Source organism: Undibacterium sp. 14-3-2, from assembly GCF_016595265.1.
Classification (GTDB): Bacteria; Pseudomonadota; Gammaproteobacteria; order Burkholderiales; family Burkholderiaceae_D; genus Undibacterium; species Undibacterium aquatile.
Genome location: NZ_JAENGS010000002.1, coordinates 691,755 through 749,425, shown reverse-complemented (window position 1 = coordinate 749,425; position 57,671 = coordinate 691,755). Strand labels below are relative to the sequence as shown.

General features: G+C 50.6%; 49 protein-coding genes and 1 riboswitch (2 of these 50 cut by a window edge). Of the genes, 29 read left to right on the top strand and 20 right to left on the bottom strand.

Annotation, left to right across the window (positions count from 1 at the left end; all coding sequences use genetic code 11):
- Positions 1 to 686: the 3' portion of a long-chain-fatty-acid--CoA ligase gene (locus Undi14_RS07820; protein ID WP_190478882.1), read on the top strand. It extends 1,000 nt beyond the left edge of the window; the window shows 686 of its 1,686 coding nt (coding positions 1,001–1,686); its start codon lies off the left edge, out of view; its stop codon occupies positions 684 to 686.
- Positions 687 to 915: 229 nt separating this feature from the next.
- Here the strand turns inward: Undi14_RS07820 and Undi14_RS07815 are convergent, their stop codons facing one another.
- Together Undi14_RS07815 and Undi14_RS07810 are read right to left on the bottom strand one after the other, a co-directional pair.
- Complete coding sequence (locus Undi14_RS07815; protein WP_200179184.1) at positions 916 to 2,499, bottom strand: alkaline phosphatase D family protein; 1,584 nt, start codon at positions 2,497 to 2,499, stop codon at positions 916 to 918.
- Positions 2,500 to 2,510: 11 nt separating this feature from the next.
- Positions 2,511 to 2,930, bottom strand: a complete 420-nt coding sequence (locus tag Undi14_RS07810) for an acyl-CoA thioesterase (RefSeq protein WP_186897121.1) — start codon at positions 2,928 to 2,930, stop codon at positions 2,511 to 2,513.
- Between the two features lie 284 nt (positions 2,931 to 3,214).
- On the opposite strand from Undi14_RS07810, the gene Undi14_RS07805 reads away from it, so the two are divergent.
- From Undi14_RS07805 to Undi14_RS07795, 3 genes are all read left to right on the top strand, one after another.
- Positions 3,215 to 5,098: an ABC transporter ATP-binding protein/permease gene (locus Undi14_RS07805; RefSeq protein ID WP_200179181.1), complete on the top strand. Its 1,884-nt coding sequence runs from the start codon at positions 3,215 to 3,217 to the stop codon at positions 5,096 to 5,098.
- On the top strand, positions 5,099 to 6,052 hold the full coding sequence (locus Undi14_RS07800; RefSeq protein WP_200179180.1) for a LysR family transcriptional regulator: 954 nt from the start codon (positions 5,099 to 5,101) through the stop codon (positions 6,050 to 6,052).
- 204 nt (positions 6,053 to 6,256) lie between these two features.
- Positions 6,257 to 7,543 (top strand): Glu/Leu/Phe/Val dehydrogenase, encoded by a 1,287-nt coding sequence (locus Undi14_RS07795; protein ID WP_186882752.1) that lies wholly within the window; start codon positions 6,257 to 6,259, stop codon positions 7,541 to 7,543.
- Here the strand turns inward: Undi14_RS07795 and Undi14_RS07790 are convergent.
- Complete coding sequence (locus tag Undi14_RS07790) at positions 7,488 to 7,775, bottom strand: hypothetical protein (protein WP_200179178.1); 288 nt, start codon at positions 7,773 to 7,775, stop codon at positions 7,488 to 7,490. The two genes, Undi14_RS07795 and Undi14_RS07790, sit on opposite strands and share 56 nt — an antisense overlap.
- Positions 7,776 to 7,807: 32 nt before the next feature.
- Between Undi14_RS07790 and Undi14_RS07785 the strand changes: the two genes are divergently transcribed.
- The 7 genes from Undi14_RS07785 (at position 7,808) to Undi14_RS07755 (ending at position 14,412) form a co-directional block, all read left to right on the top strand.
- Positions 7,808 to 8,704 (top strand): amino acid ABC transporter substrate-binding protein, encoded by an 897-nt coding sequence (locus Undi14_RS07785; RefSeq protein WP_200179176.1) that lies wholly within the window; start codon positions 7,808 to 7,810, stop codon positions 8,702 to 8,704.
- 171 nt (positions 8,705 to 8,875) lie between these two features.
- On the top strand, positions 8,876 to 9,823 hold the full coding sequence (locus Undi14_RS07780) for a transporter substrate-binding domain-containing protein (RefSeq protein ID WP_200179174.1): 948 nt from the start codon (positions 8,876 to 8,878) through the stop codon (positions 9,821 to 9,823).
- A gap of 201 nt (positions 9,824 to 10,024) precedes the next feature.
- On the top strand, positions 10,025 to 10,777 hold the full coding sequence (locus Undi14_RS07775; RefSeq protein WP_200179172.1) for an amino acid ABC transporter permease: 753 nt from the start codon (positions 10,025 to 10,027) through the stop codon (positions 10,775 to 10,777).
- A 2-nt stretch (positions 10,778 to 10,779) separates the two neighbouring features.
- Entirely contained in the window at positions 10,780 to 11,472 is a 693-nt protein-coding gene (locus Undi14_RS07770; RefSeq protein ID WP_200179170.1) for an amino acid ABC transporter permease, read from the top strand.
- Positions 11,473 to 11,556: 84 nt separating this feature from the next.
- Positions 11,557 to 12,285, top strand: a complete 729-nt coding sequence (locus Undi14_RS07765) for an amino acid ABC transporter ATP-binding protein (protein WP_186882758.1) — start codon at positions 11,557 to 11,559, stop codon at positions 12,283 to 12,285.
- 238 nt (positions 12,286 to 12,523) lie between these two features.
- Positions 12,524 to 13,588: a dihydroorotase gene (gene pyrC / locus Undi14_RS07760; protein WP_200179168.1), complete on the top strand. Its 1,065-nt coding sequence runs from the start codon at positions 12,524 to 12,526 to the stop codon at positions 13,586 to 13,588.
- 5 nt (positions 13,589 to 13,593) lie between these two features.
- Positions 13,594 to 14,412 (top strand): DUF3025 domain-containing protein, encoded by an 819-nt coding sequence (locus Undi14_RS07755; protein WP_200179166.1) that lies wholly within the window; start codon positions 13,594 to 13,596, stop codon positions 14,410 to 14,412.
- A gap of 103 nt (positions 14,413 to 14,515) precedes the next feature.
- Here Undi14_RS07755 and Undi14_RS07750 read toward each other — a convergent pair whose 3' ends face one another.
- From Undi14_RS07750 to Undi14_RS07730, 5 genes are all read right to left on the bottom strand, one after another.
- Positions 14,516 to 16,192, bottom strand: a complete 1,677-nt coding sequence (locus Undi14_RS07750; RefSeq protein ID WP_200179164.1) for a methyl-accepting chemotaxis protein — start codon at positions 16,190 to 16,192, stop codon at positions 14,516 to 14,518.
- 300 nt (positions 16,193 to 16,492) lie between these two features.
- Positions 16,493 to 16,735 (bottom strand): YdcH family protein, encoded by a 243-nt coding sequence (locus Undi14_RS07745; RefSeq protein ID WP_186882762.1) that lies wholly within the window; start codon positions 16,733 to 16,735, stop codon positions 16,493 to 16,495.
- Between the two features lie 148 nt (positions 16,736 to 16,883).
- The gene (locus Undi14_RS18455; protein ID WP_200179163.1) at positions 16,884 to 18,482 is read right to left on the bottom strand and encodes a methyl-accepting chemotaxis protein; all 1,599 of its coding nucleotides are present in this window, start codon (positions 18,480 to 18,482) and stop codon (positions 16,884 to 16,886) included.
- Positions 18,483 to 18,827: 345 nt separating this feature from the next.
- Entirely contained in the window at positions 18,828 to 19,271 is a 444-nt protein-coding gene (locus tag Undi14_RS07735; RefSeq protein ID WP_186897109.1) for a DUF2147 domain-containing protein, read from the bottom strand.
- A 169-nt stretch (positions 19,272 to 19,440) separates the two neighbouring features.
- Positions 19,441 to 22,266, bottom strand: a complete 2,826-nt coding sequence (locus Undi14_RS07730) for a valine--tRNA ligase (protein ID WP_200179162.1) — start codon at positions 22,264 to 22,266, stop codon at positions 19,441 to 19,443.
- A 329-nt stretch (positions 22,267 to 22,595) separates the two neighbouring features.
- Here Undi14_RS07730 and Undi14_RS07725 point away from each other — a divergent pair, with 329 nt between their 5' ends.
- The 8 genes from Undi14_RS07725 to Undi14_RS07690 all read left to right on the top strand — a co-directional run bounded on the left by Undi14_RS07725 (position 22,596) and on the right by Undi14_RS07690 (position 33,389).
- Complete coding sequence (locus Undi14_RS07725) at positions 22,596 to 24,668, top strand: diguanylate cyclase (RefSeq protein ID WP_200179160.1); 2,073 nt, start codon at positions 22,596 to 22,598, stop codon at positions 24,666 to 24,668.
- Positions 24,669 to 24,834: 166 nt separating this feature from the next.
- Positions 24,835 to 24,938: riboswitch (TPP riboswitch) on the top strand.
- An 85-nt stretch (positions 24,939 to 25,023) separates the two neighbouring features.
- A complete protein-coding gene (gene thiC, locus Undi14_RS07720; protein WP_200179156.1) occupies positions 25,024 to 26,937 on the top strand; it encodes a phosphomethylpyrimidine synthase ThiC in 1,914 nt (637 codons plus the stop codon).
- A gap of 12 nt (positions 26,938 to 26,949) precedes the next feature.
- Positions 26,950 to 27,150 (top strand): sulfur carrier protein ThiS, encoded by a 201-nt coding sequence (gene thiS / locus Undi14_RS07715; protein WP_200179291.1) that lies wholly within the window; start codon positions 26,950 to 26,952, stop codon positions 27,148 to 27,150.
- Positions 27,151 to 27,213: 63 nt separating this feature from the next.
- Entirely contained in the window at positions 27,214 to 28,023 is an 810-nt protein-coding gene (locus Undi14_RS07710) for a thiazole synthase (RefSeq protein WP_200179154.1), read from the top strand.
- On the top strand, positions 28,023 to 28,811 hold the full coding sequence (locus Undi14_RS07705; RefSeq protein WP_200179151.1) for a hydroxymethylpyrimidine/phosphomethylpyrimidine kinase: 789 nt from the start codon (positions 28,023 to 28,025) through the stop codon (positions 28,809 to 28,811). The genes Undi14_RS07710 and Undi14_RS07705 overlap by 1 nt, the downstream gene beginning before the upstream one ends.
- Before the next feature lie 6 nt (positions 28,812 to 28,817).
- Complete coding sequence (gene thiE / locus Undi14_RS07700; RefSeq protein WP_200179149.1) at positions 28,818 to 29,441, top strand: thiamine phosphate synthase; 624 nt, start codon at positions 28,818 to 28,820, stop codon at positions 29,439 to 29,441.
- A 266-nt stretch (positions 29,442 to 29,707) separates the two neighbouring features.
- Positions 29,708 to 31,993: a UvrD-helicase domain-containing protein gene (locus tag Undi14_RS07695; RefSeq protein WP_200179141.1), complete on the top strand. Its 2,286-nt coding sequence runs from the start codon at positions 29,708 to 29,710 to the stop codon at positions 31,991 to 31,993.
- 133 nt (positions 31,994 to 32,126) lie between these two features.
- Positions 32,127 to 33,389 carry a putative Na+/H+ antiporter gene (locus Undi14_RS07690; RefSeq protein WP_200179140.1) on the top strand — a complete coding sequence of 421 codons (1,263 nt, stop codon included), beginning with the start codon at positions 32,127 to 32,129 and terminating at the stop codon, positions 33,387 to 33,389.
- Positions 33,390 to 33,491: 102 nt separating this feature from the next.
- On the opposite strand, the gene coq7 is transcribed toward Undi14_RS07690, so the two are convergent.
- Positions 33,492 to 34,121 carry a 2-polyprenyl-3-methyl-6-methoxy-1,4-benzoquinone monooxygenase gene (gene coq7 / locus Undi14_RS07685; RefSeq protein WP_186883310.1) on the bottom strand — a complete coding sequence of 210 codons (630 nt, stop codon included), beginning with the start codon at positions 34,119 to 34,121 and terminating at the stop codon, positions 33,492 to 33,494.
- Between the two features lie 347 nt (positions 34,122 to 34,468).
- Here coq7 and Undi14_RS07680 point away from each other — a divergent pair, with 347 nt between their 5' ends.
- A complete protein-coding gene (locus tag Undi14_RS07680) occupies positions 34,469 to 35,626 on the top strand; it encodes a porin (RefSeq protein ID WP_190478912.1) in 1,158 nt (385 codons plus the stop codon).
- Between the two features lie 376 nt (positions 35,627 to 36,002).
- Positions 36,003 to 37,076, top strand: a complete 1,074-nt coding sequence (locus tag Undi14_RS07675) for a porin (RefSeq protein WP_234030468.1) — start codon at positions 36,003 to 36,005, stop codon at positions 37,074 to 37,076.
- Positions 37,077 to 37,323: 247 nt separating this feature from the next.
- Here the strand turns inward: Undi14_RS07675 and ruvB are convergent, their stop codons facing one another.
- The 9 genes from ruvB to tyrS form a co-directional block, all read right to left on the bottom strand.
- Positions 37,324 to 38,367, bottom strand: a complete 1,044-nt coding sequence (gene ruvB, locus Undi14_RS07670) for a Holliday junction branch migration DNA helicase RuvB (RefSeq protein ID WP_200179139.1) — start codon at positions 38,365 to 38,367, stop codon at positions 37,324 to 37,326.
- A gap of 11 nt (positions 38,368 to 38,378) precedes the next feature.
- Entirely contained in the window at positions 38,379 to 38,960 is a 582-nt protein-coding gene (gene ruvA / locus Undi14_RS07665; protein WP_200179138.1) for a Holliday junction branch migration protein RuvA, read from the bottom strand.
- Positions 38,961 to 39,225: 265 nt separating this feature from the next.
- Positions 39,226 to 39,768, bottom strand: a complete 543-nt coding sequence (gene ruvC / locus Undi14_RS07660; RefSeq protein WP_186897096.1) for a crossover junction endodeoxyribonuclease RuvC — start codon at positions 39,766 to 39,768, stop codon at positions 39,226 to 39,228.
- 35 nt (positions 39,769 to 39,803) lie between these two features.
- Positions 39,804 to 41,369, bottom strand: coding sequence for a bifunctional phosphoribosylaminoimidazolecarboxamide formyltransferase/IMP cyclohydrolase (gene purH, locus Undi14_RS07655; protein WP_200179137.1), 1,566 nt, complete (start codon positions 41,367 to 41,369; stop codon positions 39,804 to 39,806).
- Positions 41,370 to 41,420: 51 nt separating this feature from the next.
- Entirely contained in the window at positions 41,421 to 41,654 is a 234-nt protein-coding gene (locus Undi14_RS07650) for a helix-turn-helix domain-containing protein (RefSeq protein WP_186882779.1), read from the bottom strand.
- Between the two features lie 97 nt (positions 41,655 to 41,751).
- The gene (gene dusB, locus Undi14_RS07645; protein WP_200179136.1) at positions 41,752 to 42,762 is read right to left on the bottom strand and encodes a tRNA dihydrouridine synthase DusB; all 1,011 of its coding nucleotides are present in this window, start codon (positions 42,760 to 42,762) and stop codon (positions 41,752 to 41,754) included.
- Positions 42,763 to 43,047: 285 nt separating this feature from the next.
- Complete coding sequence (locus Undi14_RS07640; protein ID WP_200179135.1) at positions 43,048 to 43,707, bottom strand: histidine phosphatase family protein; 660 nt, start codon at positions 43,705 to 43,707, stop codon at positions 43,048 to 43,050.
- Between the two features lie 49 nt (positions 43,708 to 43,756).
- Complete coding sequence (gene dtd / locus Undi14_RS07635; protein ID WP_186897093.1) at positions 43,757 to 44,206, bottom strand: D-aminoacyl-tRNA deacylase; 450 nt, start codon at positions 44,204 to 44,206, stop codon at positions 43,757 to 43,759.
- Entirely contained in the window at positions 44,203 to 45,471 is a 1,269-nt protein-coding gene (tyrS, locus tag Undi14_RS07630; RefSeq protein WP_200179133.1) for a tyrosine--tRNA ligase, read from the bottom strand. Before tyrS ends, dtd begins: the two co-directional genes overlap by 4 nt.
- A gap of 238 nt (positions 45,472 to 45,709) precedes the next feature.
- On the opposite strand from tyrS, the gene Undi14_RS07625 reads away from it, so the two are divergent.
- From Undi14_RS07625 to Undi14_RS07610, 4 genes are all read left to right on the top strand, one after another.
- Positions 45,710 to 47,080, top strand: coding sequence for a peptidoglycan DD-metalloendopeptidase family protein (locus Undi14_RS07625; protein ID WP_200179131.1), 1,371 nt, complete (start codon positions 45,710 to 45,712; stop codon positions 47,078 to 47,080).
- A gap of 62 nt (positions 47,081 to 47,142) precedes the next feature.
- Positions 47,143 to 48,264 (top strand): anhydro-N-acetylmuramic acid kinase, encoded by a 1,122-nt coding sequence (locus Undi14_RS07620; protein ID WP_200179129.1) that lies wholly within the window; start codon positions 47,143 to 47,145, stop codon positions 48,262 to 48,264.
- 57 nt (positions 48,265 to 48,321) lie between these two features.
- Positions 48,322 to 48,972: a DsbA family protein gene (locus tag Undi14_RS07615; RefSeq protein WP_200179126.1), complete on the top strand. Its 651-nt coding sequence runs from the start codon at positions 48,322 to 48,324 to the stop codon at positions 48,970 to 48,972.
- Positions 48,969 to 49,889, top strand: coding sequence for an aldo/keto reductase family oxidoreductase (locus Undi14_RS07610; protein WP_200179119.1), 921 nt, complete (start codon positions 48,969 to 48,971; stop codon positions 49,887 to 49,889). The genes Undi14_RS07615 and Undi14_RS07610 overlap by 4 nt, the downstream gene beginning before the upstream one ends.
- Positions 49,890 to 49,996: 107 nt before the next feature.
- Here Undi14_RS07610 and Undi14_RS07605 read toward each other — a convergent pair whose 3' ends face one another.
- Positions 49,997 to 50,881: a LysR substrate-binding domain-containing protein gene (locus Undi14_RS07605; RefSeq protein ID WP_190478935.1), complete on the bottom strand. Its 885-nt coding sequence runs from the start codon at positions 50,879 to 50,881 to the stop codon at positions 49,997 to 49,999.
- Positions 50,882 to 51,184: 303 nt separating this feature from the next.
- Here Undi14_RS07605 and Undi14_RS07600 point away from each other — a divergent pair, with 303 nt between their 5' ends.
- Positions 51,185 to 51,736 (top strand): cob(I)yrinic acid a,c-diamide adenosyltransferase, encoded by a 552-nt coding sequence (locus Undi14_RS07600; protein ID WP_190478937.1) that lies wholly within the window; start codon positions 51,185 to 51,187, stop codon positions 51,734 to 51,736.
- A 28-nt stretch (positions 51,737 to 51,764) separates the two neighbouring features.
- Here the strand turns inward: Undi14_RS07600 and Undi14_RS07595 are convergent, their stop codons facing one another.
- Entirely contained in the window at positions 51,765 to 52,280 is a 516-nt protein-coding gene (locus Undi14_RS07595) for a DciA family protein (protein ID WP_200179117.1), read from the bottom strand.
- A 70-nt stretch (positions 52,281 to 52,350) separates the two neighbouring features.
- On the opposite strand from Undi14_RS07595, the gene Undi14_RS07590 reads away from it, so the two are divergent.
- From Undi14_RS07590 to Undi14_RS07580, 3 genes are all read left to right on the top strand, one after another.
- Positions 52,351 to 53,307 carry a M23 family metallopeptidase gene (locus Undi14_RS07590; RefSeq protein WP_186897085.1) on the top strand — a complete coding sequence of 319 codons (957 nt, stop codon included), beginning with the start codon at positions 52,351 to 52,353 and terminating at the stop codon, positions 53,305 to 53,307.
- 171 nt (positions 53,308 to 53,478) lie between these two features.
- Positions 53,479 to 56,241 carry a preprotein translocase subunit SecA gene (gene secA, locus Undi14_RS07585; protein WP_200179109.1) on the top strand — a complete coding sequence of 921 codons (2,763 nt, stop codon included), beginning with the start codon at positions 53,479 to 53,481 and terminating at the stop codon, positions 56,239 to 56,241.
- 467 nt (positions 56,242 to 56,708) lie between these two features.
- On the top strand, positions 56,709 to 57,671 hold the 5' portion of the coding sequence (locus tag Undi14_RS07580) for an acyl-CoA dehydrogenase family protein (protein ID WP_200179105.1). Its footprint extends 246 nt past the window's final position; the window shows 963 of its 1,209 coding nt (coding positions 1–963); it begins with the start codon at positions 56,709 to 56,711; its stop codon lies off the right edge, out of view.

Genomic DNA, 57,671 nt, shown 5'->3' with positions numbered 1-57,671 from the left:
GTAGTGGCGGCGGTATGGCAGTGCAGAAAGCTGTGGCCGATAAATGGTTGAAAATCACCGGCTGTGCAATCGCTGAAGGTTATGGTTTGTCTGAAACATCGCCAGTCGCGACTGCCAACTTACCGGATACTAAAGAGTTTTCCGGCACGATCGGTCTGCCGATTCCATCCACAGAAATTGCGATTCTGGATGACGATGGTAATCGTCTGCCGTTGGGACATGCAGGTGAAATCGCGATTCGTGGCCCGCAGGTGATGGCGGGTTACTGGAACATGCCGGAAGAAACCGCAAAAGTGATGACGCCTGATGGCTTCTTCAAAAGCGGTGACGTCGGCATCATGGATTTCCGCGGTTACACCACGATTGTCGATCGTAAGAAAGACATGATTTTGGTGTCTGGCTTCAATGTGTATCCGAATGAAATCGAAGGCGTGGTCGCATTGCATCCAGGCGTGCTTGAATGTGCGTGTATCGGCGTGCCGGATGCGAATTCCGGTGAAGCGGTGAAATTGTTTGTGGTGCGCAAAGATCCTTCATTAACGGTCGATCAGTTAATGGATTATTGCAAAGAGCAATTCACTGCGTACAAGAAACCGAAGTACATAGAATTCCGTCTCGAATTGCCGAAAACGAATGTCGGTAAAATCTTGCGTCGTGAATTACGTGATGAAAAGAAACCGGCTTGATCGTGTGATGGCAGTGGCGCTGACGCGATAATTCATCGGTATTAATTTGCTGAATGAAGGATACTCCCCCCTCTTTTATATAAAAACTGCCTATTGTCGGCATAAAATAAGGGGGGATTTTATATACTGGTGGGAGTATATTTACCGTATCCAGACGGCGTGAAGATGCAAAAAAAGGAAGGCATTGCCTTCCTTTTTTTATTGCCACATCAGGTTCAGATACTCAGTTTCAGATACTGACGAGCCCGGCTTTACCGTCTTCGACCATAAAACTTTTGAGAGTACTGATTCCCGAATCCGCTTTGCTGACATCATCCAATGCGACGAACTGCGTCAGCATTTTGTTGGCGGAGATGTCCAGCAACATGAATCCGCGTTTATCGCTGCGGCCATATTTGATATGCGGATTCTGCGCAACGATCTGATCGGTGCGTTCTTGCGGGCGGGAATTGGAGGTGATCGAGGTGCCGCAAAATTCGGTTGCCAGTACCGGGTTGTCCGGCGAAGATTTTTTCCAGAAATCGCGTTTCAGATTGGCGGCATAAAACGTGTGAACGTCACCGGAAATCACGACAGGATTTGATGGCCGGTGTTTTTCAATATCATCAAACAAACGTTGGCGCGCTGCCGGATAACCATCCCAGCCATCGGTCCAGAATTTTCCTTCACCGTCCACATTCACATTGCTCAGATTGGTTTGCGCCATGAAGGTTTGCTGCGTCAGAATATTCCACTTCGCCTGCGAGCTTGCCAGACCTTGTGCCAGCCATTTTTCCTGTTCCGCACCGAGCAGCGTTAATGCGCTGTCGTTGCGGCTGGTGCACTCAGCCTGCGTGACGACATTGGCACCGCCGCGTCCCGGTTTGGCGCAGATTTGCGGCGAGCGGTATTGACGGTCATCGAGCACGTGAAAACGTGCCAGCCTGCCCCAGTCAAAGCGCTCGTAAATGCGCATGTGGGCAAACTGTGATGGCAGCACAGTCACTTTGTGCAGCCGCACAGGCATATGTTCGTAAAACGCCTGATAGGCAGCAGCGCGGCGCAGAATGAAATTGGCATCCAGACGTTCATCACGCTCGTTGCCGTAGTCATTGCAGACTTCGTGGTCGTCCCAGGTTACCAGCCAGGGTGCCGCATGGTGTGCCGCCTGCAGTTGCGGATCGAATTTGTATTGCGCATAACGGGCGCGATATTCCTCGAGATTGCTGCTTTCAATATCGCGTCGGCGCGGTTTGGCCGGATGCTTCAGGTCGTAAGGACCCCATTCGTAAATGTAATCGCCGAGGAAGGCGACCAGATCGGGATTGGCTTGCGCGATGTGGCGATGTGCCGCATATTCACCGAATTCCCAGTGTTGGCAGGACGCCACGGCCAATTTCAAGGTGCTGAGCGGTGCATCCATCGCCGGTGCGGTCCGTGTGCGGGCGACCGGGCTGATCGCATCGCCATGAATAAATCGATACCAATACCAGCGCCCTGGCAATAAGCCCGTCACATCGACATGCACACTGTGCGCCAGATCCGGCAGCGCGAACACTTCACCTTTGCTGACGATACGCTTAAATCCCTCATCTTCAGCGACTTCCCACAAAACTTTGTAGACCATAGGCGCGAGCGCCTGAGCATTCAAAGGATCAGGCAGTAACCGCGTCCAGATAACAACGCTGTCGTGGCGCGGTGAGCCTGACGCGACGCCCAGCGTGAACGGATAAGCTTTGCTGCGTTCTGCCGCATAACCCGGAAACGCCTGCGACAACGCTGCAAGCGCAGTCAGTTGCAGGCTGCGTTGTAAAAACAGACGACGCGACGGCACTTTATATATCCTTAAGCACCAAACGAAACGGATTCCAGCGGCGGAATCTGGCGTGGTTTTCTGTCTTCACCTGTCGCAACATAAGTTAAGGTTGCCTCGGTCACTTTGACAGTGCTGGCTTGCAGGCGATTACGTTCCGCGTAAACTTCGACTTCTATCGTGATCGAGGTATTGCCTACCTTGACGATCTGCGCGTAAAACGACAATAAATCGCCGACAAACACCGGTTGTTTAAACAGGAAAGAATTCACGGCAATCGTTGCTACCCGGCCGTTGGCGCGGCGGGCAGCCGGAATAGCGCCGGCAATATCGACTTGCGACATGATCCAGCCGCCAAAAACGTCGCCATGCACATTCGCATCCGATGGCATAGGCATGACGCGCAGGGTTGGCATACCTGCCGGAAGAGTGGTTTGGTGATGATCAGTCATCGGGAGTTTCCTTAAAACGTTACAATCAGAGTAAATCCATCTCTCAGATATTTATTCAACGTCGGCCTGGCTGTTCTTTTTAATCTTGCTCAGACCAAAGACGTCAAAATGATAAAAAATGAGATACGGCGTTATATGTGCCTGCACACTGGCAGAGAAAAAGTCATCGGGAATCATGCTCTGAGAAGGGTAAACGATCAGACCGGATGGTGTTGCTCAGAATTCTTTGCGCAAATTGCAGGCATTGCCGACATGATAAACCACTTCAGGAAAAGACTCTTACGATGCGTCGCAGAGAAAATACAGGTAACAGTGCTTCCCACCTACCACCGACTGACCAGCCACGCGGCGATTTCTCGACCATTAAAACTTTGTTGCCCTATCTATGGGCTTACAAATGGCGGGTATTACTGGCGTTGACATTTCTGGTCGGCGCCAAGCTGGCGAATGTCGGCGTTCCCGTGGTACTGAAAAAACTGGTCGATAGCCTGACCGTAACGGCAAGCCATCCGGCGGCGCTGATGGTTTTGCCGGTGAGTCTGCTGATCGGCTATGGCGCCTTGCGCCTATCAACCACTTTGTTCACCGAACTGCGCGAATTCATTTTTGCCAAAGTAACGCAAAGAGCGGTGCGCACGATTGCGTTGCGGGTGTTCCGGCATTTGCATGCATTGTCTTTGCGCTTTCATCTGAATCGCCAGACCGGTGGTGTCACCCGCGACATCGAACGCGGTACCCGTGCCGTCTCGTCGCTGGTGTCGTATGCCTTATTCAGCATCGTGCCGACCTTGCTGGAAATTTCGCTGGTACTGATTTATCTGAGTACGCACTACGACATCTGGTTCAGCGTGATCACTTTCGGCGCACTGGTGACGTATATTATTTTCACGATCACAGTGACAGAATGGCGTACGCATTTCCGCCGCACGATGAACGAGCTGGACTCGAAAGCACATACCAAGGCGATCGATTCTTTGCTGAATTACGAAACGGTGAAGTACTTTGGCAATGAGGAATATGAAGCGCAGCGTTACGATCAGGGATTGAAAAATTTTGAGACGGCAGCAGTCAAATCGCAGAGCAGTTTATCGCTGTTGAACACCGGGCAATCGCTGATTATTGCGAGTGCCATCACGCTGATTTTATGGCGTGCGACGCAGGGCGTAATCGATGGCACGATGAGTCTCGGCGATCTGGTGCTGGTAAATTCATTTATGTTGCAGTTGTATATGCCGCTGAATTTTCTGGGGGTGTTGTACCGTGAAATCAAGCAAAGTCTGGCTGACATTGAAAAACTGTTTTCGCTGCTTGATCAGAATCAGGATATTGCTGATTCCGCTGACGCACAACCGCTGCGGGTCACCACGCAGAATGGCGCAGAGATTCGCTTTGCGCATGTGAATTTCAGTTATGAAAGCAATCGCCAGATTTTGTTTGATGTCGACTTTACGATCCCGGCTGGAACGACGACGGCGGTGGTGGGGCATAGCGGTTCTGGCAAGTCAACGCTGTCGCGGCTGTTGTTCCGTTTTTACGATATTCAGAGTGGCTGCATCAGCATTGCGGGACAAGATTTGCGTGGCGTAACGCAATCATCCGTGCGCGCCGCGATCGGCATCGTGCCACAAGATACGGTGCTGTTTAACGACACGATAGAATACAACATCGCCTATGGCAAACCGGGGGCGACCAAAGATGAAATCATTGCTGTTGCCCGAGCCGCTTATATTCATGAATTTATCGAGACACTGCCCGATGGTTACAACACCATGGTGGGTGAGCGCGGTCTGAAATTATCTGGCGGTGAAAAGCAGCGTGTGGCGATCGCCCGCACTTTATTGAAAAATCCATCGATACTGATTTTCGACGAAGCGACCTCGGCACTGGATTCACGCTCAGAGCAAATGATACAGGCGCAATTAAAAGAAATCGCGCGCAGTCGTACCAGCCTGGTGATCGCGCATCGCTTATCGACCATCGTTGATGCCGGACAGATTCTGGTGATGGACAAAGGCAGGATTATCGAGCGCGGTACGCATCAGGATTTGCTGGCGCAACAGGGCGCCTATGCGCAGATGTGGGAGCGGCAGCAAAGCAGCGGTAATGAGGTCAGTGAAGAGGACGGCAGCACACCATCTGCGCAGTCTCTGTCGGCAGCGGGGGCATAAATGGAAACCAAGTGGTTAGAAGATTTTGTCTCGCTGGCCGAGACCAATAGTTTCAGCCGTTCGGCAGAATTAAGACATGTCACGCAACCGGCTTTTTCACGGCGCATACAATCTCTGGAAGCGTGGCTGGGCAGTGATCTGATCGACCGCACATCTTATCCGACACGTCTTACACACGCCGGTGAAGTGTTTTATGAACAGGCGCTGGCGATGCTGGGACAGATCAATAATGCCCGTGCTTTATTGCGCGGTAAACGCCCGAGCACGCAAACTACGGTCGATTTTGCGGTACCGCACACCTTATCGTTGACTTATGTTCCGCGCTGGCTGACCGGGCTGGAATCTGCGTTTGGCGAAATCAACAGTCGTCTGCTGGCGTTGAATGTGCACGATGCTGTCATGACGCTGGTCGAAGGTGGTTGCGACCTGCTGCTGTGTTATCACCATCCGCGTCAACCCTTGCTGCTGGATGCGAGCCAGTACGACATGATCAGCATGGGTACTGAGGCTTTGCGCGCCTACACCCGGTGCAATAAACAAGGTGTGCCCGAGTTTGAGTTTCCCGGCACCGATAACGCGCCATTACCATTTTTAGCCTATGCAAATAATGCGTATCTGGGACGTATGGTTGATCTGATTCTGAATGATGGCCGTACCCCTTTGCATCTGGAAAAATGCTACGAAACCGATATGGCCGAGGGCTTGAAAATGATGGCGCTGGAAGGGCGTGGCATCGCGTTTTTACCCGAATCCGCCGTAACCCGGGAAGTGAAGCAAAAGTTACTGGCGCGCGCAGACGGCGGCAGCGGGGCATGGGAAGTGAACATGGAGATTCGTTTGTATCGCGAGCGCCCATCGGTACAGCGCCCGGGAAAAATGATCGTGTCACGATTGTGGGAATACCTGGAAGAGTTGCAGAAAAAAGCGGATAAGAAGCAGAAAAAATCAGCCTGATTGATGTCAGTTTTACGGCGCGCCGAATCCCGGTCAAAAAATCTCGCCTGATGGTTATGCGTTTATTGCATAGATTGATGCAAACAAAGCATTGGCTGAATTTTGCCAGAGAAGACTACTATGCATCATCTTTCGGAAGGTGCTGAAAATCGGCATTCCGGAAAAGACAGATAAAATCAGATCAATATATCAGGAGGTCATACCATGTCCAGTCAACACCAGATTCCGTCCTATCTTACCCCGACAGAGACCGGTCCTTGGTCCGTTTACCTTGAGCAAATCGATCGCGTTACCCCTTACCTCGGTCATTTGTCGCGTTGGGTAGAAACGCTGAAACGCCCGAAACGTATCCTGATCGTTGATGTACCTATTGAGCGTGACGATGGCACGATTTCTCATTTTGAAGGCTACCGTGTACAGCACAACACTTCGCGCGGCCCGGGTAAAGGTGGCGTGCGTTTCCACCAGGATGTGACCTTGTCTGAAGTGATGGCCTTGTCGGCCTGGATGACGATCAAGAACTCGGCGGTGAATGTGCCTTACGGTGGCGCCAAAGGCGGTATCCGCGTTGACCCGAAAACTTTATCCCGTGGCGAATTGATGCGGATGACGCGTCGTTATACCTCCGAAATCGGCATCATCATTGGCCCGGATAAAGATATTCCGGCACCAGACGTCAACACGAATGAGCAGACGATGGCTTGGATGATGGATACCTACTCGATGAACGAAGGTCGCACCGCGACTGGCGTTGTGACAGGTAAGCCGATTTCTCTTGGCGGCAGTCTTGGTCGTCGTGAAGCAACCGGACGCGGCGTGTTTGTGGTCGGTAGCGAAGCCGCTGCCAAGCGTGGCCTGAGTGTGCCTGGCGCAAAAATCGCGGTACAGGGTTTCGGTAATGTGGGCGGTATTGCTGCGCGTCTGTTTTCTGAAGCTGGTGCAAAAATCGTTGCGGTTCAGGATCACGGCGGCACGATTTTCCATTCTAACGGTCTGGATGTGAACAAACTTCTGGCACACGTTGCAGAAAAAGGCAGTGTCGCTGGATTCGACGGAGTTGAAGCAGTGCTGCCAAATGAAGAATTCTGGGCGGTGAATTGCGACATCATGATTCCGGCTGCGCTCGAACAGCAGATCACAGCAAAAAATGCGAATCAGATCCGTGCTTCCATCATTCTGGAAGGTGCGAATGGCCCGACAACACCTGAAGCCGATGATATTTTGCGCGACAAAGGCGTGTTGGTTGTACCAGACGTGATCGCCAATGCAGGTGGTGTGACTGTGTCGTATTTTGAATGGGTGCAGGATTTCTCCAGCTATTTCTGGACTGAAGATGAAATTAATCAGCGTCTGACACGCATCATGCGTGAAGCCTTCAGTTCGGTATGGCAGGTGACTGAAGATAAGAAAGTGTCCTTGCGTACAGCCGCCTTCATTATTGGTTGTTCGCGTGTATTGCAGGCACGTGAGGTACGCGGTCTGTATCCATAATCTTCACCCCGGCAAGACGATGCTGCTGATACTGCATCGTTTGCCACCGCCATAAGCTGGCGTTGTTTTTTCTTTCAATACCCATGTTTTTGTATTCTTTATCGGGATGCAGAAACATGGGTATTGTTTTTTTCAACAGCATTTCCGTGATTCTGTTGAAAATAATAAACTTATCCAAATTAAATTCTGCAAACAGATACATATTTAGTTTAAACAGGGAAAGATTTTTCATTACTATCCTGAGCATGATTAAAAGGAGTTTGTATGAAAGCCGTAACCCGCCGGATAAAGTTCTGGACCCTGTGTTGTATCGCCTCGGGCTTTTCTCCCGCAATTATGGCCGACACACTCAGCCACATTAAAGAAACCCAGACGGTGACGATCGCTCACCGTGAGGCATCCTTACCGTTCTCTTATCTCCCGGACTCAAAGTTACCGACAGGGTATGCCGTCGATATCTGCCTCAAATTTGTCGACGCCATCAAGAAAGAACTGAAAGCGCCGAATTTAAAAGTGCATTATTTACTGGTGACACCAAGCAGCCGTATTCCTGCAATTATTGAAGGCAAAGCAGATATGGAATGTGGCTCCACAACGAATAATGCAGAACGTCGTAAGCAAGTCAGTTTCACGATCCCCCATTTCTTTGCATCGACGCGCATGCTGGTGCGTTCTGATGCCGGGATTAAAAACTGGATCGATCTGAAAGATAAAAAAGTCGTGACGACCAAAGGCACGACGACCGTTAAGTTGTTACACGAGAGGGATAAGGCGCGTAGCCTGAATTTGCGTTTGCTGGAAGGGAATGACCATGCGGAATCGTTCAGCATGGTGGAAAAATTCCAGGCCGATGCATTCCCTATGGATGACGTATTACTTTACGGATTCCGCGCCAATAGCAAAGAGCCGGAAAAATTTGCTGTCGTTGGCGACTCTTTATCGACCGAGCCGTATGCCGTCATGTTGCGTAAAGATGATCCTGCTTTCAAAGACTTGCTGGATCGTGAAATGGCACGGATGATGAATGACGGAGAGCTCACAAAGCTCTATGACAAGTGGTTTAAAAAGCCAATTCCGCCTAAAGGTGCTAACCTGAATATGCCTATGGGTGTTTTGTTGCGCGACACTATTCGTTTTCCTAACGATAAAGTGGGCGATTAATTGCTAAAAAGCTTAGACCACCCTACATGCGAGAGCGGATTGTTCACTATTTTTGTGTCGATACGTGTTTCTACTTATTAAAATGTCTGAAAATAAGAAACTGTCATGGAGTGGTTTTGATAAACTTCGTCGTAGCGGGATGATCTTTTTGGTTTAACTTTGGGAGATAGTATGAAATTATTAAAAGTTCTGGCGCTGATGCTCAGTGCAGGTGTGATCGCTGGTTCGGCGCAAGCGCAGGAAACCGGGACACTGAAAAAAATTAAAGATACCGGCACCATTACTCTGGGTGTGCGTGATTCTTCTATCCCATTTTCGTATCTTGACGATAAGCAATCATATCAAGGTTATTCTATTGATTTGTGCATGAAGATCGTCAGCGCGGTACAAAAGCAATTAGGTTTGAGCAGCCTCAATGTCAAACTCAATCCTGTGACTTCAGCGACCCGTATTCCGCTGATGGCGAACGGCACTATCGATCTTGAGTGCGGCTCGACAACGAATAACGTTGAGCGTCAAAAACAGGTGGCATTTGCACCAACGACTTTCGTCACTGCTAACCGTATCCTGGCGAAAAAATCCTCCAACATCAAAACTTTAGCCGATCTGCGAGGCAAAGCCGTTGTCTCGACTTCCGGTACATCTAACCTGAAACAATTGACGACACTGAACGCAGATCAGAATCTGGGCATCAACATTTTGCCGGCAAAAGATCACGCAGAAGCATTCCTGATGGTGGAAACTGGTCGCGCCGTTGCGTTTGTGATGGATGATATTTTGTTGGCCTCTCTGGCAGCGAACTCTAAAAATCCTGCTGAATATGAGATCAGCAAAGAAGCCTTGTCGGTAGAGCCATACGGCATCATGTTGCGCAAGGATGATCCTGCATTCAAGAAAGCGGTTGATACAGCGATCAGCAATGTCCTGACTTCCGGCGATGTGAACCGTATCTACCACAAATGGTTCCTGCAACCAATTCCACCAAAAGGTGTTTCCCTGAACTGGCCTGTGTCTGATCAGTTCAAAGCGGTGATGGCGAAACCAACAGATTCTGGTGAGCCATCTGCGTACGCTGCTGTACCGGAAGCACAAAAAGCAGTATTGAAAAAGAAAAAATAAATTTTAGTGGTTGAGATCGAAGTCATCTTAACGGGGGGTGTTACTCGCCTCCCGTTTTATTTTTGGCTCGTCGGTGAGCTGATCAAGGTGTTCCGGTATTGATGCCGCCCGGTGTCATTGGCCCGGCTAAAACCAGAGATCACCACGGACGAAAATAAGTTTGGATAACAAGATGACGGGTGTTTGCTTTAGGGGAGTGAGATGAATTACAACTGGAACTGGAATATTTTTTGGGAGGCTGCGCCTGACGGCGGCGGCACCTATTTTGATTCTTTAATTTCCGGCGTGTTGTGGACCTTAGCCACGGCAGGTCTGGCCTGGATTATCGCCCTGGTATTGGGTGCGATCATCGGTACGATACGTACCGCACCCAATAAATGGGCGGTGAAATTGGCGAATGCTTACGTCGAACTATTCCGTAACATTCCGCTGCTGGTGCAAATGTTCCTCTGGTATTTTGTGATGCCGGAAATGGTGCCGACTGAATGGGGCAACTGGCTTAAATCTTTACCGAATGCGCCATTTATTACCGCTGTGCTGAGCCTGGGTTTCTTTACTTCTGCACGTGTCGCGGTGCAGGTTTCAACCGGTATCAATGCTTTGCCACGCGGTCAGCGTATGGCGGGTACGGCATTAGGCCTGACTTTGCCGCAGACGTATCGTTATGTCTTGTTGCCGATGGCGTTCCGCATCATTATTCCTTCACTCACTAATGAGATGGCCGCGATCATTAAAAACAGCTCGGTCGCTTTGACCATAGGTCTGATGGAACTGACGGCCAGTGCACGCTCTATGCAAGAATTTTCATTTCAGGTATTTGAGGCATTTACTGCCGCAACGCTGATTTATCTGGTGGTATCGGTGATTGCGCTGGTGCTGGCGAATGTTCTGGAAAAAATGCTCGCAGTTCCCGGTTTCATCACTTCCGGTTCCGCTAAGTCAGGAGGACATTAATCATGTTTTCTAATTTCGATTTTGATGTCATCCAACGTTCGTGGGTTTATCTTTTCACGACCGGCATGACATTTACGCTCAAGCTGACCTTGATGGCAATGATCGGTGGTACGGTGCTCGGCACCATGCTGGCGATGATGCGCCTGTCGAGCAATAAGCTGATTTCACTGGTGGCCACGACTTACGTCAACATCATGCGTTCGATTCCGCTGGTGATGGTGATTTTCTGGTTTTACTTTCTGGTGCCTTACATCGCCGCCTGGATGACAGGCGCAACCGAGCCGGTGCAGGTTGGCGCTTTTTCGTCGTGCCTGATTACCTTCGTGATGTTTGAAGCGGCGTATTACTGCGAAATTATGCGCTCCGGTATTCAGTCGATTCCGCGCGGGCAGATCTGGGCGGGATATGCACTGGGCATGAACTACTGGCAAACCATGGGCCATATCGTATTGCCGCAGGCTTTCCGCAACATGATCCCGGTATTACTGACGCAAACGATCGTGCTGTTTCAGGACGTTTCGCTGGTCTATGTGTTATCGATTACGGACTTTGTCGGTGCGGCATCGAAAGTAGCGCAGCGCGATGGTCGTCTGGTGGAAATGTATTCATTTGTCGCTGTTGTGTATTTCATCATGTGTTTTGGCTTGTCCAGTCTGGTGAAAAAACTGCAGCAGAAAGTAGCGATTATTCGCTGAGAAATGCCGGAAAATGACGCGCTGCCAGGTTCTGTCGCCAGCGCATTTTCCGCCACTTCTCTCGTTGAGATATTGGAGATAAAAATGATCAAATTAAATAACGTCAGCAAATGGTATGGTCAGTTTCAGGTATTGACCGATTGCACAACCCAGGTTGCCAAAGGCGAGGTTGTGGTGGTTTGCGGCCCGTCTGGCTCAGGTAAGTCGACACTGATTAAAACCGTCAATGGTCTGGAGCCGTTTCAGAAAGGCGAGATTACTGTGGATGGCGTTTCTGTCGGCGATCCGAAAACAGATTTGTCCAAACTGCGCGCCCGCATCGGTATGGTGTTTCAGAATTTTGAGTTGTTTCCGCATCTGTCGATACGCCAGAATCTGACGCTCGGACAGATGAAAGTACTGGGACGCACAGAAGACGAAGCCACTGAACGCGGTTTGAAATATCTGGATCGCGTCGGACTGATTGCGCAGAAAGATAAATTCCCCGGCCAGCTGTCCGGCGGTCAGCAGCAACGTGTGGCGATTGCGCGCGCCTTGTCGATGGACCCGATTGCGATGTTATTCGATGAACCGACATCGGCGCTTGATCCTGAAATGATTAATGAAGTGCTCGACGTCATGGTCGGTCTTGCGCAAGACGGCATGACGATGATGGTCGTGACACATGAAATGGGTTTTGCAAAAAAAGTCGCGAACCGTATCGTGTTCATGGATAAAGGCGTGATTGTGGAAGATTGCGTGAAAGATGAATTCTTCACCAATGCGCGTTCTGACCGCGCACGTGATTTCCTCGCGAAGATCATCACGCACTGATCACATCGTCAGCGCAGTGCAGTGTTGTGCTGCGCTGATCGCGATCTGAATAAAAAACGCACTCCCTCAAAGGAGTACGTTTTTCATATACTCCCCCATATTTTTATAAAAATTGCCTTGATGTCGGCATAAACAATGGGCGTTTAAAGATACTGGGGGGAGTATATTTTTGTGCTTTCTGCGCAACGCGCAGAAAGGTAGAATGGCGGCTAAACAGAATTTGCTACTGAAAGCCACCATGACCACTTCCCCTCTTCAAACGCCACCCCAGACGCTGACGATCACCCGCCCCGATGACTGGCACTTGCATCTGCGCGATGGCGACGCCTTAGCCAGTGTCTTGCCGCACACAGCAGCACAATTTGCGCGCGCAATCGTGATGCCGAATCTGAAACCACCGGTGACAACGACGGAGCAGGCCGCCGCCTATCGTCAGCGCATCCTCGCCGCGTTGCCAGCCGGAATGCAGTTTGAGCCGCTGATGACCTTGTACCTGACGGACAATACGCCGCCGGATGAAATCCGCCGCGCCAAAGACAGCGGCTTTGTACATGCAGTCAAACTGTATCCTGCCGGTGCCACCACGAATTCTGATGCCGGTGTAACTGACCTGAAAAAATGCTACAAGACGCTGGAAGTCATGCAGGAAGTTGGCTTGCCGTTCCTGGTGCATGGCGAAGTGACGGATGCTGCGATTGATCTGTTTGACCGCGAAGCCGTCTTCATCGAGCGTGTGATGCAGCCCTTGCGCAAGGACATGCCGGAACTGCGCGTGGTGTTTGAGCACATCACCACCAGCGAAGCGGCGGCGTATGTGGCCGAGGCTGCCGGCTTGGTCGCAGCGACGATTACCGCGCATCATCTGCTGTATAACCGCAATGAGATTTTCAAAGGCGGTATCCGTCCACATTACTATTGTCTGCCTGTATTGAAACGCGAAACGCACCGCCAGGCGCTGCTGAAAGCGGCGACATCCGGCAGCCCCCGTTTCTTCCTCGGTACCGATTCTGCGCCGCATCCGAAAGGGCTGAAAGAACACGCCTGCGGCTGCGCCGGTTGCTATACTGCCTTGCATGCGATGGAGTTGTATGCCGAAGCGTTTGATCAGGCTGGCGCTTTAGATAAGCTGGAAGCTTTTGCCAGCTTCAATGGCCCGGATTTTTACCGCCTGCCACGTAACAGCGGCACGATCACACTCAAGCGCGAAGACTGGACTTTACCGGCAGAATTACCATTTGCCGGCACCACCATCGTGCCATTAAATAGCGGCGAGACGATACATTGGAAAATGCTGGCGGATTAAGTCGGATGTCGTCACGGTTTTTTGATCAAATAGACTGGTCGCAAGCCTGGTTTGAAACGGTACGTCCGGCGGCAATGCAGTTAGTCGCCGCGCCTGAGTGGCGTCTTGCGCTGAACCGTATGGCGCAGGAAATGCGTTTGCAGAATCACCGTTCGCTGCCGACACAATTCATTCCGCAGGAAGATTTACCGGAAGGCGTGGCTTACGAAGCGCATATCAGCGCGAGTGGAAATGTGCCTACCCGCGAAAATCTGCACGATTTTTTTAATGCGCTGGTATGGCTGACTTTTCCCCGGATTAAGCGTCAGCTCAATGCCTTGCAAGCCGCGCAGATTGCTGAACTCGGCATAGGAAAATCACGTGGTCCGGCGCGCGATGCGGCAACGATTTTTGATGAAAATGCCGCTTTGCTGGTGGTGGAAAATTCCGCTGATGGTGATGCGCTGGTTGCCGCTTTGCGCCAGCATCAATGGACTGCGGCATTTATCGACCACAGAGCTCAGTTTGGCGCGCAAGCCGAAGTGCTGAGTTTTGGTCATGCCCTGATGGAAAAACTGGTGCAACCGTATAAGGCGATTACGGCGCACAGCTGGCTGGTGCGGGTCGATGCGGATTATTTTTCTCTGAGTACGCCAGAGCGTTATGCACTGATTGATCAACTGGTCACGGCACAACTGCAAGAGCAGCCCTTAACGACGGCGGGTTACACACCTTTGCCGGTGCTGGGTATACCCGGCTGGTGGGGTGCACAGGATTTAAACTTTTATCAGGACACACAGGTATTTCGCCCCGTGCGGCAAAACAAAGCGGAACAGGCTGCATAAGCTGTGTCAGCTGTATCAACCACATAACTCACATAAGCCGCATTGTTTTGCCCTGCAGGATCAACGCGACAGAGCGTTGATCGCCGGAGATGAAATCGACGCCTCAGTAACCCACATTGATGAGCTGCTGCTTCTGTTTTTGCTGCAGCAGTGTGCTCATCTCGCCAGATGACGCGATTTGCTGCGACCTCACTGACACAGGCCGTATATGCGTCTGCGTTTTCTGATTGCCGAGCTTAAACACGCTGACCATTTGCGCCAGATTTTGCGCCTGATCCTGCAACGAGACTGAGGCGGTGGCAGCTTCTTCAACGAGCGCTGAATTTTGCTGCGTGGTATCGTCCATCTGTGTGATCGCCTGATTGACCTGCGCGATGCCCAGACTTTGTTCCTGGCTGGCGCTGGTGATGTCTTGCATAATCGCAGCCACTTGCCCGACGCTGTTGACAATATCGCGCATGGTTACGCCTGCCTGTTCGACCAGCTTACTACCCGTCTGCACCTGATCCAGCGAGTCTCCGATCAGAACTTTGATTTCCTTTGCGGCTGCCGCGCTGCGCTGTGCCAGATTGCGCACTTCGGTCGCCACCACGGCAAAGCCGCGCCCCTGTTCACCGGCACGCGCGGCCTCTACCGCCGCATTCAATGCAAGGATGTTGGTTTGAAATGCGATGCCATCAATTACGCCGATAATTTCGGTAATTTTTGAAGCTGAACCGTTAATGCCATGCATGGTGCTGACCACTTCGGTGACGACTGCGCCACCTTTTGCCGCGACTTCTGATGCTGAAGCTGCGAGCTGATTCGCCTGCCGCGCATTGTCTGCATTTTGGCGTACTGTGGCGTTTAATTCTTCCATTGAGGCCGCAGTCTCCTCCAGCGCGCTGGCTTCTGCTTCGGTGCGCGCAGATAAATCCATGTTACCGGCGGCGATCTGGTTTGACGCCGAGGCGATCGTTTCGGTGCCGGCTCTGACCTGACTGACGATATCCGCCAGACTGTCGCGCATGTGTTTCATCGCATACAGTAAGCTGCTGTGATCGCTTGATTCAATCTTGATTTCGGTGGCCAGATCACCGGCAGCGATGTGGCGCGCAATATCTGCCGCATAAGAAGGCTCACCGCCCAGCTCACGCGTGATACTGCGGGACAGCAGCCAGGCGCAGATCATGCCGCAGATAAATGCTGCCAGCGACAGCGCCAGAATCGTACTTTTTGCGCTCTGATAATTATCCTGAACCGCGTTGGCAAGATGATTCAGATATCCGCGCTGCGCTTCCAGTAATTGCTGTACCAACTCCTGATATTTCTTGGCTGCAGGCATAAACACCTGCTCGATAATCTGGTTTGCTTCTTCTGCTTGCCCGCTATTTTTGGCACGCAGAATATCTTCGCGTGCAGCAGTATAAATTTTTCTCTGTTCTGTAATGTCGCTGAATAAGCGCTTTTCCTCATCAGTCGTTAATAAGGGCTCGATCTTGTCGCGCATTTCAGTCGCACCCTTCATGGTGACCGCCGCATCCTCTGCGAAGAACGCAGTTAACGAGGGATCGCTGCTGCGCGCAATGGCGGCTGTGCGCCGGACACCAACCTGAATGTAACGATACCAATCAGAAATCATGCGCTCTTTTGCTAATGGCAGCTCCATCATCAGTTTAGTTTCTGAGGCGGTTAATGCCAGTCGCCATTGTGCAAATCCGGTTGCGATAAATGCGAGCAACAGAATCATAAAAAAGCAAAGACCAAGCCGTGTGCTGATTTTTAAGTTATTGAGATTCATAGTAATAGACGTGCAGATACAGCCATCGTGAAAACAAATGGAGAGAATTAAAAAAAATCAGAGTGTTGTCCGGGCGAAGAAAAAATATCCCGCAAAAAGCTACGGCAACGGGTAACGTTAAACAATACTGCTTGTGTTTGCATAACGCGAATTGTCATATCCGGCCGTCGCAGATATGAACAGCATTCAACAGGGTGACGTGGGTAAAGACCGCTTATGACGGATAAACTGTCTTATCCCACGTACTGTTGAATGCCAGCTCCGGCTAGTGAAAACTATCCAGAGACACAGGCATCCCGATCAGGATGCTGTTTGCAACAAATGGAATAACTGATCTTTCAGGCTGATACGGACTTTCTTCAGATTTTCCAAGGCTTCATCGGCCAGATGTTCCACATCATTTTCTGCACGATTGACAGCTTTGTCCGCTTCGTCGTATTCAGTGAATAATTTTGCAAAGTGTGCATTCTGCAATTTCATTGTGTGAATTTTGTCTTTAAATTCAGGAAATTCCACTGCTAAAGGATGATGTTCTACTTGCATATGTGCTCCAGTTAAAATTTGTAAATGTCAGTCTGACCTTATGGTATTCGGTTCCTCTTTTTTATAGCGTGATATAGATCAATTGATTCAAAGTATTTCAGCTGAGCCAAAGGTAAGTCAAAGGTGAATTATTGCAGTGCCGCCGTACTCAGCTCAGACGCAAAGCCGGCTGGCTGCTAAGTGTAGCAGCACGGTGTGTTGCTGGCAGGGTGAAAATGCTGACTGCCTGTGTCAGTGCCATCGCCTGTTCCTCCATACTTTCGGCGGCGGCAGCGGCTTGTTCCACCAGTGCCGCATTTTGCTGCGTCATTTCATCCATCTGGGTAATGGCAAGATTAATCTGTTCTATGCCGGAACTTTGTTCCATGCTGGCCGCCGTGATCTCGCTCATGATGTCCGCCACATGCTGCACGCTTTTGACAATCTCATCCATGGTTTTGCCGGCGTTATCGACCAGTGCGCCACCCTGATCCACCTTGCTGACGGAATCGTCGATCAGCAGCTTGATTTCTTTGGCTGCCGTAGCACTGCGCTGTGCCAGGTTCCGGACTTCGGAGGCGACGACGGCAAAGCCGCGTCCCTGTTCGCCAGCGCGTGCCGCTTCTACTGCGGCGTTCAGCGCCAGAATGTTGGTCTGGAAGGCGATGCTGTCAATCACGCTGATGATGTCGACAATCTTTTTGGAACTGTCTTTAATCGATCCCATCGTTGCCACGACTTCCTGCACCACGGTGCCGCCTTTTACCGCGACTTGTGTGGCCGACACTACCAACTGATTCGCCTGGCGCGCATTATCCGCATTTTGCCTGACGGTGCTGGTCAGTTCTTCCATGGAACTGGCGGTTTCTTCCAGTGACCCGGCCTGCGATTCTGTGCGGCTAGACAGATCCGCATTGCCATGAGCAATTTCCTGCGAGGCGACGGTAATCGTTTCGGTTCCCTGCTTGATCTGGCTCACTGTTGCCAGCAGGTTGTTTTGCATTTGCAGCAGCGAACGCAGCAAATCACTCAGTTCATCGTGCCCTTCAGCTTTTATGCTTGTGCTGAGATCACTGTTGGCAATACGGTCGGCAAATGCGGCAGCATTCGTGATCGGTCCGATAATGCTGCGCGCAATCATCCATGCCGCAACGCCACCGAGTGCCAGGGTTAGCAAGCCGATGATCAGCATGCTGGCCAGCGATTTTCTGTAATTACTGTTGGAGCCATCGTAGGCGACTTGCATGGCTTCATGCTGTTGCTTTGCCAGTTCAGATAATTCGTTCATCCATTTTTCATGCGGCACGACGAATTCCGTTTGCAGCAAAGCAGAGGCATCGAAGTAATTTCCTTCTGCAACAAAATCACGGATTTTTTTTGAGATCGATAAGATTGCTGTTTTCTGATCCAGAGCCTGCTTCAGCGTTTTTTGACCAGCCGCATCGTCAATCAGCTTTTTCGCCAGCGTTTCAGATGTGTCATATATTTCCAGTGTGCTGGCCAGTCGTTTTGATTCCTGCGCTGCTTCGGCGAGGTCACGCGGAGAGCTCATTTTTCTGAGTACCAGCGCTAAGGCGCGGCCTTGTTCGCGCATTTCGGTGGCGGCATTCAGACTCGCGACTTTGGTCTGAAAGATGTAGTCGGTTGAGCCTTGTAACTGACTCAGTTTATACAGACCGAGAATCAGCAAGACCGTTGCAAACAGCAGCACGATACCAAAGCCCAGCATCAGGCGGGTGCGAATCTTGAGTTCGGTCAGGTAGCTCATGGTCAGTTTCTTTTCTTTAAAATAGTATCTGCCAGAATCGCGGCTACAGATTCTGAAGACCGTACCGCGCGATGGTGCTTCATCTTAGTGCAAAAATTTACCTGTGGAATTATTTTCTCAAAAAAACCACTGTTGATCGCCGTGATTTTTTGCAACAACGTGCGTACCAATTCTGTGTAAGTAAAGTTGGATTTTTTTTTCGTGGTGTGTATGCATATGTTTAATCTGCAATGCTGTTTGTCGCATGCTTGAAATCGTACACATCACCACATTTATTTTTTTGCAAAATAAAAAAAGGAAGCGCATGGCTTCCTTTTTTAATATCAAAATATGTGACCAGCTGGCTTATTGTTCCCGCAGCCAGACCTGTGTGCGGCCAAGAAATGGCGTACCGATGTAACCGCGGACATTGAGTTTTTTATTGTTATCAGCGAGCGTCAGTTTGCTGCTGTATAACTTACCATTGCCCGGATCAAGAATTTTTCCGCCATTGTATTCGTCACCGTCTTTTTTCAGACCAAACAAAATAGTCATGCCGATAATCGGCTGATCTTTATTTGTGCCTTCGCATTTGTCGCATTTAGGATTTTTATCTGCATCGGCTTCGAGAAACAATTTTTCGATTTTTCCTTGCAGTTCACCACCGGTTTCAGTGATGCGGATCAGCGCTTTCGGTTTTCCGGTTTTATCGTCGATATTTTTCCAGAGACCGACAGCGGCTTCTTCTGCATGTGCGAAAGAGGAAAACAAGAGGGAAAGAAATGTAGCCAGAAGTGCAGTTTTTTTCATAGTCTCACCAAATAAGTTTATTTTTTTTTGCGGTTTTCATCTGTAGTTACGTACATGAAAACCGCTTTCCTGAGCGCTGATTGTACGTGGCGAAACTTGGGCCACGCACAATATTTTTAGAGCAACTACTTTAATTTAACTCACTGCCTTACTGACTAAGCACGCTGTTTCAAGCTGCTGGCAATTTACCGAATTGCTCGCGCAGTTTGACCAGTGTGGCAGAGAAATTCGCCATTCTTTCTTTCTCTTGTGCGACCACCGCAGCTGGCGCACGCGCGACAAAACTTTCATTGCCGAGCTTGGCTTCTGCTTTGCCGATTTCTGTTTCAAGACGCGTGATTTCTTTACTCAGACGCTCGCGTTCGGCAGCAACGTCGATCTCGACTTTCAGCATCAGTTTTGATTCGCCAACGATAGAGACTGGCGCCGGTGATTCAGGCAAGGCGTCCAGCACCTGCACTTCAGACAGCTTGGCTAACGCCTGCAGATAGGGTGCAAATGATTGCAGACGCGCCTTCTCTTCTGCATTCGCTGCCTGCAACAACAGAGGCACGCGTAGTGCTGGCGACAATTGCATTTCACCGCGCAGATTGCGGCAAGCGTCAGTCATGGCTTTCAGCGCATGCATCCAGGCTTCGGCTGTCTCATTGATATTCTCTGCCACGGCAAGTGGATATGGCTGCACCATGATGGAGTCGCCTGCTGGATTCAAGGTCTTGCCAGCCAGTGGTGCAACGGTTTGCCATAGTGCTTCGGTAACGAAAGGAATCACAGGGTGCGCCAGACGCAGCGTGGCTTCCAATACGCGCAGCAACGTGCGGCGGGTGGCGCGTTGTTGTGCTTCCGTGCCTTGCTGTACCTGTACTTTGGAGACTTCCAAGTACCAGTCACAGTATTCATCCCAGACGAATTTGTAAATGGCAGAAGCGATATTATCGAAGCGGTAGTCGGCAAAACCTTTTTCGACTTCTGCTTCAGCGCGTTGTAGCGTCGAGATGATCCATTTGTCGGCTTGCGAATAATCGAGATCGGCATCGGTCACGTCTGCGCCGAAACCGCAATCTTTACCTTCCGTATTCATCAGTACGAAGCGAGTTGCATTCCACAGCTTGTTGCAGAAATTGCGATAGCCTTCGCAGCGCCCCAGATCGAAGTTGATATTGCGACCGAGTGAAGCGTAGCTCGCCATCGTGAAGCGCAATGCATCTGTGCCGTACGCCGGAATGCCATCGGCAAATTCTTTGCGGGTTGCTTTTTCAATTGCCGTTGCCTGTTTAGGATTCATCAGGCCAACCGTGCGTTTGGCGACCAGATCATCGACTTTGATGCCATCGATCAGATCAATCGGATCGAGTGTGTTGCCTTTCGATTTGGACATTTTCTGACCGCTGGAATCGCGCACCAGACCATGCACGTACACGGTGTTGAACGGTACCTTGCCAGTGAAGTGCGTGGTCATCATGACCATGCGTGCCACCCAGAAGAAAATAATATCGAAGCCAGTCACTAACACCGACGAAGGCAGGAAGTGTTTGATGTCCGGTGTTTCTTCCGGCCAGCCCATCGTTGAGAACGGTACCAGTGCAGAAGAGAACCAGGTATCGAGCACATCGTCATCGCGCTTCAGTGCACCGGCATAGCCAGCGGCGGCGGCTTTTGCTGTTGCCTCTGCTTCATTGCGGGCGACGAAAATTTCACCATTGTCGCCATACCATGCCGGAATCTGATGACCCCACCACAATTGACGCGAGATACACCAGTCCTGAATGTTATTGAGCCATTGGTTGTAGGTATTGGTCCAGTTTTCGGGCACGAATTTGATTTCGCCGGAAGCGACTTTTTCGAGCGCGACTTCAGCGATCGATTTGCCAGGGAAATGCGTACCCTCGGGCGCAGGTTTGCTCATCGCCATGAACCACTGATCGGTCAGCATCGGTTCAATCACCACATTCGTACGGTCACCACGTGGCACCATCAGTTTGTGTGGCTTAACGGATTCGAGTAAGCCTTGTGCATCCAGATCAGCCACGATTTGTTTGCGGGCCACAAATCTATCCATGCCCTGATACACCGCCGGCGCGTTTTCATTGATCTTTGCATCCAGTGTCAGGATGCTGATTTTGTCGAGATTGTGACGTTGACCAACGGCGTAATCGTTGAAGTCATGCGCTGGCGTGATCTTCACACAACCAGTACCGAATTCTTTATCGACATAACTGTCGGCAATCACTGGAATTTCACGGTCGGTCAGCGGCAGTTTTAACATCTTGCCGACCAGATGGAGATAGCGCTCGTCGGTAGGATCAACCGCCACGGCAACGTCACCTAACAAGGTTTCAGGGCGTGTCGTCGCCACTGTCAGATGACCGGAACCATCCGCAAACGGATAGCGGATATGCCACATCGAGCCATCTTCTTCTTCCGACACCACTTCCAGATCCGAGACTGCAGTGCCGAGCACCGGGTCCCAGTTCACCAGGCGTTTGCCGCGATAGATCAGACCTTGCTCGACCAGACGCACGAATACTTCGGTGACCGATTTCGAGCGTTCCGCATCCATCGTGAAATATTCACGATCCCAATCGGCGGACGCGCCCATGCGACGCATCTGGCCGGTGATCGTGGAGCCGGATTTTTCTTTCCATTCCCAGACTTTTTCGAGGAATTTTTCACGGCCAAGATCATGGCGTGAAATTTTTTGCGCATCGAGCTGACGCTCCACGACGATTTGTGTCGCGATACCGGCGTGATCGGTGCCGGGTATCCAAGCAGTGTTGTAACCGCGCATACGATAGTAACGCGTCAGACCATCCATGATGGTCTGGTTAAATGCGTGCCCCATATGCAGCGTGCCGGTCACGTTCGGCGGCGGCAACTGGATAGAAAATGAGGGTTTGCCATCGTCCATGCTGGCCGCGAAATAACCGCGATTCTCCCACTCGGAGCGCCATTGTTGTTCGATTTCTGCGGGTTCGAAAGACTTCGCTAATTCCATGATTGTCAGTTAGTAGTGTGCTAAACCATTGATTATAAATGACAGAAGGCGAGCTGACTCCCTAATCGCTTGTCTTTTGATGGGAGGCGTACGTATATTCGCCTCAGTAGCGTCATTACACTTTGTTTTTTTATTTTCAACTTCCTTCGTCACCCGGTCTGAATGGGACATCTGTACAGTAGCCGGGGAAGAGGGCGCAACTGAAACCGCATTGCTTTGCTTATTTTTTTTGCAGAACAGCAGTTTTTTATCGCAAAAAATATTTCTCGTTGATATAGTGGGGTGATATTAAATTTTTCATCGACGCTTCCTTTATTAATTACAAATTAATGGCAAAACTTAAGACATCAACAACTGCGCGCATATGTCTTTACGCCTTGTTTTGTCTGGCGATTTGTTCAGGTCTTGTGCGAGCAGATGAAAAATCCGACACGGAGCAACTCGTCAGCATACGTAAACTTGCGGACAGTGATAACAACGAAGCATTGAAACGCCTCGAATTGTTCCTTGAGAAGCAAACGTCAGGCACTAGTGCAAAAGTTAGATTGGCAACACTGAATACTCTGGTGACTTTGTACTTTGACGCTGGTCGTCAAAATTCGGCGAAAACGACACTCGTTGAATTTAAAGCTTTGGCTGATAAAACACGTGACCTTGATGCTCAGGCGATTACGAAGATTTTGGACACCGGACAGTTGTTAGATGCGGGTCGGCCTGATGATGCGCTAAAGGAGTTGCAGAAAATTGGCACCAGTTTACATCCGCATGCAAATCCTGACGTGCGGATGCGCTTACAAACATCCTTCGCGCGTACCTATTTTGCGATTGGTAATTTTTCCGGTGCACTCGAACATGCTCTTGATGCTTTGCGACAGACAGATCAGCTCCCCGATCGCAGAGTTGAGAATCGTATGATGCAGTTATACGAAATAGCCCGCCTGTACGCAGAGATGAAGGATCCGGAGAAAGCCTTGTCGACAGTTAACGATGCGCTTCTCTTATATCCGCTGGCGAATTCCCCCAAAGTATTATCCTTACTCACTCTGTGCCAAGGGGTCGCATATACTTTTCTGAAGCGACAAGCTGAAGCGATAGATGCTTATCAGCGATCTCTGAAACTGGCTGGTGAGGTGCATATGCCTCTGGTTCAGGTAAGAAACCTGGTAAATATCAGCGACCATTATTTGATTTTAAATGAGTATGCAGAAGCTGAAGCTTACGCCAGACAAGCACTTGAGAAAGCGGAGTTGTTGCAAGATAAAAAATCGATGGGTATTGCTAAAGCTAATCTGGGCTTTGCTCTGGCGGGACAGGGAAAAATCTCACAAGGTGTTGTTCTGATCAATGCCGTCATTAACGCTTTGATTGATTCTGACCAGCAGACTGATGCGGAAGCAGTGATTGGTGAACTTGCCAACATGTATGAAAATGCTGGAATGTACAAAGAGGCTTTGCTTGCACTCAGACAGCAGCAAAGCTTCAGTAATGAATTATTCCGTTCGGATCGTTCGAAAACAGTCGCAGTTTTACAAGAACAGTTTAATGCAGAGCAGAGACAAAAACAGATAGAACTACTCGCCAAAGATAACGCGTTAAAAGATGCGGATATTCGCAATCATCGTTTGCAGCAAATCGTGACCTTACTGGGTGCGGTACTGACGGTGATGGCAGGTATTTTCATCTACTGGTTATACAGACGCGTGAAGCGTATCAATTTGCAACTGCAGGAGGCAAATTCTCAACTGGAATTTCATGCAGTACGAGATCCTTTAACGGGTTTGCATAATCGCCGCTCATTTTTAGACATGATGAAAGTGCGGTCCGGTCAGGGCACCGAGCGTCGTGATGTGAATCCAGAAAATCCCGATACGATAATTTTGCTCGATATTGACCATTTCAAACAAATCAATGACGGGCTTGGACATGCCGCAGGCGACGCTGTCCTGATGGAAGTCGCCCATCGCTTGCGAAGCGTTGTAAGAGATACCGATATGGTGTTGCGATGGGGCGGCGAAGAGTTTCTCGTTTTTGCCCCGAAATCGACGGCCGAACAAATTGCAGCACTGGTAACGCGTGTCTTACATGTTGTCGGTGCCGAGCCTATTCAAGCTGGTCATCAGCAGATACAGACGACGATGACTGCCGGTTTTATTTCATTACCATTTTCCGGTATTCCTGAAGAACAATTCGGTTGGGAAAAAGTGCTGCAGATCGCGGATATGGCCTTGTATCTCGGGAAGGCAAACGGGCGCAACCGGGCATACGGTATTTCATCACTATTGGCGCCCGCTGCGACGGCATTACCTGTTATTGAAACCGATCTCGCGGCGGCAGTTGCGGCCGGGATGGTTGAGTTGATTGAGGTGATGGGACCAGCGAAACTGGAGATGGCTCACTGTTAACAATCTGGCGCTATCAAACGTTATCAAACGATCGCAAAGGTGTCGGTGACCGGTATCCGTCGATACACGAAAGTACGTAATTTTTTTCTTCTGCACATAATTGCAGATATAATTCGGCCGCACTAACGGCGTTTCTATTTGAAATCTTAGGAACGTCATCAGTGGAAAAAAATGCTAGGGGTCCTGTCCGCACTTGTGCGATGACGGGTGAGAAATACCCTCGAACCTGATCTGGATAATGCCAGCGAAGGGAAGCTGCTAAAGACTGCCAACGTCGTTACCGCGACAACTGCGCACCTCTTTACAAACTCCTTTGCTGGCTCCATGCCTATATGCAAAGCGCAAAGGAGCCAAAATGAATGCCAACCCACAATTTCTGTCCGCCACCGCGACAGTTGATGAAGCCGCGATACAGCCGCTGCCGAATTCCCGCAAAATCTATGTACATGGCAGTCGCCCCGATATCCGCGTGCCTATGCGCGAAATCAGCCAGTCGGATACGCCCGCCATGTTCGGTTCCGAAAAAAACCCGCCGATTTATGTCTACGACACTTCCGGCCCTTACACCGACCCTGACGTCAAAATTGATATCCGCTCAGGCTTAGCTTCTGTGCGTGGCAACTGGATTGCAGAAAGAAACGATACCGAAGAACTGCCCGGCCCAACTTCCGAATATGGCATAGCGCGGCTGAATGATCCCAAACTGGCTGAACTGCGCTTCAACCTGAAACGCAAACCACGTCGCGCGCTGGCAGGAAAAAATGTGACGCAGATGCACTATGCGCGGCAAGGCATCATCACACCAGAAATGGAATACATCGCGATTCGCGAAAACCTGCAACGCAAAGCATATCTGGAGCAATTAAAAGCGTCCGGCCCTATGGGCAATAAGCTGGCTGAATTGATGGGACGCCAGCATCCGGGGCAGTCTTTCGGCGCATCGATTCCGAACGAAATTACGCCGGAATTCGTGCGCTCAGAAGTTGCACGCGGCCGCGCGATTATTCCGGCGAACATCAATCACCCTGAAGTCGAACCGATGATCATCGGTCGCAATTTTCTGGTGAAAATTAACGCGAATATCGGCAACTCTGCAGTGACTTCATCGATTGGTGAAGAAGTCGAAAAAATGACCTGGGCGATACGCTGGGGCGGCGACAATGTGATGGATCTCTCGACCGGAAAACACATCCATGAAACCCGCGAATGGATCATCCGCAATTCACCCGTTCCTATCGGTACCGTGCCGATTTATCAGGCTTTAGAAAAAGTGAATGGCAAGGCCGAAGATCTGACCTGGGAAATCTTTCGCGACACGTTGATTGAGCAAGCAGAGCAGGGTGTCGATTACTTCACGATCCACGCCGGTGTGCGTTTGCAATATGTGCCGCTGACGGCGAAGCGCATGACAGGCATCGTTTCGCGTGGCGGTTCCATCATGGCGAAATGGTGCCTCGCGCATCATAAAGAAAGCTTCCTGTACGAGCATTTTGAAGACATCTGCGAGATCATGAAAGCCTACGATGTGTCATTCAGTCTGGGTGACGGCTTGCGTCCGGGTTCGATTTACGACGCCAACGATGAAGCGCAACTCGGTGAATTGAAAACGCTGGGCGAATTGACGCAGATAGCATGGAAGCACGATGTACAGGTGATGATAGAAGGCCCGGGTCATGTGCCCATGCACCTGATCAAAGAAAACATGGATCTGCAACTCGAGCAGTGCCACGAAGCGCCGTTCTACACACTGGGGCCTTTGACGACCGACATCGCACCTGGTTACGACCACATCACGTCCGGCATTGGTGCGGCGCAAATCGGCTGGTATGGTACAGCCATGCTGTGTTACGTGACACCGAAAGAACATCTGGGTTTGCCGAATAAAGTCGACGTCAAAGACGGCATCATCACGTACAAAATCGCTGCGCATGCGGCTGATCTGGCGAAAGGTCATCCGGGTGCACAAATCCGCGATAACGCCTTGTCGAAAGCACGTTTTGAATTCCGCTGGGAAGATCAGTTCAACATCGGTCTTGACCCTGACAAAGCGCGCGAATTTCACGATGAAACTCTACCGAAAGATTCTGCCAAAGTCGCGCATTTCTGCTCGATGTGCGGGCCGCATTTCTGTTCGATGAAAATCACGCAGGAAGTGCGTGATTACGCAGCGAATCAGGGTATCAGCGAAATCGATGCGCTGAAAAAAGGCATGGAAGTGAAGGCGGTGGAATTCATTAAATCCGGCGCTGAAATTTATAAAAAACAGTAAGCGGTGACGATGATGGAAATTCAGTTAAATGGCGCGCCGCATCAGATCAGGTCTGCACAACTGCTGGCTGATTTAATTGCCGATCTGAGTCTGATGGACAAAGCGATTGCGGTGGCGGTGAACCGCAAGATTATTCCGCGCTCGTGTTGGGCAGAGCACGCATTGCAGGCGAATGACAAAGTCGATGTGGTGCGCGCCATTGGTGGCGGCTGATGGCTGAAAAATAACCCAGACAGTTCGCACCAGTTGACAGGAAAAACACAAAAGGATTTGAAGATGCAAACAGAAATAAATAAAGAAATCGACGCAGACAGCGGCCTGACGATTGCCGGTAAAACTTACCGTTCACGCTTGTTGGTTGGCAGCGGAAAATATAAAGATCTGGAGCAAACACGTCTGGCGACGGAAGCTGCGGGAGCGGAAATTATTACGGTTGCAATTCGTCGCGTGAACATCGGGCAAGACCCGAATGCGCCTAGCTTGCTGGATGCGGTGCCGCCATCCAAATACACAATCTTGCCGAATTCAGCCGGATGCTATAACGCAGCAGATGCGGTCTACACCTTGCAGCTCGGGCGCGAATTACTGGGCGGCCATAAGCTGTGCAAACTCGAAGTGTTGGGCGATGAAAAGACCTTGTTCCCGAATATGCCGGAAACTCTGAAAGCCGCGAAAACACTGGTGCAGGATGGCTTTGATGTGATGGTGTATTGCAGCGATGATCCGATACAGGCGCGTATGCTGGAAGACCTCGGCTGCGTTGCGGTGATGCCGCTGGCGTCACTCATCGGTTCCGGCATGGGCATACTGAATCCATGGAATCTGTCACTGATTATCGAACAGGCCAAAGTGCCAGTGCTGGTCGATGCCGGTGTTGGTACCGCGTCCGATGCAGCAATTGCGATGGAGCTGGGTTGCGATGGCGTGTTGATGAATACCGCGATTGCCGGTGCTAAAGACCCAGTCCGCATGGCGCGGGCAATGGGGTTGGCGGTTGCAGCGGGGCGCGAGGCGTTTCTGGCAGGACGTATGCCGCGCAAATTTGCAGCATCACCATCCTCACCGATGGCAGGGCGCATCGTCTGATGGCAGCGACGATCCCGCAGCGCCCATGTGTGCTGGTGTTTGCCGGACACGATCCCAGCGGTGGCGCGGGCATACAGGCGGATATCGAAGCGATCGCCGCGCAGGGCGCGCATGCCTTGCCGGTCATTACTGCATTAACCGTGCAAGACAATGATCATGTCTACGCGCTGGAGGCGGTGCCGCACACGCTGATAATTCAGCAAGCACAGTGCTTACTCGACAAAATAACGGTGACTGCGATAAAAGTCGGTATCGCTGGTAATGCAGAAAATGCACGTGCTATTGCTGCACTGATACAGCAGTTGCGGATAAAAAATCCGCGTCTGCCGGTGGTGGTCGATACCGTGCTGGGCAGCGGTCACGGTGATCGTTTATCGGCGGATGATGCGGTCGCTGCGATACAGCCTTTGCTGAAAGTCGCGACGTTGCTGACGCCGAATCTGCCGGAGTTGCAAAGGCTGGTGCCGCACGCTGCCCAACCTTCATCGCAGGTCACAATACTGATGCAAATGACGGCAGCCGATGTCCTGCTGAAAGGCGGGCATGCAGCGGGGGCGCTGGTCAGCAATTGCTGGTATGCACATACCGGGGATGAGCAGCGTTGGCAATGGCCACGCTTACCGGGAGAATTTCACGGCAGCGGTTGCACGCTGGCGTCTGCGATTGCCGCTCAGCTGGCGCTGGGGCATTCCATGCAACACGCTTTGCATCAGGCGCAAATCTACACACAACAAAGTCTGCAGCGTGCTTACGCAATCGCAGACGGGCAATTTATTCCGGGGAGATAAATTCAAATGACAAAGATACATACATTGCGTGGTTTATATATCGTGACCCCGGACTGGGACGATACAGCGCAGTTACTCGCTGTCACTGAACAGGTCTTGCTGGGCGGCGCGGCGCTTGTTCAGTATCGACACAAAACGGCAGACATGGAATTGCGGCGGCAACAGGCATCGGCTTTGCTGGCTTTGTGCCGACGCTTTGGAAAACCTTTTATCGTCAACGATCATCTGGATTTGTGTATGGAAATCGATGCCGATGGTTTGCATGTCGGCGGTACCGATATTTCCGTGGCTGAAGCGAGGGCGCAGATCGGTGCCGATAAAATTCTGGGAGCCTCGTGTTATGGCGATATACAACTGGCGCGCAGCGCGGTTGCAAGCGGTGCCAGTTACATTGCGTTTGGCGGATTTTATCCGTCACGGATCAAACAATATGCGGTCACTACGCCCGCAGATATTGTGAGCGACGCGGGCAAAGAATTCGATCTGCCGCGGGTGGTGATTGGCGGTATGACACTGCAAAACTGTCAGCCGCTGATTGCCAACGGGGCGGAAATGGTGGCGGTCATCAGCAGCGTGTATATGGCAGAAAATCCGCGTCAGGCCGCTGCCGATTTCTGTGGCTTGTTTTGAGCTAATTTTGGACATAAATATACTCCCGGGAGTATATTTTGAAGCCCTTTGTTTATGCCGAGATTAGCCTGGTTTTATCATTTTTCAGGGGGAGTATGCAGAATTTCCGATATTGTTAAGGTATTTTCTGCAAATTTTTTGCTGTAGTGTGGGGCGCTGGTAACGCGCAATCCTATGCGTTTTCCGGGCATGCTATTACACGCCGGTCTGCCGGATATTCTGCAGATCGACGCGGCAGCGCAGGGTCTGTCCCGTATAATCGGGGTATGCAAAATTTACTTCACAATCTCAATCCTGAACAGCTTGCCGCTGTGACTTTGCCGGCGCAGTCGGCGCTGATTTTAGCGGGTGCCGGTTCCGGCAAAACCCGCGTGCTGACGACCCGCATTGCGTGGCTGATACAAACCGGCCAGGTTTCCCCGCAGGGCGTGCTGGCGGTGACCTTTACCAACAAGGCCGCCAAGGAATTGCTGACGCGGCTGTCGGCGATGTTGCCGATCAATACCCGTGGCATGTGGATAGGTACTTTTCATGGTCTGTGCAATCGCCTGTTGCGCGCACATCACCGCGATGCCGGTTTGCCGCAGACGTTTCAGATTCTCGATTCCGGCGATCAGTTATCGTTCATCAAGCGCTTGCTGAAAGCGAATAATATCGACGACGAAAAATTTCCGCCTAAGACCCTGATGTATTTCATCAACAGCGCCAAAGATCAGGGTTTGCGCGCCGCGCAGGTCGATGCCTACGATGATTTCAATCGCAAACTGGTGGGGCTGTACGATCTGTATGACGCCCAGTGCCAGCGTGAAGGTGTAGTCGATTTTGCCGAGCTGTTATTACGCACGTATGAACTACTCAGCCGCAATCAGCCTTTGCGCGAACACTATCAGGCTCGCTTCAAACATATACTGGTCGATGAGTTTCAGGATACCAATGATCTGCAGTACAAATGGCTGAAGCTTATGGCTGGCGCTGGCAGCAGCCGTGGTGCTGCGGTGTTTGCGGTCGGCGATGATGACCAGAGTATTTACGCTTTCCGCGGTGCGAATGTTGGCAATATGTCGGCATTTGAACGTGAGTTTGAAGTGCAGAATCTGATCAAGCTGGAACAGAATTACCGCTCGCATGGCCACATTCTGGACAGCGCCAATATTCTGATTGCGAATAACAGCAAGCGTCTCGGCAAAAATCTGCGTACCGATGCCGGGCATGGCGAACCTGTACGCGTGATGGAAGCCAGCAGCGATATACAAGAGGCGAACTGGATCATAGAAGAAGCAAAAAATCTGATCCGCGAAGGTTTGCCGCGTAGTGAAATAGCGATTCTGTACCGCTCGAATGCCCAGTCGCGCGTGATAGAACATGCCTTGTTCAGCGCGAATATTCCGTATCGTGTGTATGGCGGCCAGCGCTTTTTTGAGCGCGCCGAAATCAAGCATGCGATTGCGTATCTGCAGTTGATGGATAACCTGCACAATGATTCCGCCTTTTTGCGGGTGGTGAATTTCCCTACCCGTGGCATCGGTGCACGTTCTCTGGAGCAGTTGCAGGATGCCGCGAAACAGCATGCCTGTTCACTGTATGCGGCGGTGCCGTATGTCGGCGGCAAAGCCGGCTCATCGCTGGCAGCGTTCATCAAACTGATCGAAGGTGCGCGCTTTGAAACGCAGTATCTGCCTTTGCCTGAGATGGTGCAGATCGTGATCGAACTCAGCACTTTGAAGACGCATTATCAGACAGAAAAAGAAGGCGCTGACCGCATAGAAAACTTGGATCAGCTGGTGAATGCCGCGAGTCTGTTTGTGGCGGAAGAAGGTTTTGGCAAAGATGCCCCGGCGCTGACCGGCCCCGCATCTGCCAATACCGTTTTGCTGGATAACGGCGACGGCAATGTCATCATCGATGCGGATGCGGCCTTACCCACGGTGATGTCGCCATTGTCAGCCTTTTTGTCGCATGCTTCATTGGAAGCGGGTGATAATCAGGCGCAAGCCGGGCAGGATGCGATGCAGTTGATGACTGTGCACTCTGCCAAAGGGCTGGAATTTGATGCCGTATTTATCACCGGTCTGGAAGAAGGCTTGTTCCCGCACGAGAACAGTGCTCAGGAAGAAAGTGGCGTCGAAGAAGAGCGGCGTCTGATGTATGTGGCGATTACCCGCGCGCGTCAACGCTTGTATCTGAGCTTCTCGCAAACCCGCATGCTGCATGGACAGACGCGTTACAACATGCGCTCGCGCTTTCTGGAAGAGTTGCCGGAAGAATCCTTGAAATGGCTGTCGCCAAAAATTCAGCCGCAATGGTTTGGTAATAAAAAATCGGCATGGGATGATGCTCCTGCTGCAGGCGCGAATCGCATTGCGCAGAATTTTAATCAGGTCGCGGATGCGAATGCATGGCGTATCGGGCAGGGTGTCGCGCATCCTAAGTTTGGTGAAGGGGTGATCGTAAATATCGAAGGCAGTGGCACAAATGCACGTGCACATATCAATTTCGGTAAGTTCGGTATGAAGCTGCTGGATCTGAGTATCGCCAAACTGGAAAAAATCTAATTGTTCATCGAATCAACCTCGCTGGGATTTTGACGGTCAGCGCAGTTTATTTCGCGACATGTGGATGTCGGAGTTGATTGTGTTCGCTGCTGTGGCGTGTTGATCTACTTAAATTAATGGAAAAGGACGCAGAATGACGACCGATATGTTGATTCAGTATGTAGCGGCGGCGATCTTCGGCATCGCTGTGCTGCATACTTTTTCCACCAAATTTTTTATCTCTCTGGCGCACAAAAGTCAGCATCATGCGGGTCTCTGGCATTTGCTGGGGGAAGTCGAGGTCGTCTTCGGCTTCTGGGCCTTTGTGCTGGTTGCCGTGATGGCTTTGCTGTTGAATCAGAAAGACGCGATTCATTATCTTGAGGCGCAGAATTTTACTGAGCCTTTGTTCGTTTTTGCGATTCTGGTGGTGGCCGGTACCCGGCCGGTACTTTGGGCAGTGCAGGCTTTCGTCTCTCGTATCGCGCGCGCGCTGCCGTTAAACACACAACTGGCTTCTTATTTCCTGTGCCTGTCTCTGGTGCCCTTGCTTGGTTCATTTATTACTGAACCGGCAGCGATGACATTGGCAGCGCTGATGTTACGCGACCGTTTTTATTCGCAAGCGATTTCTGAGCGTATGAAATACATGACGCTGGGCGTTTTATTCGTCAATATCTCTATTGGTGGCGTACTCACTTCGTTTGCGGCGCCGCCGGTGTTGATGGTCGCAGAGAAATGGGGTTGGAACAGCGTATTCATGATGCAGATGTTCGGCTGGAAGGCCGCTTGTGCCGTCGTATTAAATGCCTTGTTGTTGAGCCTGTTCTTCCGTAAAGAACTGACGGCACTGAAAGCGCCGGAGCCGACGACAGCGGATGCGCCTGTGCCTTTTTCTGTCGTGGCAATTCATTTTATTTTTCTCGCGGCCACGGTCTGGTTTGCACATTATCCGGTCGTATTTCTGGGACTGTTTTTATTTTTCCTCGGATTCACAGAAGCTTACAAACAGTATCAGGATAGGCTGATGTTGAGAGAAGGCTTGCTGGTCGCATTTTTTCTGGCTGGCCTAGTGGTTCTTGGCGGCAAACAGGCGTGGTGGCTGCAACCGTTGCTGGCAGGCATGGATAACGCTGTCTTGTTTTTCGGCGCGGTCGTATTAACGGCAGTGACGGACAATGCCGCGCTGACTTATCTGGGGTCGCTGGTCGTTGGTTTGCCGGATGCGGCCAAATATGCGCTGGTATCTGGCGCTGTCACGGGTGGTGGTTTGACGGTGATTGCGAATGCGCCGAATCCTGCTGGGTTCGCGATTTTAAAAGACTCGTTTAACGAAAAAGCGATCAGCCCGCTGGGTCTGATCGCCGCTGCAGCATTACCGACTGGTATCGCCGCTTTGTTTTTACATTTTGTGTAAGCCTCAGGCGCTGCTGGCTGGATAGCTGCAAATGCTCTGCTGCAACAGCGCTTGAGTCTACCTTCAAAATGCGCCGTTGCAGTAGGGCGTTGGTATCTGCTGTCAGATATAGTAAGCCGTTGATGTCATCACTTTGGCCATCAGTTTCATCACCATTTTGATTGGCTGGGGCGTTTCACTTGCCCCTAAGGCTTGTGCTGCGGCACCGTGTGCAACCTCGTCAACGCGCATCTGTTCGACAATCGCACGCGACCTGTTGTCATGTGCAGGCAGCGACTTCAGGTGTCCGGCCAGATGGGCTTCAACCTGCCGCTCGGTTTCAACGACAAATCCCAGACTTGCTGCATCGCCACATTTTGCCGCGATGACGCCGCAAGTGTAGGCGCCTGCATACCAGAGTGGATTCATGAAACTGGTATGGGAGTTCAGTTCTTTCAGGCGGCTTGCCGTCCATGCCAGATGATCTTCTTCTTCGATGCAGGAATGTTGCAACTGGCGGGTCACTTCTGCTGTATGTGAAAACGCACTTTGAGCGTCATACAGCGCCTGCGCACAGATTTCCCCGACATGATTGACCCGCATCAGACCGGCGCTGTGTTTTTTTTCCTGCTCACTCAGCGCGTCTTCAGTAGTGACGGTCGCGGCGGGATAAGGGCGCGAGCTTTTCGCCTGAGCCGAAACGGTGCGCAGCGCGCGATCAAAGCTGAGGACGATACGATCTATATTTGGCAGAGACATGGTTTCGATGCGGTAAAAGGTAAGGCGCTATTGTAAAACAACAGACCCGGGGGCTGGCTTTAAGCTGGCGCAAGGCATGCGCAGATAACAGGTGCCTCACGGGTACCTAAAAGTGACTATCGGCGTGCTGAATGCGACTGTTGTCGCCGCGCCACATTTAATTTGCTTAAACACGGTCGTTCGCAAATTCTCTTTGCCCAAATCCAAGTAGTTTGGTTCAATCGTTCCTAGATTGTTTATCAATCAGTTTGGAAGAACTTGCAACACAATCAAAAAAGCGGCCTAACTAAGAGCTGCAGACATCAAGTCAAATCACACTATAAAATCTGGAGACAATTTCAATGAAAAAATCACTCATCGCTTTTGCTGTACTGGGCGCGTTCGCATCTGCGGCATCTGCGCAATCTAATGTGACCGTCTACGGTATCGTCGATGCCGCTGTTATGTACACCAATAATCAAGCGGGTGGCACCAATAAAGCCGTTATGGAAGCTGGTCAGCTGTTGACATCTCGCTGGGGTATTAAAGGCAGCGAAGATCTGGGCGGCGGTCTGAAAGCTAACTTTAATCTGGAGGGCACTCTGGCGAACGATACAGGCGCAGCAGGTGCCGGTTTTGGCGGCAGCAACCTGACGCAAAATTTCAGCCAGGCCGGTAACAATACTTCCCTGTTTGACCGCCTTTCCTGGGTTGGTCTGTCTGGCGATTTCGGTGCTGTTACGATGGGTCGTAACAATATTCTGGGTGTGGATTCCGTTGGTCTGGCTGATCCTATGAGTCTGGCACATGCAGGTACAAATCCTAACGTAGCGTTGGTGGGCTTGAACTCTGGTGCATTCTTCGGCGGTTTCGGTACAAATCAGGGCGGTACAGCTCTGCGTCAAAATAACTCGGTTAAGTATGTTTCCCCTTTCATTTCTGGCTTCGCTGGCGCGGCGATGTACGGTTTCGGTGAAAAAGCAGGCGAAATTTCTTCCAGTTCTTATGCTGGTCTGGCAGGTATCTTCACAGATGGCACGAATGGCGCCGCATTATCTTTCGCGAAATTGAAAGATCCTACAGGAAATGTTTCTCTGAGCGGTTGGGCTGGTGGCGTTAAATACAAAGTTGTGCCATCAACTACTTTGCGCTTTACCTATGGCCACAATACAATTGAAGGCAATCTGGGTGCTCCGGTTGCAGTGACATCGCCAAACAATAATCGCAAGATTACCGTTATTGGTCTGGGTGTTGACTATGCGGTTTCTGATCAGTTGACTCTGACTGGCGCTTACTACAATACAAAACGCTCGGGCGATTTCGATGGTAAGGCTGATCAGTACATCGGTCTGGCTAAGTATGCATTCAGCAAACGCACTACTGCTTACGCATCGCTGACTTATGCTAAAGCTGGTTCTTCAGCTTTGAAAGACACTACATTGGCGCTCGGTATCATCGGTACTGATGGCGTTCAGAGTAGTGCGACTCGCGCAGCATTTGGTATCTTGCACGCATTCTGATATGTAGTTTCATCAGTTAGCGCAATTAAAAAGCCAGCGAATCGCTGGCTTTTTTTCTTTGAACAACGAAATTTATTAATGACGTTGTGTTGACGTCCTTGTGATTTTTAATGTTTTTTCGTTATTTTAATTTTAAAAAACTCATATTCAGATACTCGAATTTTCTCTTTCACTATGTTCTTATCGTCCAGAGTAATATAGATTTCCGGTTAAGGTCTGTTGTGGAATTGAGACATCAATTTCGCTTATTTACCCTCGAACGTCGATTTAACTTGGCTGTTCTTCTTCAAATTTGGTCAAATACGATTGTTGATATTAGCAGTTCATATATTTTGACGTTTCATTTTTAGTATCACTTGCCAGCAAGTTGAAATGAATGATCGAAACTCAACGTAATTGTCTTAAACCCTTTGGAGAAATAAAAATGAAAAAATCACTTATCGCATTGTCAGTATTGGCAGCAGTTGCAGGTACGGCTCAGGCGCAGTCTTCTGTTACCGTTTACGGCGTATTGGATATGGCTATTCAAAACGAAAATAATGGTGGTAAAGCTGGTTCTAAAACAGCATTAGATGCTGGTGAACAAGCGGGTTCTCGTCTGGGCTTTAAAGGCACTGAAGATTTGGGCGGCGGCTTGAAAGCAATTTTTGCTCTTGAAATGGGTATTTTGGCTGATACCGGTGCATCTCAAGGCGGCTTGTCATTTGGTCGTCAGGCTTGGGTTGGTCTGGAAGGAGATTTTGGTACAGTAAAAATGGGTCGCCAGTACACACCTCAATTTTATTTCTTTGACGCAGTCGATCCATTTGATCTTGGATTTACATCTGGATCAGCTGGTGCATCGACATCTACTGGCGGTGTGTTTGGCTTTTTGTCGAACAGTGCATGGCGCGTGAATAACAGTGTCAGCTATCAATCCAAAGATATTTCCGGCTTCAGTGCCCGCGCTTTATATGGTTTTGGCGAAGTTGCTGGCAATAACTCTGCGAATCGTTCTGTTGGTATTAGTGGACAATATGCAGCAGGCCCAGTTTATGTTGGCGCTGTGTACTACAAGCAAAATGATGTTGCTGGTAATGGCGTAAAATCTGTATTGGTTGGTGGTACTTATGATTTCGGTGTTGCGAAAGCAGCTGTTGGCTACTCGAAAGATACATCGGATACAAACGTTGTTGATCAAAAAGGTTATATGATCGGCGTTACCGTACCAGTTACGACAGCGGACACTTTCTTGGCGACAGCAGCACGATCTAAGAATAATTTATTCTCTACAGCGAACACAAGTACACAACTGGCAATCGGCTTTACCCATGCATTGTCCAAACGTACTAATTTGTACACATCATTTTCTCGTAACACAAATGATGCAAACGTAAATCAAGCTGGTTTGGCTGCAGACAAAGGTTTGACAGATCGTCTGTTTAACGTTGGTATTCTCCATTCGTTTTAATATTTAATAGACGAAAGTTTATTTAAATAAAAAAAAGCACCTTCGGGTGCTTTTTTGCGTATGAATTTTCATCGGTCAGGAGAGTCTGAGATCAGTCGCGTTTGCTCGATTTTTATTCGCTGAATGTTGTTTTGGAGACGTTCCGTCTCTAGTGATGATTGAGCTCCTGGGGAATGAGTGAACTCTCATAACATCGAGTAAACGGTTCGGTTTGCTAACGGTTTTACTTCTGCGGTCTCTTTATTTATTATTCGCTCTCCGGTGGTGCGAGATTAAAATGTTCGTAAGCCAGTGATGTGGCAATTCTTCCACGAGGAGTACGTTGCAGGTAACCCTGTTGTATCAGATAGGGTTCCAGTACATCTTCAATGGTGTCACGCTCTTCACCGATTGCCGCCGCAACATTGTCGAGTCCGACGGGGCCTCCACCGAATTTAAACAGGATGGCTTCCAGGAGTTTTCTATCCATCAGATCGAAGCCAACGGTATCTACGTCCAGCATCTTCAGGGCGGAGTCGGCAATATCTTTGGTGATTTCCCCATTGCCTTTCACCTCGGCATAGTCGCGCACTCGTCGCAGTAAGCGATTGGCGATACGCGGTGTGCCACGCGCGCGATTAGCGATTTCTCTCGCGCCAGCTTCGTGTATCGGTGCATTCAGGAGGGAGGCCGAACGTGTGACGATACGCGTCAGTTGTTCCGGCGTATAAAATTCCAGGCGGGCGACGATACCAAAGCGATCACGCAAAGGATTCGTCAGCATGCCCGCCCGCGTTGTTGCACCGACCAGGGTGAACGGCTGCAGATCCAGTTTAACCGAGCGTGCAGCGGGGCCTTCGCCGATCATGATGTCGATCTGATAGTCTTCCAATGCAGGATATAAAATCTCTTCAACGACGGGAGACAAACGGTGAATTTCATCGATAAACAGCACATCGTTTGCTTCCAGATTCGTCAGTAGTGCGGCCAGATCACCTGCACGCTCCAGAACCGGCCCCGAAGTCTGACGCAGGTTTACTCCCATTTCACGGGCAATAATGTGTGCCAGCGTGGTTTTACCTAAGCCCGGAGGGCCGAACAGCAGGGTGTGATCGAGTGCTTCTCCGCGCTGGCGCGCAGCCGTGATGAAAATTTCCAGCTGATCACGGATTTTTTCCTGCCCAACATATTCGTCGAGTTGTTTAGGCCGTAATGCGCGTTCAATCGCTTCTTCATTGACGGACACCGGTGTTGCCGCAATGATGCGCTGTTCGCTGAAATTGATCGAAAGATTATCTGTCTGTATGCTCATGATGTAATTTTTCAGCCTTTAGACAGTGATTTCAGGGCGAGTTTGATGCCTTCCGATACGCCTGCATCTTTTGGTACGGATTTCATCGCCAGCATTGCTTCTTTATCGGAATAACCCAGAGCTAACAAGGCATTCAGAATGTCGGCGCTATGATCACCTGCTGCAGCCGCCATACTGGACGTAAATAAATCGGCACCGAGTTTGCCCTTGAGTTCCAGTAACAGGCGCTCGGCGGTTTTTTTGCCTATTCCCGGAATGCGGGTTAAGCGGCCGACTTCCTGCATCGTAATTGCTTGTGACAGATCTGCCACAGACATTCCTGAGAGAATAGACAATGCTGTACGTGCACCGACGCCGCTGATTTTAACCAGTTGCCGGAAGGTCGCGCGTTCTTCTGCTGAGCCAAAACCAAACAACACATGCGCATCTTCGCGTATGGCCAGATGCGTCAGCAAAACCACTTTTTCACCTAATGGCGGCAGGTTATAAAACGTGCTCATCGGCACATCGACTTCGTAGCCCACACCCTGACAATCGATCAGTAATTGAGGGGGATTTTTCTCTAGCAGAGTGCCTGCGATGCGACCTATCATGAGACTGCTTTCATACTGTATGAATAAGCAGTGATAGTAAACGATTCTCTCCGGCTTGACGAGAGTGTGTCAGCGAAATTCCATCACTCAAGGCTGCTGTTGCTTTCCTGAGTTGTGATGGAGGATAAAAATAGATGCGGGAAGAGATATCATCGTGTTGATAAGGGTTTTCAGGTAAAAATGCCCGCTAAGGCGCATCAATATTGAGACATAGCAAGTGGCGAATGAGTGCCAGAGATGGAATGTTATTTGACAGGATTAGCATTTACCCTATCAGTCTGCCGGCTTTCACACGCAAGCCTTTTTTGGCCAGTTCGGGCGCAATGGCACTCAAGGTTGCCAGGGCTTCACCGCTATGGGCGTGGCAAATCGCAACCCCGAGCGCATCAGCGGCATCCGCACTTGGTGTGCCGGATAGCATTAACAGACGTTGCACCATATCCTGCACCTGCTCCTTGCTGGCACGTCCCTGGCCGACAACCCCTTGCTTGACCTGCAGCGCTGTGTATTCCGCGACCATCAGATCGGCGGCGACTAATGCGCAGATGGCTGCGCCACGCGCCTGTCCCAGCAGCAAGGTGGATTGGGGATTGACGTTGACGAAGACTTTTTCTATCGCCGCACAATCAGGTTGATAAGTGCGGACAATTTCAGAAACGCCAGAAAGGATAGTTTTCAGCCGCTCAGGTAAAGAACCTTCGACCGTTTTGATGGTGCCAGATGCCACGTAAGTGAGCTTCTGTCCCTGCTTATGAATAACCCCGAATCCAGTTGTCCGCAATCCGGGGTCGATACCTAAAATCTTCATGTGTGCCTTGCCCCGCAAAAGAGCAAGGCGAATGATTAATGACGGAAATGACGTGTGCCAGTATAGACCATCACCACACCGCGTTCATCTGCGGCATCAATGACTTCCTGATCGCGCATAGAGCCACCCGGATGAATCACACAAGTCGCACCTGCATCGACCACTACATCCAGACCGTCACGGAACGGGAAGAATGCGTCGGATGCAACTGCGGAACCTGCTAGCGACAGCCCGGCATTTTGTGCTTTGATTGAAGCGATACGGGCAGAATCAATACGGCTCATCTGACCTGCACCAACACCCAGCGTCATACCGTTGCCACAGAATACGATCGCGTTCGATTTAACGTACTTCGCGACACGCCATGCAAACATCATGTCGGCCATTTGTTGTGGTGTCGGTTGAAGTTTGGAAACAACGCGCAATTCTTCCTGCAAAACGTTTTTCGCGTCCGGTGCCTGTACCAGCAAGCCACCGCCGACACGTTTGACATCGTATTGATTAACTTCATTGCCCAAAGCAATTTCCAGCAAACGTACGTTTTGTTTGGCAGAAAAAATCGCTTTTGCTTCCGCTGTGAACGATGGTGCGATCAGCACTTCAACGAATTGTTTAGCGACGATTTCTGCTGCTTTGCCATCGAGTTCACGGTTGAATGCGATGATGCCACCGAAGGCTGATGTCGGATCGGTTTGTAATGCTTTGCTGTATGCCTCAAATGGTGTCGGGGCTACCGCCACACCGCAAGGATTCGCATGCTTAACGATGACACAAGCGGATTCTTTGAACGACTTAACGCATTCCCACGCAGCATCAGAGTCAGCGATGTTGTTGTACGACAGTTCTTTGCCTTGCAATTGTTTGTAGTTGGCGAGTGCACCGTCAACTGCTTTCAAATCACGATAGAAAGCTGCCGACTGATGCGGGTTTTCGCCATAACGCATTTCCTGCACTTTGTCGAAATGCAGATTCAGTGTCTGTGGATAAGCGCTGCGTGTCGTGTGTGCTTTATCTTCACCGAGGCTGGTCAGATAGTTAGTGATAGCACCGTCATATTGTGCGGTATGCGCAAAGACTTTTTTTGCCAGCGTGAACTTGGTGTCATAACTGACGACGTTTTTATTCGCCTTCATTTCTGCGAGCACAACGGCGTAATCGCTGGGATCAACAATCACGGTCACGTCTTTGTGATTTTTTGCTGATGAGCGCAGCATCGTCGGGCCACCGATATCGATGTTCTCAATCGCATCTTCAAGTGAGCATTCTGCTTTGGCGACCGTTTGCTGGAAAGGGTAGAGATTCACAACGACCATATCTATCGTCGGAATGCCATGCTGTTCAAGCGCTGCAACATGCTCAGGAAAATCGCGGCGCGCCAGAATACCACCGTGTACTTTCGGGTGCAGTGTTTTCACACGTCCGTCGAGCATTTCAGGAAAGCCCGTGTAGTCCGCTACTTCTGTTACAGCTAAACCATTATCGGCCAATAATTTAGCGGTGCCGCCAGTGGAGAGCAACTTGACACCGAGTGCAGACAATTCACGTGCAAATTCGAGCACACCGGTCTTGTCGGAGACGGAGATAAGAGCTTGTTTGATCATGATGAAGATAAGTGAGTAAGGAAATCGGTGTCAGGCGCTGGCGGCAAATAATTACAGCAAACCGTGCTGCTGCAATTTCTTGCGCAAGGTATTGCGGTTAATGCCGAGCATGTCTGCTGCTTGTGACTGGTTGCTGGAGGCGCGTATCATCACCATTTCCAGCATAGGTTTTTCTACTGCTAATACAACCATGTCGTAAATATTGGAGGCGGGTTGTTCGCCGAGATCGCGGAAATATTTTTCCAGATTTTTATGGACGGCGTCCTGAATGCTATCTTTGCTCATGCTGTTTTTGTCACTGTTCGGTTATGCCGGTCGGCGCTTTCATTTCAATGCTGAAGGCGCTGATGTTATGCGGTCGGATTACAAATATCGGTTTGTTTTACGCCGCCATTTTTTCTTCAAAGGGGCGGTATTGTAACCGTTCCCCCGCCATGCGATCAAAAAAATGACTGACGGCATCAAGTTGTTCATCGCAAGAGGTCAGCAAATTCATTTGCTGCCGGAATTCCTCGCCGTTGACGAGATCCTGCACGTACCAGCCTATGTGTTTGCGCGCAGTCCTGACGCCAAGATATTCACCGTAAAACTCATAATGTGCTTTCAGGTGGTTATCCATCAGGTGCCTGACTTCGCTGATCAGTGGCGGTGGTAAGTGTTCGCCTGTTGCCAGGAAATGTTCGATTTCGCGAAAGATCCATGGCCGCCCTTGTGCTGCACGCCCTATCATGATCGCATCTGCACCGGTAACTTCTAACACGTACTTTGCTTTTTCCGGCGTGGTGATATCGCCATTGGCAACCACTGGAATAGTCACCGCCGCTTTGACGGCGGCAATGGTGTCGTATTCGGCATCGCCTTTGTAGCCGTCAGCACGGGTACGGCCATGCAAGGTCAGCATTTGTATGCCAGCAGATTCCGCCATACGTGCAATCGTCAGCGCGTTTTTGTTTGCTCTGTCCCAGCCAGTACGGAATTTTAGCGTGACCGGCACATCGACGGCACCGACCACGGCATCGAGAATTTTGCCAACCAGCGATTCGTGTTGTAGCAACGCCGAGCCACACCAGGCATTGCATACTTTCTTGACCGGGCAACCCATGTTGATGTCGATGATCTGCGCGCCCTTATCCACATTATGTTTTGCGCAATCCGCAAGCATTTGTGGGTCAGCGCCCGCGATCTGTACTGCCTTTGGTTCCATCTCTCCGGCATGGTTGGTGCGCCGGGTCGATTTTTCGGTTTCCCATAATTTCGGATTCGATGCCGCCATTTCCGAAACGGCATAACCTGCACCAAGTTCTTTGCATAACTGACGGAAAGGTCTGTCGGTGACCCCAGCCATGGGAGCCACAAAAATATTGTTACGCAAGACGTAGGAACCAATTTGCACGATGAGGTGGGAGGGAATTTGAAGAAGCGCTATTTTACCTGAAACCTGCCTAAATAATTAGCAAATACGCTGTTTTCTGAAGGAATATTTATTTCAATCAGGTCGCGATTTTGATAGCTTTAGACTTGCTTTTCTAAATTTCGACAGCCAGTCGGTACTGGCTTGTCGTCAGGTTTTGTTTGGTTGAAGTTTGGCTGAAAATTGCGCAGCATGTGTGTGCTTGATGTAGAGCGGATGCGGTGCTTGCATCAGCACTATCAGTGGAAATGAGCGATATGAACGACGTCAGGATGCTTTATCGTTTTGATTAATTTCATCCATGGCGTCAGTATCGAGATGGGCAATGTCTCCCCACTGGATCAGTTGCAAAGCATTATCTTTGTACTTAAAGCGGTTAATGCTTGCGTTGTAAATCGTCACCTCACGCGGAGCATTCAACGGTAATCCTTTAGCTGCACGATACGCGCATTCGAGTACCCCACCGTGGGCGACCAGGGCGATTTTTTTTCCTTCGAATTGTTTTGCGTAGTGCTCAATGTGCTCGATGATACGTTGATGAAACTGACGTGTCGTCTCACCTTTATTTTCCCCTGGAGGAAATTCTGCGTCAGGATCATGCGATTTCCAGGTCGCATAGGCTTCCGGAAAAACATGTGGAATCTCGCTGTACAGTTGTCCTTCAAAGCCGCCATAGCAACGTTCGCGTAAGCCGGCATCGATGCGGGTACTGATGCCTTGCAAGCGCGCGATTTCACCGGCAGTCTGCACTGCCCGTTGTAAATCACTGGAAATGATGGCATCCAGTTTTTCATTTTGCAGCGACCACGCCAGCGCCTTTGCCTGCTGCGTTCCTTGTGCATTCAATGGAATATCAAGGTGGCCCTGCAAGCGTTTAATAGCATTCCAGGCTGTTTCGCCGTGGCGGATAAGGAGAATTTCAGTCATCTGATTTGTGGATAGTTGCAGGCACGTCGAAACGGCTATTGCGTTGTCCTTACGCCGATTTTTTTGTTTCCAGCCAAAATGTGACAGGGCCGTCGTTGGTCAGCGACACTTTCATGTCGGCACCAAAACGGCCAGTCTCGACGGTGCTGTGTTTGCTTTTTGCTTGCCGGACAAAATAGTCGAACAATTGGCGCGCGACATCAGGTGGTGCGGCTGGTGTGAACGAAGGGCGAGTGCCGGCGTTGGTATTGGCCGCCAGCGTGAATTGCGGTACCAGCAATAAGCCGCCCTGCGTATCTGTAATGCTGAGGTTCATTTTTCCAGCATCATCACTGAATACGCGGTAGGTCAGCAGCTTATTGAGTAAGGCATCCGCCTCGGTTTCACTGTCGCCGCGTTCTGCGCAGACCAATACCATTAAGCCTGCCGTGATCGCGCCGGTGGTTTCACCATCGACGACGACACTGGCATGGCTGACGCGTTGCAATAGTGCGATCATGCTGACAAAGTCACGCGGGCAAATTTTCGTTTGCCGACTTGTAATACAAATGTCCCGGCTTCGACTTTCAAGCCTTTGTCACTGAGAACGGTGCCGTCAATACGCACGCCGCCTTGCTCAATCATACGCAAAGCTTCAGAGGTCGATGCACACAGATTTGCCTGTTTCAATAACTGCGCGATGCCTACTGGCGCACCGCTCAGGCTGACTTCCGGCACGTCGTCCGGTATGCCACCTTTCGAGCGGTTAACGAAATCGGACAGTGCATCTTCACCGGCTTGTTTATTATGGAAGCGGGCAACGATCTCCTGCGCCAGCGCAACCTTGATATCGCGTGGATTCTGGCCGTCAGCAACGGCTTTTTTATAGGCAGCAATTTGCTCAATAGAGCAGAACGAAAGCAGGTCGTAATACTTCCACATCATCTCGTCTGAAATACTCATGATCTTGGCGAACATGTTATTTGCCGGTTCCGTGATGGCGATGTAGTTATTTTTCGATTTCGACATCTTTTCAACGCCGTCCAGACCTTCCAGCAGTGGCATGGTCAGAATACATTGTTGCTCTTGTCCGTAATCTTTTTGCAGTTCGCGTCCGACCAGTAAATTGAATTTCTGATCTGTGCCACCGAGTTCGAGGTCGGCATGTAATGCGACGGAATCATAGCCCTGCATCAGCGGATACAGAAACTCGTGTACCGAAATCGGTGTGCCTGCTTTGAAACGTTTGGTGAAGTCATCGCGCTCCATCATGCGGGCCACAGTATATTTTGATGACAACTGAATCATGCCACGCGCACCCAGCGGATCACACCATTCTGAGTTGTAACGGATTTCAGTTTTTGCCGGATCTAATACCAGACTCGCTTGCCGGAAGTAAGTTTTGGCGTTTTCCTCGATCTGCTCACGTGTCAGCGGCGGGCGGGTGATATTGCGTCCGGAAGGATCGCCGATCATCGACGTGAAGTCACCAATCAGAAAGATAACCTGATGGCCTAAATCTTGCAGTTGCCGCAATTTATTCAGAACGACAGTATGACCAAGGTGCAAATCTGGTGCAGTCGGATCCAGCCCCAGTTTGATACGTAAAGGTTTGCCAGTTTGTTCGCTGCGGGCGAGTTTTTGCGCAAATTCGCTTTCGATGAGCAATTCGTCAACGCCACGTTTGGTGACCGCGAGGGCGTGTTGTACGGCATCGGATAGTGGCAAGGCTTTGGCTGGCGTGATGATGCTGGAACTGGAATTGGAATTGTGTGCAGAAGTCATAGGTATTTAAACGAGATTTTTTGTAACATCGCTGGTCAGGGTTCTCATTCTGAATCAATAATCAGCGTTTTGCCAGATTCTGGGTGTCGGTTTAATTTTGCTGGGATCAAGTTTTCTTGCTTTATAATCCAGCCTTGGTTTGTCGCCGATCATATTCTTCGAGCATGTTTTGCTTAGAATATTATTGCTGCAGCGACCCCCGAATTTTCGATAAAAACAGTCAATTTTAACTTATTGCATGCGACCATCAGATAAATTACTTCGTGTGGCTACCGGCAGCTCCAGACTGTTGTTAGGTTCCACCCGCGTTTCCCGTATTGTTTCCGTCACTGCTTTATTCTTCGCTGTCTGCGCTGTAGGTGCGACGGCCGTTGCGCCTCTGGCTCCGGATGCGGCAGATCTGCCGGTAAAAAAAATTACCAAAGAATTGCCTTTACCCAGCCTTGATGAACAAGTCGCTGCATTGACCAATGTTGATCAGCAGTATGTTCGCGAAGAGATAGTCCGTCGTGGCGACACGCTCAGTGGCTTATTGTTGCGCCTGGGCGTGGATGACGCTGACGCGAATACTTTCATTAAAACCGATAATGTGGCGCGCAGCTTGTTGCAACTGCGTACCGACAAGTCCGTTCGCGTCAAAACGAATGAAGACGGCGAGCTGGAATGGTTGCAGACGACAGTCGTGGACGGTACAGATAAGCCCGCCCGGAATATCGAAGTCAAACGCGATGCTTCGGGGCATTTCGTGGCAACCGACGCGCCTGCTGCGCTGGAGCGTCGCGTTGAAATGACCTCCGGCAATATCGTTTCCTCGCTGTTTGCAGCGACGGATGAGGCGAATATTGCTGATAATGTGGCGTCGCAGATTGTCAGTATGTTTGAAACGAACATTGATTTTCGCAAGCTGCAACGCGGAGATCAGTTTAATGTGGTCTATGAAAGTTTCTGGCAAAACGGCCAACTTGTGAAAACTGGCCGGGTACTCGCAGGTGAATTCACTAATGCCGGAAAAACTTACCAATCTGTGTGGTTTGATGAAGCCGGTGGTCAGGGTGGTTATTACACTTTCGACGGTAAGTCTCTCAAAAAATCTTTCCTCAAATCTCCGTTGGAATTTACCCGTATCTCTTCGGGATTCTCGATGCGCGTACACCCGATTTCAGGTCAGTGGAAAGCGCATAAAGGCGTCGATTTTGCCGCCGTGACAGGAACACCGATTCGTGCGACTGCGGATGGTATTGTGGATTCTGTTGGACCAAGCAATGGTTACGGTAATCTGGTGGTGGTGAAACATCATTCCAATTACAGCACAGCCTATGCGCATATGAGCCGTTTCGCGGCTGGCATACATAAAGGCAGCCGTGTTAGTCAGGGTGAAGTCATCGGCTATGTCGGCTCAACTGGCTGGGCAACGGGTCCTCATCTGCATTATGAGTTCCGTGTGAATAATGAGGCACGCGATCCTATGGGCATCAGCTTGCCAGAGGCTCCGCCATTGGCAGGAAACGATATGCCGCGTTTCAAAGTAGTTGCTGCTGAAATGCACCACCGCTTCAATTTGCTGCGTCCTGAACGTTTAGCGGAAACGATGAAACTGGCATCCCGTTAAAGCGATAAGCTCAATACAGGCCGAACATTGCGTTCGGCCTTTTTCATTTTAGTGATGTGCATATGCAGAATACTTCTTTGTATATTGGTTTAATGTCTGGCACTAGCCTTGACGGTGTGGATGGGGTGCTTGTGCGCCTACCTGAAACACCGGGAACGCCTGTGGAGTTACTTGCCAGTGCTTACCTTCCATTTTCAGCAGAGATACGACAGCAGGCAATGATGTTGCAGAGTACTTGTAATGATGAACTGCATCAGGAAGCCTTGCTGGCCAACGCGCTGGCGAGAGCCTATGCTGAGTGCGTTCATCTTTTGTCTGAGCAATATCCTCTTCAGGATGTCCGGGCAATCGGTGTACATGGACAAACGATACGGCACCGGCCTGAGCTGGGTTATACCCGTCAAACGAACAACCCCTCTTTATTGGCCGAATTAAGCGGCATTGATGTGATTGCTGATTTCCGCAGTCGTGATATCGCTGCGGGAGGACAAGGCGCACCGCTGGTGCCGGCATTTCATCGTGCCGTATTTGCGGCCGACAATGAATGCAGAGTCGTCGCCAATATCGGCGGCATCAGTAATATCAGTATTCTTGGCGCGGATGGCAGCACGACTGGTTTTGATACCGGGCCAGGCAATGTGCTGATGGATTACTGGATACATCTGCATCAGGCAAAAAACTATGATGCCGACGGTGCCTGGGCATCGCAAGGCGAAGTGAATTCAGCGTTGCTTCAGAAACTCATGGCTGAGCCTTATTTACATCTGACTCCACCCAAAAGCACGGGACGTGATCTGTTTCATCCCGCATGGTTGCAACAGCAATTACAGGGATTTGAAACCGTATCCGCTGCCGATGTACAGGCGACATTGTGCGCTTACACCGCGATGAGTCTGGCGCAGGCGATTTACGCTTACGGCGGACAGCAGGCAAAGGCCGTTTATGTGTGCGGCGGCGGTGCGTTTAACCGTCGTCTGATGCTGATGTTGCAGACTTTTTTGTTTGAGGCCGGATCGTCCGCGCTGGTGTGCAGCACGGATGCGCTCGGTGTCGCACCGGAACAAGTAGAAGCGATGGCGTTCGCTTGGCTGGCGCAACAATTCTGTCTGCGCCGTCCGGGTAATCTGCCGGTAGTCACTGGCGCCAAAGGCCCGCGAATTATTGGTGCGCTGTATCCAGCATAAATTGCGTACACTCTGACCCCTATTTGATTTTTTTCTCGCTATGAAAAGAGATATCGCATGATTCAACTGATCTACGTCGCTGACCCTATGTGTTCATGGTGCTATGGTTTTGGTCCGGAGTTGCAAGCCTTGCTGGAACTGATGCCGGAGGCGAATCTGGATATCGTCGTCGGTGGCTTGCGCGCCTATAACCAGGAGATCATGGGTGAGGAACAACGACAAACCATACGCGGTCACTGGATGCATGTCGCCGAAGCCACCGGTCTGCCGTTTGCCGCAACAGGGATGACGCAAGAGGGATTTAAATACGATACTGAGCCTGCATGCCGTGCAGTTGTGGCGACCAAAATGCTGGCGGATCACCTTGCGCCAGAACAGCTGTTATCGGTCTTTCGCGCTATTCAACATGCGTTTTATGCCGAAGGCAAAGACGTAACCGATTTACATATTCTTTCGGATGTTGCGGTCAATGCCCTGAATGGGATGGACGGTGAAGATAGTTTTGATGCGTCCAGTTTTTATGAAACACTCGTGTCACCGATGTGCATGGCGGACACGCGGCAGGAATTTGAGCAATGCCAGCGCTGGGGAATACGCGGCTTCCCCGCACTGTTATTGGTTCACGACAATGCCTTGCACATGATTGCATCCGGCTTCACGAAAACAGCGGAATTAGTTTCCGCGATTCAGGAAATACAAAAAATATGAATACCTCATTGATTTCCCCACGTATTCAGATTGCCCCCGGTGGTCCGGAATTTTCCCGTATCGTTCTTGGTCTGTGGCGACTGGCGAGTTGGCAAAAAACACCGCAAGAACGGGTCAGCTTTTTGCAAGAGGCGCTGGAACTCGGTATTACAACCATAGATCAGGCGGATATTTATGGCGATTACCAGAGTGAACGCCTGCTCGGAGAGGCGTTGCATATAGCGCCTGAATTAAAAAAAGAATTTCAGTTCGTGAGTAAGTGCGGTATCAAACTGGTGTCGCAGCATCGCCCTGAACATCATCTTCAGCACTACGATACCAGTCGCCAGCACATCATTGCTTCTGCCGAAAATTCTTTGCGGGCAATGCAGATTGATCGTCTGGATCTGCTGTTGATTCATCGTCCTGATCCTTTGATGGATGCCGATGAAATCGCTGAGGCATTTCAGCATTTACAGCAGAGTGGCAAGGTCGCGCATTTCGGCGTGTCGAATTTTACGTCGTCGCAATTTGATTTACTGGCATCACGTTTTCCATTGGTCACAAATCAGGTCGAACTCTCGCTGTTGCATCTGTCGCCTTTGCATGACGGCACACTGGATTTGTGCCAACGATTGCGCATTGCGCCGATGATCTGGTCGGCATTGGGTGGCGGTGCTTTATTATCGGATGCCACAGCGAATGCTGATGTGCAGCGTGTCCGCGTCGCTTTGGGTCAGGTTGCCGCAGAACTTCAGGTGCCTCTGGCAACGGTTGCGATTGCCTGGGTATTACTACATCCGTCCAAGCCGATGGTGCTGACTGGATCTGGGCGTACGCCGGCATTGCGTGAAGCTGTTCTTGCATGTAGCCAGACATTGAGCCGTGAGCAATGGTTTTCTCTCTGGTGTGCCGCAGCTGGAAAAGGAGTTGACTGATCTTGGCCGACGCCCTGTCTGCAAGGGATGTAGCCTTGATAAAGATTTTATTTTGACTGTTCCGTATCAATTGATAACGTGGCAGCGCCAGGCCGGCGCTGCACGCATTAATCCTTAAAGACAGACTGCATCCATTCGATGAACAGTGCTACTTCCGGTCTCAGGCTTGGCTGTGCTTCGTGTACCAGATGATAGGCGTGCGGCGGCGTTGCCAGTTGTGTGTCAAACAGGCGAATGACTTCTCCGTTGTCTATCATTTCCTGCGCAAAGTGTTGGCGTGTTAAACCAACACCATGACCATGTTTAATCGCCTCGAGTAATAAGCCCAGATCATCAACGCGTAATCCATGCGTTGGTTCTGCCCAATCTAAACCGGCGACTTCAAACCAGGGTTGCCATGGTTCCAGCGCTGAGCGGAGCAAACAGGCATGGCGTAAATCGGCTGGTGTATTTATCTTTGGAATCGTCTTCAGATAAGCCGGGCTGGCAACAGCAAAACTTGGTTCGATAAACAGTTTTTTAGTGACGAGATTCGGATATTCTCCCGCGCCGAATCTGACCTCGACATCACTTTCTGAGAGGCTGAGATCGTATAAGGGAACAAACAGATAGACTTCCACTTCGATGTCAGGATGTTTGCTGGTGAATTCTGCCAGACGTGGCATGAACATGTAGCGGGCAAACGTTGGCGGCACTGTAACTTTGACGCGCATCTGATTTTGCGTTGCTTTGTTGGGCAACGGAAAATCAGACAAAGTGCGCAACACATTCCGCACCACGTCAAGATAGCGACGACCGAATTCAGTCAGTGTGACGCTGCGGCCTTCTCTGACAAACACACGTTCGCACAAATGTTCTTCGAGTAAACGTATGCGGTGGGAAAGCGCGGAAGGTGTGATGCACAGCTCTTCTGCTGCAACGGCAAATGATCCAAAGCGGGCGGCCGCTTCAAAAGCGGAAAGAGCGTGAACCGGAGGTAATCTTGTAGCCATTCTGTATCCTGATTATTCTTCATCCCATGCGCTCAGTGGCGCACATGCATGCAGTGTGTCTCGTTTATTGGCATAGCGAAGGCGGCGCGAATAGCCGCTAATCCACCATTATGACGCGCATTTCTGACAGCAGCCTTATAAGCCTCTCAGCATTGCAGTTATTAAGTACACCCGGATCTGGCCTACGATAACGCTGGTTTTTTATTTTATGCTGGTAAGCAGCATATTCAATGGTGTCTATTATGATGCGTTCCTGACGTTTTTGGCTTATGCTCTGCGACTTCTGTCCGAATTATATGAGCTATGGGTAACCGACTTTCAAAAATTGCGACACGTACCGGCGATGCTGGCACCACTGGTCTGGGTGACGGCAGTCGTGTCGATAAAGACGCGTTACGGGTGCACGCGATGGGTGATGTGGATGAACTGAATTCACATATCGGCGTCTTGTTGTGTGAAAACTTATCGCCGCAGTTGCGGCATGAGCTGATCTCTATTCAGCATGATTTATTTGATATGGGCGGCGAGTTGTGCATCCCCGGCTATAGCCTGATTACTGAGACGCAGGTCGCACGTCTGGATGCTTTGCTGGAAAAATATAACGCTGATTTACCACCATTGCGGGACTTTATTCTGCCCGGGGGAAACCGGCCAGCTGCGCTGGCACATGTGTGCCGCACCGTTTGCCGGCGCGCTGAACGGGCGATTGTGAGTGTCGGGAAAAATGAAGCCATCAATGATCATCCGCGTCAGTATATGAATCGTCTGTCTGATTTGCTGTTCGTTTTATCGCGGGTTTTGAATCGGGTTGATGGCGGCAGCGATGTTCTGTGGGAAAAAGAACGCGAGCGCTGATTACTGCCGTACCGTGTGATGCGCAGTGTTACTTTTTGGGGTGTTGATGGCGCTCTAACAAGCGCGACAGTGCCGCAAGCAGATCCGTGTTCTGGGATGTGTTTTCCAGATTCTGTTCCAGGGTGCTGAATGCCTGCAGTGCTTTGCCTGAGAGTGCGAGTTGTTTCACAGGCGGGGCTTTTTCTACCACCCGCTTTACTTGTACTTTGATGCGGACTGCGTTAATCTGCCAGCCCCGCTCTTGCAAGCTGCTCAGCAATTTCGGGCATTGTTGTTTCAGTTTGGTTGCTAATGCCGCATTCGGCGCAGACAGCGTCAGCAGACCATCTGCCAGTTGCATGACTTCACAGGTATCAAATATCGGCGGCAAAATCGCACCGCAATCTTTTTGCAGCGACAAATGACGTTGTATCGTAGGTAGCAGCGGCGAAATTTTATCGTTGCTACGCAAAAAATCGCCAGCGCCAGTGGCACCCATAACCGGGCGTCCGCGCTTGATATTGATTCGGTACGGAGGTCGCGATGGTGTGAATGGTGTTGACATGGGCAGCACATTACCACAAACCGGGCGGCGTTACAGCCGCATTCCACAGAGTTTTTAAGGGGTAGTATTGATGCAAATTATATTAATGCACTCCCGCTTTACCCAAGCGAAATCGGTGACCTTGTCGTCACATCATGTAGTGCTGGCGATACTGGGTTTTATGCTCATCACGATTATTTGCGGTGCGCTGATGGCGGCGCTCACATTCCGGTTGGCGAGTGCCGATTTACCTTTCTTGCGAAATATCCTGCCCGCCAGCGCCGCCCTGCCAAACGATCCGAATGCGAAAGACCGCTATGTCAAAGAAAACCTGGCGGCAATGGCGGTCAAGCTGGGTGAAATGCAGGCGCAATTGATACGGCTCGACGCCTTGGGCGAGCGTGTGCAAGGATTGGCGGGCGTCAAACCTGAGGAGTTTAATTTCAAGGAGCTGCCAGCGCGCGGCGGCCCGGAAATTTCCAGCGCACCTTCACATGAACTGAATATGGAAGAGTTTCAGGCAGCGCTGGACGCTCTTGAGAAGGACGTTGAGCATCGCTCCGATTATATGAATGTTGTCGAAACAAAGCTGATGGGTTTCAAGATACAGTCAAAAATGTTGCCGACGATACAGCCTGTGAATGTTGCGTATAACGCCTCCGGATTTGGCTGGCGCCTTGATCCGTTTACCGGGCGCAGCGCATTCCATGAAGGCATCGATTTTTCAGCCCCGACCGGAACGCCGATTCAGGCTGCCGCTGGCGGCGTGGTGATTGCCGCTGAGTATCATCCGCAATTTGGCAATATGCTGGAAATTGATCACGGCGGTGAGCTGATCACCCGTTATGCGCATACCTCCAAAATTTATGTGAAGCTCGGTGATATCGTCAAGCGCGGGCAGCATATTGCCGATATAGGCTCAACTGGCCGCTCAACCGGCGCCCACCTGCATTTCGAGGTGCGGGTCAAGGACGTACCGCAAAATCCGCATAAATTCCTGTCCGCCGGAGCCAATCAGGCCAGTCTTTCCGCTTTGAATCAAAAATAGGCTTGAGTTTGTCCAAATAGCCACCAACTCGTACCAATGCGTCAAGGTTTAGGCAGTGATTTGCTGGTCAAGCCGTTCCCGCGTGGTAAAATCGTGAGTTATCCCATATTGTTGCTGTGCAAGCAAGTTTTTGCTGCGGCTTTTTTCAGAATTTAACTTTTCGTTCATAGCATGTCATTCCTGACCAAGATATTCGGCAGCCGCAATCAGCGGCTTTTGAAGCAATACCAAAAGACGGTGCGTGAGATCAACGCATTGGAACCTCAGCTGGAAACTCTGTCGGACGAGGCTTTACAAGCCAAGACTGCTGAATTTAAAGCCCGTGTCGCGAAAGGGGAAACCTTAGACAGTTTGCTGGTAGAAGCATTTGCGGTGTGCCGCGAAGCCAGTAAGCGCGTCCTGAAAATGCGCCATTTCGATGTGCAGATGATAGGCGGTATGGTTCTGCACTACGGCAAAATTGCAGAGATGGGGACCGGCGAAGGTAAAACCCTGATGGGTACCCTGCCGATTTATCTGAATGCTTTGTCCGGCAAGGGCGTGCATGTGGTGACGGTGAATGATTACCTCGCGCAGCGCGATGCCGAATGGATGGGGCAACTCTATGGCTGGCTGGGATTGACGACCGGTATCAATCTGTCGCAACTCGATCACGATGCCAAGCAGGGCGCGTACGCCTCCGATATCACCTACGGCACGAATAACGAATTCGGTTTCGATTACTTGCGTGACAACATGGTGTTTGAAGCGAAAGAGCGTGTACAACGCGGTCTGAATTTCGCCGTTGTCGATGAGGTCGATTCGATTCTGATCGATGAAGCGCGCACACCTCTGATTATTTCCGGTCAGGCCGAAAATCACACCGAACTGTATTACAAGATTAATGAAGTGCCGAAACTGCTGACTTTGCAGATCGGCGAAGAAACGCCGGATGGCAAAGGTCAGATTGAAGTCCCGGGCGACTACACCAAAGATGAAAAAGCGCATCAGGTCTTGCTGACCGAAGCCGGTCACGACAAGGCAGAAAAAATTCTGACGCAGATGGGCTTATTGCCGGAAGGCGCATCGCTGTATGACGCGGCGCATATCAGCCTGATCCATCATCTGTACGCAGCTTTGCGTGCGCACGCCTTGTATTTCAAAGACCAGCACTATGTGGTGCTGGATGATGAAATCGTCATCGTCGATGAATTCACCGGCCGTATGATGACAGGCCGTCGCTGGTCTGATGGTTTGCATCAGGCGGTTGAAGCGAAAGAGGGCGTGAAGATTCAGAACGAGAATCAGACGCTGGCCTCGATCACTTTCCAGAATTACTTCCGTATGTACACCAAGCTGTCAGGCATGACAGGTACGGCGGATACCGAAGCGTATGAATTCCAGGAAATCTACGGTCTGGAAACAGTCGTGATTCCACCGAATCGTCCTTCGCAACGTAAAGATCGTCAAGATCAGGTCTACAAATCCGCTGACGAGAAATACGGCGCGATGCTGAAAGACATACAGGATTGCTACGAACGTGGTCAGCCTGTGCTGGTCGGTACCACATCGATTGAAAATTCCGAATTGTTATCCGGCATTCTGACCAAGGCCAAATTGCCGCACAACGTGCTGAATGCGAAGCAGCATGCACGTGAAGCGGAAATCGTGGCGCAGGCGGGTCGCCCGAAAGCAATCACGATTGCGACGAACATGGCGGGTCGCGGTACGGATATCGTGCTCGGCGGTAACGTCGCCAAGCAGGTGCAACTGATCGAAGCGAATCCGGCATTGTCGGATGCTGAGAAACAGGCGCAGTCGCAACAATTGCGCGATGAGTGGAAATCACTCAATGAGCAGGTTGTGAATGCCGGTGGTTTGCATATCGTCGGTACCGAGCGTCACGAATCACGCCGTGTTGATAATCAGTTGCGTGGTCGTTCCGGTCGTCAGGGTGATCCTGGCTCCAGCCGTTTCTATCTGTCGCTGGACGATCAGTTACTGCGTATTTTCGCCGGTGACCGTGTACGTGCGATCATGGAACGCCTGAAAATGCCGGAAGGCGAACCGATTGAAGCGGGCATTGTTTCGCGTTCGATAGAATCTGCTCAGCGTAAAGTGGAAGCACGCAATTTCGACGTGCGTAAGCAATTGCTGGAATACGATGACGTTGCCAATGATCAGCGTAAAGTGATTTACCAGCAGCGGAATGAATTGCTCGAAGCGCACGACATGACGGAACTGATGTCGTCGTTGCGTCATGGTATGTTTGCCGATGTAGTGCACATGTATGTGCCGCCGGGTTCGGTCGAAGAACAGTGGGATATTCCAGGTCTGGAAGCTGCGCTGTCGTCTGAATGGGCATTGGATCTGCCGCTGGCCAGCATGGTGGAAAAAGAACCTAATCTGACGGGGGAAGATATTCTTGAGCGCGTGCAGCAAGCCGTGAACGCGAGCTACGAAGAAAAAATTGCCATCGTCGGTAAAGAATCTTTTGCCGGCTTCGAGCGCAGCGTCATGTTGCAAAGCATAGACAGTCACTGGCGCGAACATCTGGCGGCGTTGGATCATCTGCGTCAGGGTATCCATCTGCGTGGCTATGCACAGAAAAATCCTAAGCAAGAATACAAGCGCGAAGCGTTTGAATTATTCTCGCAAATGCTGGATCTGATCAAAAACGACGTGGTTCGCACCGTGGTGACTGTTCGCATCCAGTCGCGTGAAGAGATTGAAGCAGCGGAAGAACAAATGGCGCAATCGCAAGTCGGCAACGTGCATTACCAGCATGCTGACTTTGATGAAAACGCATCACCGGAGGAAATGCTGGCACCATCTGCAGCGACGAATAACGGTGGCCAGCAGGAAATTACTTACGCGTTGAAGGTCGGCCGGAATGATCCTTGCCCTTGCGGCAGCGGTAAAAAATACAAGCAATGCCACGGCAAGCTGGCGTGATGCAAGTCTGACTTTAGTGTCACGAATTGAAAAAGGGATGAAGAAATTCATCCCTTTTTTTATGGGCATTTTCCTGCACGATCAACATCGTGCGGTTTGTCGCCGTAGCGGCTGCGTTTGTCTTGGTCATTGTGGCGGCATCCGTGCCTGCACTGACATAGCTGGTAATCTGGTCTGCAACGGCTTTTTTTTTTGCTCCAAAATGCATTAAAAATACTCCCCCCTAGTATCTTAAAAGCCCCAATGTTTATGCTGAGGTTAAGCCGATTTCTATAAAAACAGGGGGGAGTATGCGTTTTAACCGCTTCTTTTATGAAGAATTGCGCTGATGTCATCCAGATAATCGCCTGACTTTGCAACGATGGATTGCCGCCATGCAGCATCGGAAGACAGTGCCAGTCAGCGCTGGTTTATTGCATACTGCGGGTTCTGCTTTCTAATTTTTGCTTGCTAATCCGGGTCTTGTGATGAATCTGAATCTGAGTGTTGCCGACGGCATGTTCCGTGATGAAGTGCAGGCGTTTTTGGCGCGTGCTTTACCGGCCGATATCCGCGATAAAGTCTTGAATGGCTGGAAGCTGGAGCGTGACGACTATGTACGCTGGCAAAAGATTTTATTCGCGCAAGGCTGGGGCTGCAGTTCCTGGCCGCAGCAGTTTGGTGGCACCGGCTGGACTGCCGTGCAAAAATATCTGTTTGAAGAAGCCTGTGCCGCAGCCGGTGCACCACGCCTGCCGCCATTCGGCATCAAGATGGTGGCGCCGGTGTTGATGGCGTTTGGCTCGCGGGAACAGCAACAACGCTATCTGCCCAAAATTTTGTCGGCGGATGAGTGGTGGTGTCAGGGCTATTCGGAGCCGGGTGCGGGCTCTGATCTGGCGGCAGTCAAAACCAGCGCCGTCAGAATGCGCGATGCCGACGGCGAATATTATCTCGTCAACGGGCAGAAAACCTGGACCACGCTGGCGCAGTATGCCGACTGGATTTTTTGTCTGGTGCGCACCGATAAAGAGGTCAAGCCGCAACGCGGCATTTCTTTTCTGCTGATCGATATGAAATCGCCGGGCATCACGGTGCGCCCGATTATCACGATGGATGGCGCGCACGAAATTAACGAAGTCTGGTTTGATCAGGTTCGGGTGCCGGCAGAAAATCTGGTCGGGCAGGAAAATCAGGGCTGGACGTATGCCAAGTTTTTACTGGGCCATGAGCGCACCAATATCGCCGGAATAGGCATCGCTAAACGTGAACTGGAACGCCTGAAAAAGCTGGCGCTCACTCAATACAAGAATGGCTTGCCCTTGCTCGCGGACCCACAATTTTCGCAGCGCGTGGCGCAGGTGGAAATTGATCTGATGGCGCTGGAAATTACCAACCTGCGCGTGCTGTCAGCAGAAGCCAGCCAGCGCGCGCCGGGGCCGGAAGCATCG

Bases quoted from the DNA above. Each gene is read 5' to 3' on its own strand.
- Undi14_RS07710 (WP_200179154.1), top strand. From the start codon at position 27,214: ATGCAAACAGAAATAAATAAAGAAATCGACGCAGACAGCGGCCTGACG.
- secA (WP_200179109.1), top strand. From the start codon at position 53,479: ATGTCATTCCTGACCAAGATATTCGGCAGCCGCAATCAGCGGCTTTTG.
- Undi14_RS07650 (WP_186882779.1), bottom strand. From the start codon at position 41,654: ATGAGCAAAGATAGCATTCAGGACGCCGTCCATAAAAATCTGGAAAAA.
- thiS (WP_200179291.1), top strand. From the start codon at position 26,950: ATGGAAATTCAGTTAAATGGCGCGCCGCATCAGATCAGGTCTGCACAA.
- Undi14_RS07695 (WP_200179141.1), top strand. From the start codon at position 29,708: ATGCAAAATTTACTTCACAATCTCAATCCTGAACAGCTTGCCGCTGTG.
- dtd (WP_186897093.1), bottom strand. From the start codon at position 44,206: ATGATCGCACTATTGCAACGCGTCAGCCATGCCAGTGTCGTCGTCGAT.
- Undi14_RS07610 (WP_200179119.1), top strand. From the start codon at position 48,969: ATGAATACCTCATTGATTTCCCCACGTATTCAGATTGCCCCCGGTGGT.
- Undi14_RS07625 (WP_200179131.1), top strand. From the start codon at position 45,710: ATGCGACCATCAGATAAATTACTTCGTGTGGCTACCGGCAGCTCCAGA.
- Undi14_RS07810 (WP_186897121.1), bottom strand. From the start codon at position 2,930: ATGACTGATCATCACCAAACCACTCTTCCGGCAGGTATGCCAACCCTG.
- Undi14_RS07675 (WP_234030468.1), top strand. From the start codon at position 36,003: ATGATCGAAACTCAACGTAATTGTCTTAAACCCTTTGGAGAAATAAAA.
- Undi14_RS07600 (WP_190478937.1), top strand. From the start codon at position 51,185: ATGGGTAACCGACTTTCAAAAATTGCGACACGTACCGGCGATGCTGGC.
- thiC (WP_200179156.1), top strand. From the start codon at position 25,024: ATGAATGCCAACCCACAATTTCTGTCCGCCACCGCGACAGTTGATGAA.
- Undi14_RS07800 (WP_200179180.1), top strand. From the start codon at position 5,099: ATGGAAACCAAGTGGTTAGAAGATTTTGTCTCGCTGGCCGAGACCAAT.
- Undi14_RS07755 (WP_200179166.1), top strand. From the start codon at position 13,594: ATGTCGTCACGGTTTTTTGATCAAATAGACTGGTCGCAAGCCTGGTTT.
- Undi14_RS07805 (WP_200179181.1), top strand. From the start codon at position 3,215: ATGCGTCGCAGAGAAAATACAGGTAACAGTGCTTCCCACCTACCACCG.
- ruvA (WP_200179138.1), bottom strand. From the start codon at position 38,960: ATGATAGGTCGCATCGCAGGCACTCTGCTAGAGAAAAATCCCCCTCAA.
- Undi14_RS07750 (WP_200179164.1), bottom strand. From the start codon at position 16,192: ATGAATCTCAATAACTTAAAAATCAGCACACGGCTTGGTCTTTGCTTT.
- Undi14_RS07790 (WP_200179178.1), bottom strand. From the start codon at position 7,775: ATGAAAAATCTTTCCCTGTTTAAACTAAATATGTATCTGTTTGCAGAA.
- Undi14_RS07640 (WP_200179135.1), bottom strand. From the start codon at position 43,707: ATGACTGAAATTCTCCTTATCCGCCACGGCGAAACAGCCTGGAATGCT.
- Undi14_RS07730 (WP_200179162.1), bottom strand. From the start codon at position 22,266: ATGGAATTAGCGAAGTCTTTCGAACCCGCAGAAATCGAACAACAATGG.
- Undi14_RS07770 (WP_200179170.1), top strand. From the start codon at position 10,780: ATGTTTTCTAATTTCGATTTTGATGTCATCCAACGTTCGTGGGTTTAT.
- thiE (WP_200179149.1), top strand. From the start codon at position 28,818: ATGACAAAGATACATACATTGCGTGGTTTATATATCGTGACCCCGGAC.
- ruvB (WP_200179139.1), bottom strand. From the start codon at position 38,367: ATGAGCATACAGACAGATAATCTTTCGATCAATTTCAGCGAACAGCGC.
- purH (WP_200179137.1), bottom strand. From the start codon at position 41,369: ATGATCAAACAAGCTCTTATCTCCGTCTCCGACAAGACCGGTGTGCTC.
- tyrS (WP_200179133.1), bottom strand. From the start codon at position 45,471: ATGACTTCTGCACACAATTCCAATTCCAGTTCCAGCATCATCACGCCA.
- Undi14_RS07620 (WP_200179129.1), top strand. From the start codon at position 47,143: ATGCAGAATACTTCTTTGTATATTGGTTTAATGTCTGGCACTAGCCTT.
- Undi14_RS07735 (WP_186897109.1), bottom strand. From the start codon at position 19,271: ATGAAAAAAACTGCACTTCTGGCTACATTTCTTTCCCTCTTGTTTTCC.
- Undi14_RS07590 (WP_186897085.1), top strand. From the start codon at position 52,351: ATGCAAATTATATTAATGCACTCCCGCTTTACCCAAGCGAAATCGGTG.
- Undi14_RS07745 (WP_186882762.1), bottom strand. From the start codon at position 16,735: ATGCAAGTAGAACATCATCCTTTAGCAGTGGAATTTCCTGAATTTAAA.
- Undi14_RS07765 (WP_186882758.1), top strand. From the start codon at position 11,557: ATGATCAAATTAAATAACGTCAGCAAATGGTATGGTCAGTTTCAGGTA.
- Undi14_RS18455 (WP_200179163.1), bottom strand. From the start codon at position 18,482: ATGAGCTACCTGACCGAACTCAAGATTCGCACCCGCCTGATGCTGGGC.
- Undi14_RS07705 (WP_200179151.1), top strand. From the start codon at position 28,023: ATGGCAGCGACGATCCCGCAGCGCCCATGTGTGCTGGTGTTTGCCGGA.
- Undi14_RS07615 (WP_200179126.1), top strand. From the start codon at position 48,322: ATGATTCAACTGATCTACGTCGCTGACCCTATGTGTTCATGGTGCTAT.
- Undi14_RS07680 (WP_190478912.1), top strand. From the start codon at position 34,469: ATGAAAAAATCACTCATCGCTTTTGCTGTACTGGGCGCGTTCGCATCT.
- pyrC (WP_200179168.1), top strand. From the start codon at position 12,524: ATGACCACTTCCCCTCTTCAAACGCCACCCCAGACGCTGACGATCACC.
- ruvC (WP_186897096.1), bottom strand. From the start codon at position 39,768: ATGAAGATTTTAGGTATCGACCCCGGATTGCGGACAACTGGATTCGGG.
- Undi14_RS07595 (WP_200179117.1), bottom strand. From the start codon at position 52,280: ATGTCAACACCATTCACACCATCGCGACCTCCGTACCGAATCAATATC.
- Undi14_RS07725 (WP_200179160.1), top strand. From the start codon at position 22,596: ATGGCAAAACTTAAGACATCAACAACTGCGCGCATATGTCTTTACGCC.
- Undi14_RS07690 (WP_200179140.1), top strand. From the start codon at position 32,127: ATGACGACCGATATGTTGATTCAGTATGTAGCGGCGGCGATCTTCGGC.
- Undi14_RS07780 (WP_200179174.1), top strand. From the start codon at position 8,876: ATGAAATTATTAAAAGTTCTGGCGCTGATGCTCAGTGCAGGTGTGATC.
- Undi14_RS07785 (WP_200179176.1), top strand. From the start codon at position 7,808: ATGAAAGCCGTAACCCGCCGGATAAAGTTCTGGACCCTGTGTTGTATC.
- Undi14_RS07775 (WP_200179172.1), top strand. From the start codon at position 10,025: ATGAATTACAACTGGAACTGGAATATTTTTTGGGAGGCTGCGCCTGAC.
- Undi14_RS07795 (WP_186882752.1), top strand. From the start codon at position 6,257: ATGTCCAGTCAACACCAGATTCCGTCCTATCTTACCCCGACAGAGACC.
- Undi14_RS07605 (WP_190478935.1), bottom strand. From the start codon at position 50,881: ATGGCTACAAGATTACCTCCGGTTCACGCTCTTTCCGCTTTTGAAGCG.